Origin of the sequence: Streptomyces californicus, from assembly GCF_000717645.1 — a bacterium.
Lineage (GTDB): Bacteria > Actinomycetota > Actinomycetes > Streptomycetales > Streptomycetaceae > Streptomyces > Streptomyces californicus.
In genome coordinates, this window is the sequence record NZ_JNZZ01000024.1 from 1 (window position 1) to 54629 (window position 54629).

At 70.6% G+C, this 54629-nt stretch carries 60 protein-coding genes and 2 pseudogenes (1 of these 62 running past the window's edge); 33 read left to right on the forward strand and 29 right to left on the reverse strand.

The features are described 5' to 3' along the window. Positions 1–166 precede the first annotated feature (166 nt). Positions 167–361, forward strand: a complete 195-nt coding sequence (locus IF19_RS0127575; RefSeq protein ID WP_078580751.1) for a GntR family transcriptional regulator — start codon at positions 167–169, stop codon at positions 359–361. Here IF19_RS0127575 and IF19_RS0127580 read toward each other — a convergent pair. Further along, complete coding sequence (locus IF19_RS0127580) at positions 358–930, reverse strand: hypothetical protein (protein WP_030116310.1); 573 nt, start codon at positions 928–930, stop codon at positions 358–360. The genes IF19_RS0127575 and IF19_RS0127580 overlap by 4 nt on opposite strands. Before the next feature lie 922 nt (positions 931–1852). On the opposite strand from IF19_RS0127580, the gene IF19_RS0127585 reads away from it, so the two are divergent. From IF19_RS0127585 to IF19_RS0127650, 15 genes and pseudogenes are all read left to right on the forward strand, one after another. After that, a complete protein-coding gene (locus IF19_RS0127585) occupies positions 1853–2068 on the forward strand; it encodes a helix-turn-helix domain-containing protein (RefSeq protein ID WP_030116311.1) in 216 nt (71 codons plus the stop codon). A 161-nt stretch (positions 2069–2229) separates the two neighbouring features. Next, complete coding sequence (locus IF19_RS1000000135520) at positions 2230–4542, forward strand: phage/plasmid primase, P4 family (RefSeq protein WP_078580752.1); 2313 nt, start codon at positions 2230–2232, stop codon at positions 4540–4542. Positions 4543–5127: 585 nt separating this feature from the next. Then, positions 5128–5421 carry a hypothetical protein gene (locus IF19_RS0127595; RefSeq protein ID WP_050493949.1) on the forward strand — a complete coding sequence of 98 codons (294 nt, stop codon included), beginning with the start codon at positions 5128–5130 and terminating at the stop codon, positions 5419–5421. Positions 5422–5632: 211 nt separating this feature from the next. Continuing rightward, on the forward strand, positions 5633–5833 hold the full coding sequence (locus IF19_RS1000000136510) for a helix-turn-helix transcriptional regulator (RefSeq protein WP_032748318.1): 201 nt from the start codon (positions 5633–5635) through the stop codon (positions 5831–5833). Next, positions 5830–6144, forward strand: coding sequence for a hypothetical protein (locus IF19_RS0127605; RefSeq protein WP_030116314.1), 315 nt, complete (start codon positions 5830–5832; stop codon positions 6142–6144). Before IF19_RS1000000136510 ends, IF19_RS0127605 begins: the two co-directional genes overlap by 4 nt. Further along, complete coding sequence (locus tag IF19_RS1000000135525; protein ID WP_030116315.1) at positions 6137–6706, forward strand: hypothetical protein; 570 nt, start codon at positions 6137–6139, stop codon at positions 6704–6706. The genes IF19_RS0127605 and IF19_RS1000000135525 overlap by 8 nt, the downstream gene beginning before the upstream one ends. After that, complete coding sequence (locus IF19_RS0127615; protein ID WP_030116316.1) at positions 6693–7034, forward strand: hypothetical protein; 342 nt, start codon at positions 6693–6695, stop codon at positions 7032–7034. The genes IF19_RS1000000135525 and IF19_RS0127615 overlap by 14 nt, the downstream gene beginning before the upstream one ends. 407 nt (positions 7035–7441) lie before the next feature. Further along, positions 7442–7921 carry a hypothetical protein gene (locus tag IF19_RS0127620; protein WP_030116317.1) on the forward strand — a complete coding sequence of 160 codons (480 nt, stop codon included), beginning with the start codon at positions 7442–7444 and terminating at the stop codon, positions 7919–7921. 260 nt (positions 7922–8181) lie between these two features. After that, a complete protein-coding gene (locus IF19_RS0127625) occupies positions 8182–8634 on the forward strand; it encodes a hypothetical protein (protein ID WP_030116318.1) in 453 nt (150 codons plus the stop codon). Between the two features lie 312 nt (positions 8635–8946). Next, positions 8947–9504: a hypothetical protein gene (locus IF19_RS0127630; protein WP_030116319.1), complete on the forward strand. Its 558-nt coding sequence runs from the start codon at positions 8947–8949 to the stop codon at positions 9502–9504. Between the two features lie 57 nt (positions 9505–9561). Then, positions 9562–9762 (forward strand): hypothetical protein, encoded by a 201-nt coding sequence (locus tag IF19_RS0127635; protein ID WP_030116320.1) that lies wholly within the window; start codon positions 9562–9564, stop codon positions 9760–9762. 101 nt (positions 9763–9863) lie between these two features. Then, positions 9864–11687: pseudogene (locus tag IF19_RS0127640) on the forward strand (recombinase family protein); the annotation flags it as partial. Positions 11688–11840: 153 nt separating this feature from the next. After that, positions 11841–12218, forward strand: a pseudogene (locus tag IF19_RS1000000138475) (DNA-processing protein DprA); the annotation flags it as partial. 255 nt (positions 12219–12473) lie between these two features. Beyond that, positions 12474–13310, forward strand: coding sequence for an RNA polymerase sigma factor WhiG (whiG, locus tag IF19_RS0127645; RefSeq protein WP_030116322.1), 837 nt, complete (start codon positions 12474–12476; stop codon positions 13308–13310). Positions 13311–13758: 448 nt separating this feature from the next. Then, positions 13759–14316, forward strand: coding sequence for a TetR/AcrR family transcriptional regulator (locus IF19_RS0127650; RefSeq protein ID WP_030116323.1), 558 nt, complete (start codon positions 13759–13761; stop codon positions 14314–14316). Here IF19_RS0127650 and IF19_RS0127655 read toward each other — a convergent pair. Next, positions 14267–15121, reverse strand: a complete 855-nt coding sequence (locus IF19_RS0127655; protein WP_030277580.1) for a M23 family metallopeptidase — start codon at positions 15119–15121, stop codon at positions 14267–14269. The genes IF19_RS0127650 and IF19_RS0127655 overlap by 50 nt on opposite strands. 463 nt (positions 15122–15584) lie before the next feature. Here IF19_RS0127655 and rpsB point away from each other — a divergent pair, with 463 nt between their 5' ends. From rpsB to IF19_RS0127680, 5 genes are all read left to right on the forward strand, one after another. Continuing rightward, positions 15585–16499 carry a 30S ribosomal protein S2 gene (gene rpsB, locus IF19_RS0127660; protein WP_006127913.1) on the forward strand — a complete coding sequence of 305 codons (915 nt, stop codon included), beginning with the start codon at positions 15585–15587 and terminating at the stop codon, positions 16497–16499. 99 nt (positions 16500–16598) lie between these two features. After that, positions 16599–17435 carry a translation elongation factor Ts gene (gene tsf / locus IF19_RS0127665; protein ID WP_030116324.1) on the forward strand — a complete coding sequence of 279 codons (837 nt, stop codon included), beginning with the start codon at positions 16599–16601 and terminating at the stop codon, positions 17433–17435. A 161-nt stretch (positions 17436–17596) separates the two neighbouring features. Beyond that, positions 17597–18370 (forward strand): UMP kinase, encoded by a 774-nt coding sequence (pyrH, locus tag IF19_RS0127670; protein ID WP_030116325.1) that lies wholly within the window; start codon positions 17597–17599, stop codon positions 18368–18370. A gap of 126 nt (positions 18371–18496) precedes the next feature. After that, positions 18497–19054, forward strand: a complete 558-nt coding sequence (frr, locus tag IF19_RS0127675; protein WP_018488728.1) for a ribosome recycling factor — start codon at positions 18497–18499, stop codon at positions 19052–19054. After that, entirely contained in the window at positions 19054–20151 is a 1098-nt protein-coding gene (locus tag IF19_RS0127680) for a phosphatidate cytidylyltransferase (RefSeq protein ID WP_030116326.1), read from the forward strand. Before frr ends, IF19_RS0127680 begins: the two co-directional genes overlap by 1 nt. A 145-nt stretch (positions 20152–20296) precedes the next feature. Here the strand turns inward: IF19_RS0127680 and IF19_RS1000000137820 are convergent, their stop codons facing one another. The 16 genes from IF19_RS1000000137820 to IF19_RS0127760 all read right to left on the reverse strand — a co-directional run bounded on the left by IF19_RS1000000137820 (position 20297) and on the right by IF19_RS0127760 (position 32598). After that, entirely contained in the window at positions 20297–20452 is a 156-nt protein-coding gene (locus IF19_RS1000000137820) for a hypothetical protein (protein WP_156095456.1), read from the reverse strand. A gap of 329 nt (positions 20453–20781) precedes the next feature. Then, entirely contained in the window at positions 20782–22041 is a 1260-nt protein-coding gene (locus IF19_RS0127690) for a tyrosine-type recombinase/integrase (protein WP_030116327.1), read from the reverse strand. 69 nt (positions 22042–22110) lie between these two features. Next, positions 22111–22356 (reverse strand): helix-turn-helix domain-containing protein, encoded by a 246-nt coding sequence (locus tag IF19_RS0127695; protein ID WP_030116328.1) that lies wholly within the window; start codon positions 22354–22356, stop codon positions 22111–22113. Positions 22357–22679: 323 nt separating this feature from the next. Further along, positions 22680–24224, reverse strand: a complete 1545-nt coding sequence (locus IF19_RS0127700; protein WP_030116329.1) for a YfjI family protein — start codon at positions 24222–24224, stop codon at positions 22680–22682. Beyond that, complete coding sequence (locus IF19_RS0127705) at positions 24221–24451, reverse strand: hypothetical protein (protein ID WP_136975151.1); 231 nt, start codon at positions 24449–24451, stop codon at positions 24221–24223. The genes IF19_RS0127700 and IF19_RS0127705 overlap by 4 nt, the downstream gene beginning before the upstream one ends. Positions 24452–24564: 113 nt before the next feature. Further along, on the reverse strand, positions 24565–25476 hold the full coding sequence (locus tag IF19_RS0127710) for a bifunctional DNA primase/polymerase (protein WP_030311408.1): 912 nt from the start codon (positions 25474–25476) through the stop codon (positions 24565–24567). 106 nt (positions 25477–25582) lie between these two features. Next, the gene (locus tag IF19_RS0127715; RefSeq protein ID WP_030116332.1) at positions 25583–25849 is read right to left on the reverse strand and encodes a hypothetical protein; all 267 of its coding nucleotides are present in this window, start codon (positions 25847–25849) and stop codon (positions 25583–25585) included. Between the two features lie 15 nt (positions 25850–25864). Continuing rightward, positions 25865–27637 (reverse strand): MarR family transcriptional regulator, encoded by a 1773-nt coding sequence (locus IF19_RS0127720; protein WP_030278098.1) that lies wholly within the window; start codon positions 27635–27637, stop codon positions 25865–25867. 255 nt (positions 27638–27892) lie between these two features. Beyond that, entirely contained in the window at positions 27893–28354 is a 462-nt protein-coding gene (locus IF19_RS01000000135040; protein WP_050494088.1) for a hypothetical protein, read from the reverse strand. A gap of 14 nt (positions 28355–28368) precedes the next feature. Further along, complete coding sequence (locus IF19_RS0127730) at positions 28369–28593, reverse strand: hypothetical protein (protein ID WP_030116336.1); 225 nt, start codon at positions 28591–28593, stop codon at positions 28369–28371. Then, positions 28590–28934 carry an RRQRL motif-containing zinc-binding protein gene (locus IF19_RS0127735; protein WP_030116337.1) on the reverse strand — a complete coding sequence of 115 codons (345 nt, stop codon included), beginning with the start codon at positions 28932–28934 and terminating at the stop codon, positions 28590–28592. The genes IF19_RS0127730 and IF19_RS0127735 overlap by 4 nt, the downstream gene beginning before the upstream one ends. Further along, positions 28931–29440: a hypothetical protein gene (locus IF19_RS0127740; RefSeq protein ID WP_030116338.1), complete on the reverse strand. Its 510-nt coding sequence runs from the start codon at positions 29438–29440 to the stop codon at positions 28931–28933. The genes IF19_RS0127735 and IF19_RS0127740 overlap by 4 nt, the downstream gene beginning before the upstream one ends. Continuing rightward, the gene (locus tag IF19_RS0127745) at positions 29437–30444 is read right to left on the reverse strand and encodes a hypothetical protein (protein ID WP_030116339.1); all 1008 of its coding nucleotides are present in this window, start codon (positions 30442–30444) and stop codon (positions 29437–29439) included. The genes IF19_RS0127740 and IF19_RS0127745 overlap by 4 nt, the downstream gene beginning before the upstream one ends. After that, complete coding sequence (locus IF19_RS01000000135045; protein WP_032748873.1) at positions 30441–30737, reverse strand: DUF6303 family protein; 297 nt, start codon at positions 30735–30737, stop codon at positions 30441–30443. The genes IF19_RS0127745 and IF19_RS01000000135045 overlap by 4 nt, the downstream gene beginning before the upstream one ends. After that, positions 30737–30994 carry a DUF6284 family protein gene (locus tag IF19_RS0127755; RefSeq protein WP_030278099.1) on the reverse strand — a complete coding sequence of 86 codons (258 nt, stop codon included), beginning with the start codon at positions 30992–30994 and terminating at the stop codon, positions 30737–30739. The genes IF19_RS01000000135045 and IF19_RS0127755 overlap by 1 nt, the downstream gene beginning before the upstream one ends. Before the next feature lie 887 nt (positions 30995–31881). Next, positions 31882–32598 carry a GntR family transcriptional regulator gene (locus tag IF19_RS0127760; RefSeq protein ID WP_030116342.1) on the reverse strand — a complete coding sequence of 239 codons (717 nt, stop codon included), beginning with the start codon at positions 32596–32598 and terminating at the stop codon, positions 31882–31884. Between the two features lie 56 nt (positions 32599–32654). Between IF19_RS0127760 and IF19_RS0127765 the strand changes: the two genes are divergently transcribed. From IF19_RS0127765 to IF19_RS0127785, 5 genes are all read left to right on the forward strand, one after another. Next, positions 32655–33485 (forward strand): class I SAM-dependent methyltransferase, encoded by an 831-nt coding sequence (locus IF19_RS0127765; RefSeq protein WP_030116343.1) that lies wholly within the window; start codon positions 32655–32657, stop codon positions 33483–33485. A 162-nt stretch (positions 33486–33647) separates the two neighbouring features. Beyond that, positions 33648–34754 (forward strand): dual-specificity RNA methyltransferase RlmN, encoded by a 1107-nt coding sequence (gene rlmN, locus IF19_RS0127770; protein ID WP_030116344.1) that lies wholly within the window; start codon positions 33648–33650, stop codon positions 34752–34754. A gap of 336 nt (positions 34755–35090) precedes the next feature. Further along, positions 35091–36188, forward strand: coding sequence for a thiamine ABC transporter substrate-binding protein (locus IF19_RS0127775; protein ID WP_030116345.1), 1098 nt, complete (start codon positions 35091–35093; stop codon positions 36186–36188). 80 nt (positions 36189–36268) lie between these two features. Then, positions 36269–37885 carry an ABC transporter permease gene (locus tag IF19_RS0127780; RefSeq protein WP_030116346.1) on the forward strand — a complete coding sequence of 539 codons (1617 nt, stop codon included), beginning with the start codon at positions 36269–36271 and terminating at the stop codon, positions 37883–37885. Positions 37886–37890: 5 nt separating this feature from the next. Then, positions 37891–38919 (forward strand): ABC transporter ATP-binding protein, encoded by a 1029-nt coding sequence (locus IF19_RS0127785; protein ID WP_030116347.1) that lies wholly within the window; start codon positions 37891–37893, stop codon positions 38917–38919. A gap of 342 nt (positions 38920–39261) precedes the next feature. On the opposite strand, the gene IF19_RS0127790 is transcribed toward IF19_RS0127785, so the two are convergent. The 4 genes from IF19_RS0127790 to IF19_RS0127805 form a co-directional block, all read right to left on the reverse strand. Next, positions 39262–40422 (reverse strand): hypothetical protein, encoded by a 1161-nt coding sequence (locus IF19_RS0127790; protein WP_030116348.1) that lies wholly within the window; start codon positions 40420–40422, stop codon positions 39262–39264. After that, positions 40404–41141, reverse strand: a complete 738-nt coding sequence (locus tag IF19_RS0127795) for an ABC transporter ATP-binding protein (protein WP_030121353.1) — start codon at positions 41139–41141, stop codon at positions 40404–40406. The genes IF19_RS0127790 and IF19_RS0127795 overlap by 19 nt, the downstream gene beginning before the upstream one ends. 216 nt (positions 41142–41357) lie before the next feature. Further along, entirely contained in the window at positions 41358–42737 is a 1380-nt protein-coding gene (locus tag IF19_RS0127800) for an aspartate aminotransferase family protein (protein WP_030116350.1), read from the reverse strand. After that, positions 42722–43213 carry an Lrp/AsnC family transcriptional regulator gene (locus IF19_RS0127805; RefSeq protein WP_007452460.1) on the reverse strand — a complete coding sequence of 164 codons (492 nt, stop codon included), beginning with the start codon at positions 43211–43213 and terminating at the stop codon, positions 42722–42724. Before IF19_RS0127805 ends, IF19_RS0127800 begins: the two co-directional genes overlap by 16 nt. A gap of 176 nt (positions 43214–43389) precedes the next feature. Here IF19_RS0127805 and IF19_RS0127810 point away from each other — a divergent pair, with 176 nt between their 5' ends. From IF19_RS0127810 to IF19_RS0127820, 3 genes are all read left to right on the forward strand, one after another. Next, positions 43390–44829 (forward strand): gamma-aminobutyraldehyde dehydrogenase, encoded by a 1440-nt coding sequence (locus IF19_RS0127810; protein ID WP_030116351.1) that lies wholly within the window; start codon positions 43390–43392, stop codon positions 44827–44829. A gap of 166 nt (positions 44830–44995) precedes the next feature. After that, on the forward strand, positions 44996–46159 hold the full coding sequence (locus IF19_RS0127815) for a polyamine ABC transporter substrate-binding protein (protein WP_030116352.1): 1164 nt from the start codon (positions 44996–44998) through the stop codon (positions 46157–46159). A 53-nt stretch (positions 46160–46212) separates the two neighbouring features. Then, on the forward strand, positions 46213–46755 hold the full coding sequence (locus tag IF19_RS0127820) for a hypothetical protein (RefSeq protein ID WP_030276859.1): 543 nt from the start codon (positions 46213–46215) through the stop codon (positions 46753–46755). 120 nt (positions 46756–46875) lie between these two features. On the opposite strand, the gene IF19_RS0127825 is transcribed toward IF19_RS0127820, so the two are convergent. The 3 genes from IF19_RS0127825 to IF19_RS0127835 form a co-directional block, all read right to left on the reverse strand. Next, positions 46876–47673 carry an SAM-dependent methyltransferase gene (locus tag IF19_RS0127825; protein ID WP_030116354.1) on the reverse strand — a complete coding sequence of 266 codons (798 nt, stop codon included), beginning with the start codon at positions 47671–47673 and terminating at the stop codon, positions 46876–46878. 96 nt (positions 47674–47769) lie between these two features. Further along, a complete protein-coding gene (locus IF19_RS0127830; RefSeq protein WP_030116355.1) occupies positions 47770–48495 on the reverse strand; it encodes a glycerophosphodiester phosphodiesterase in 726 nt (241 codons plus the stop codon). 22 nt (positions 48496–48517) lie between these two features. Beyond that, positions 48518–49552 carry an adenosine deaminase gene (locus IF19_RS0127835; protein ID WP_030116356.1) on the reverse strand — a complete coding sequence of 345 codons (1035 nt, stop codon included), beginning with the start codon at positions 49550–49552 and terminating at the stop codon, positions 48518–48520. 121 nt (positions 49553–49673) lie between these two features. Here IF19_RS0127835 and IF19_RS0127840 point away from each other — a divergent pair, with 121 nt between their 5' ends. The 3 genes from IF19_RS0127840 to IF19_RS0127850 all read left to right on the forward strand — a co-directional run bounded on the left by IF19_RS0127840 (position 49674) and on the right by IF19_RS0127850 (position 51450). Next, positions 49674–50423 (forward strand): DUF4190 domain-containing protein, encoded by a 750-nt coding sequence (locus IF19_RS0127840; protein WP_078580753.1) that lies wholly within the window; start codon positions 49674–49676, stop codon positions 50421–50423. Positions 50424–50749: 326 nt separating this feature from the next. Beyond that, complete coding sequence (locus IF19_RS0127845) at positions 50750–51166, forward strand: DUF4267 domain-containing protein (RefSeq protein ID WP_030311402.1); 417 nt, start codon at positions 50750–50752, stop codon at positions 51164–51166. 77 nt (positions 51167–51243) lie between these two features. Then, positions 51244–51450, forward strand: coding sequence for a hypothetical protein (locus IF19_RS0127850; RefSeq protein ID WP_030116359.1), 207 nt, complete (start codon positions 51244–51246; stop codon positions 51448–51450). A 211-nt stretch (positions 51451–51661) separates the two neighbouring features. Here the strand turns inward: IF19_RS0127850 and IF19_RS0127855 are convergent, their stop codons facing one another. The 4 genes from IF19_RS0127855 to IF19_RS0127870 form a co-directional block, all read right to left on the reverse strand. Further along, positions 51662–52243: a hypothetical protein gene (locus IF19_RS0127855; protein ID WP_030116360.1), complete on the reverse strand. Its 582-nt coding sequence runs from the start codon at positions 52241–52243 to the stop codon at positions 51662–51664. Further along, entirely contained in the window at positions 52240–53196 is a 957-nt protein-coding gene (locus IF19_RS0127860; RefSeq protein WP_050494002.1) for a DUF6286 domain-containing protein, read from the reverse strand. The genes IF19_RS0127855 and IF19_RS0127860 overlap by 4 nt, the downstream gene beginning before the upstream one ends. Beyond that, positions 53193–53375, reverse strand: a complete 183-nt coding sequence (locus IF19_RS0127865; protein WP_030116362.1) for a hypothetical protein — start codon at positions 53373–53375, stop codon at positions 53193–53195. Before IF19_RS0127865 ends, IF19_RS0127860 begins: the two co-directional genes overlap by 4 nt. Before the next feature lie 120 nt (positions 53376–53495). Then, positions 53496–53972 carry an Asp23/Gls24 family envelope stress response protein gene (locus IF19_RS0127870; protein ID WP_372340767.1) on the reverse strand — a complete coding sequence of 159 codons (477 nt, stop codon included), beginning with the start codon at positions 53970–53972 and terminating at the stop codon, positions 53496–53498. A 341-nt stretch (positions 53973–54313) separates the two neighbouring features. Here IF19_RS0127870 and IF19_RS0127875 point away from each other — a divergent pair, with 341 nt between their 5' ends. Then, positions 54314–54629, forward strand: the 5' portion of a protein-coding gene (locus tag IF19_RS0127875) for an RNA polymerase sigma factor (RefSeq protein WP_030116364.1). Its footprint extends 272 nt past the window's final position; 316 of the gene's 588 nt are visible here — the first part of the coding sequence; it begins with the start codon at positions 54314–54316; its stop codon lies off the right edge, out of view.

Here is a 54629-nt window from a genome sequence, read left to right on the forward strand (position 1 = left end):
CCGACACGATCCACGGCCGGGAGTTCCTCTTCGCCACGAACGGACCAACGAGCAGCCAGGCCGACAGTCACATGATCAACAACTTCTGTTAGGACCTCTAACGGCGTGCTCTTACGGTCAAGGAGTGACACGGGATCTTGATCGAAGCCGTCCGATCTGGCGCCAAGTGGCCGCGATCGTGGAGGCGCGCGTGGCTGACGGGACCTATCCGCCGGGCAGCCGCGTGCCGGGCATCGTTGAGCTGAGCACCGAGTTCAACATCGCCGCGTCCACCGCGCAGAAGGCGTTGGCGCACCTGCGCACGACCGGCGTCGTCCGCACCGAGCTGGGCTTGGGCACCTTCGTCGCCGACCGCACTTAGCGGCGCTGACGCTCCGGAGTCAAACCAAGCAATGCGGATTCGCGCAACGCCGCTGCCAAGCGTTCGTCAGCAGCCTGCGAATCTGCGACGGCCTGAGCCGCGACAGGGGCCCTTAGGTTGATGTCCCGTCGCCTGGTTGCTTGCGGCCCGCCAGTTTCAGCCAGCGCCAGCTCCAACATCTGGATGGCGAGTATCGACTTGAGGAACGCCGTGTTCGACGCTTGGTATGCCTCGACCAGCTCATCCGTGGTGTAAAGCATCAACTTCGTGACGACCAACCGAAACTGTTCGTCCTGGTGCCCCGAGTCGAAGCCCTGAGGGCTGAGGTTGGTCGGCACCTCGCGTCGCTGCCACGCGAGGTCGCGAGCGTTGCCCAGGGCGAGCATCTTCCGGTGCGCCTCCTCGATCGCGTCGGCTCGACGCTCCCAGACCTTGAAGTCGCTCTCGCGGTCGCGGGTCGCCCGTTGCGTCATCCTGGTTGAGATCAGGGTGCTGATCATGGCGAGGACAGCGCCCAGCACAGTGGCCCCGATACCGATCAGGGCGAGCGCAACCGGTGAGATGGTCATTGCCGCAGCGTAGGCGGGGGACGGCCCTCCCGGGGCCTTGTCTGGACATCTGCGGCCGGACGCCCCGGGCGCGTACACGAGGCTGCCGGAGACCCCACGGGAGCCAGGGGCGGAGTATGCGGGCCCGCATAGGGCCGCAGGAACGCCGAAGGGGCACCCCGTCTGGGGTGCCCCTTCGATCAGAGATCGTTCACTCAGCTGCCGCCACATGGAACCATCCAACAATGACGCTTACGGCTGACATAATGAATTCGAAAATCTTCATGCCAACCTCCACCTTGTGATTTGAAATTGTGAAAATGGAGCGGATGCTCCAGGTCTTGCCCTTACGGAGTGTGCGAATGAACTTGGTGAACTCGTAGGAGTGCCAGAGTGCCAAACCAACCGTAAGTGTGATTGCCGGAATTGAACCGGCGGCAGCGATAGCTCAATGAACGCTCTCTATGCCTTAAGTGTACCTGAAAGGACGGGAGTTGGCTACGTACGGGGCTCGCGCTGACGGGTGGGGCCAGGCCGCCCCGGCAGGCCCGAGAGGCCGCCGGAGACACCACGGAAGCCCGCCGCTGGGTATGCCGTGGCCGCTGGCCGGAGCCCCGGACGGCCGGACGTCATGTTGAGGTATCCGGTCCCCGCCGGCGGTCACTTCCCGTGTTGAAATTCCTCACCTCCCGTGACAGCCGCGGGAAGGTCGGGAACCCCCGCAAGGCGCATCTTGTGCCCGGCTGAAATCCCGTGCTCCACTGGGTGCAGAACGGGCTCATAGCCGTCCGGCCCCCGCCTCTGTAGGCGGGTGATTGACACCGGGGAGCGGGGAGACAGCCTAGGAGCGACGCCGCAATGTGACGGGTCGCGAGGGCATGGACCGAGTAGGGGCCAAGCCTGCCGCCCACCGAGGCGCGAACAGTCCTGACGGGGACTCGCAATGCCTGCACGCACATTCAGCCCTGACGCGCTGCGCCGGATTCGGCGTGAGCGTGGCGTCACACAGGTCAAGCTCGCCGCCAAGCTCGGCCGCAGCTTCACCTCGATCTCAATGTACGAGAACGGCCGATCCACGCCGCCGGTCGATGTGCTGGCCGCCATGGCTGACGCCCTCGGCGCACCGATGGACGACTTCGTCCAGGCCGGTGCCGCGTGATCGCCGACGACGCCCGCCCCATGACCGACGCTGAGCGTCGGCGACTCGTCCGGCTCCTGTTCGGCCCTCGGCCGACCCAGCCGTCGAAGTAACCCCACCCCGAACACAGTTCGGCCCCGCTCGGTCTGCAAACCGGCGGGGCCTCGAAAGGAACTGTCTCCATGACGATTACAGCACCCTGTTTCCCCGTGCAGCAAGTGGTGTCAGACCTGGCCCTCAACCCCTTTGAGGCGTACGGGCTCTACCGCTCGACCGGATGGCTCGGCACGTTGCCGATCCCGTACAAGAAGAAGACCTTTCCGCCGCAGGGCTTCACGGGCGAGACGGGCAAGTTCCCGACTGACGCGCAGTGCGCGGCCTGGCTCGGCGAGTACAAGGCGGCGAACATCGCGCTGCGCGTTCCTGACGGCCTGATCGGTATCGACATCGACCAGTACGTCAAGGACGGCAAACAGAAGTGTGGAGCCGAGAACCTTCGGGCGATGGCGGAGCGCGAGGGGCTGAGTCCCCTTCCGGCCGCCTGGTCGAGCACCCGCCGTGCCCCGGATGGACCGGCCCGGATTTGCTGGTTCCGGGTGCCCAAGGGCATCAAGTTCGACGGCCAGCCGGTGCAGGACGTTGAAATCATTCAGCACGGCCACCGATACGCGATGGTGTGGCCCTCGGTCGCACCCGGCGACGAGCCCGGCGAGTGGACGCAGTACGCCTGGTACGACCCGGAGGGCGCGGAGGCCGCTTACGTCCCCGGACCCGACGAGATGCCTTGGCTTCCGGCCGACTGGGTCGAGGCGCTCCGGGAGGCCGAGCACTGGACGGGCCACAGGCCGACGCCGACCGGCGGCAAGTCCACGTCGAGCCTGGCTGAGCTGCTGGCGCTCCCTGCCGATGACTCCGGGCGCAACAACGCCTGGTTGACCAAAGTCGCTGGGCACCTCGCCCGGCTTCACGAGGGCGACCGGGACACGTATTGGGCTCGGCTCGAAGAGGCCGACCAGGTGTCGGACCGACCGCACCACCCGACCGCGTTTCGGAAGACCGCCAACAGCGTCTGGCGCAGGCACCACGACAGCCGGGAGGGCCGCAAGATGACCAACGAGACCACAGGAGGACTCGACCTCGTGCCTTCCCCGTTCAAGCCGGTGAAGGTTGCCCGGCTCTGCCTCGATCAGATCTGGACCGCCCAGGGTGCTTGCACCCTGCACCGCTGGCGCGGCTCCTGGATGTCCTGGACCGGTGCGCACTGGCGTGACGTCGAAAGCCAGTGGGTCAGCAGCAAGATTCAGGATCGCTTGGAGGATGCCAAGTTCCTCGACAAGAGCGAGAAGGACGACAAGCCCTTGATCAAGGACTGGGACCCCAACAGCGCCAGCGTCAACAACGTCGTCAACGCGATCAAGAACATCACGCTTCTTGACGAAGAGACCGACTCCGGAACCTGGCTCGACGCCCGGCCCTCCGGCCGGATGGTCGCCTTTCGGAACGGGCTGTTGGACATCCGCACCCGAGAGCTGGTGACCCCCACCCCGGCCTTCTTCAACACCACCTCGCTCCCGTACGACTACAGCGACGCTGACGCCGCACCGGGCGAGTGGCTCAAGTTCCTGCACTCGATCTGGCCGGACGACGCACAGTCGGTCGAGACGCTGCAAGAGTGGTTCGGCTACGTGCTCTCGGGCCAGACTGATCTTCATAAAGCGTTGATGATGGTCGGCCCCACTCGGTCCGGCAAGGGCACCATCGCGACCGTGCTCGAAGCGCTCGTCGGCAAGCAGAACGTCGCCGGTCCGACCCTTTCGAGCCTGGCCACGAACTTCGGTCTTCAGCCGATGCTCAACAAGACCTTGGCCATCATCGACGACGCTCGCTCTCCGAAGCGTGACCGCGAGGTCATCCTTGAGCGGCTGCTGTCCGTGATCGGTGAAGGCATCCTGACCGTGGACCGCAAGAACCGGGATCAGTGGATCGGGCGCATCCCGGCCCGGCTGGTACTCCAGTCCAACGAGCTTCCGGCGTTCGCCGACAGCTCCGGGGCTATCGCCGGGCGGTTCGTCATCCTCACCATGAACAAGTCGTTCCTCGGTCAGGAGGACACCGGCTTGAAGGGGCGTCTGCTCCAGGAGATCCCGGCCATCCTGCGCTGGTCTCTCGATGGGCTCGATCGGCTGACGCAGCGCGGCTACTTCCTTGAGCCCGAGGCGTCCGGCGACGCTCGTGCGCTGCTCCAGGAATCCACCTCGCCGATCAAGGCGTTCATGGACGACTGGTGCCGTCTCGGCAGTGACCTGGAGGTGCCCAAGAATCACCTCTTCGAGATCTGGAAGTCGTGGTGCGAGGCGCGCGGGTTCATGCCAGGCAGCATCTCCACCTTCGGCAAGCAACTGGTCGCCGCCGAGAACTCCATCAGCAACCGCCGGGAGCGCCCCCGGAACAAACCGACGGTTCACTACTACACCGGAATCTCGCTGATCGAGTAGCCGTCATCTGGCACACCACATATGGCACGCGGCCACCCCCGCGCCGACGTTGCAGCCGCGTGCCATATGTGTAACCCCGGCGTGCCGTATCTCGTGCCATATCTCGTGCCATATGGAGAGAGCCTGCGCGAGAGGACGGCATCCCCGGCCAGAGGGGGTGCAGGCCCCTGCGTGCCATACGTGCCATATCTCGTGCGGCGTACTTGGTTCTCATAGGAGGGCGCGCGCTCCGGGGCGACGGAGCCACGGTGCGCACGCCATATGGCACGTATGGCACACCTGGCACGGCGGGTTGCCGCTGCTGACCGGCACGCGACAGTGGCCCGGTCGGCGCGGGGTTTGGGTGGGTTGATCGGGGCCGAGGCCCGGGACGGCCCACGGGAGACCACGAGAGCCAGCGGGCGGCACCGAGTACCCGGGGCCCAGCCAGAGGCCCGGGGAGAGCCACGAAGACCCCACGACGACACCAGGCCAGAGCGGCGGGCTGGCCCGGGGGAGTGGGGGCTGGGCGCCATTCACGACGAGTTGCCAACACTCACCGGTCGTGCCGGCCGGACTTCAATATTTAAGAGCGACGGAGGAACGATGGAGTTCTGGACCGCACACCCGATAGCGACGCTCGGAGACCGGTGGACCGTGCTGCGGCGACACGAGCTGTTCAACCCGGAGTGGTGTCTCGCCAAGGTGACGGACGGGCGGGGTCGGCGACAGCTCGACCAGCTGTTGCGCGACGAGTTCGCGCGGCCCGGCTTCAACTCGGTGTTTGAGTACACGGTCGTCGCCAAGGAGGACGCGGGCAGGGTGGCCCAGCGCTTCGCCGAGATCGGCCACGCCGACCGGCTGATACTGCGGCTGCTGCCCGACGCGCCGCGCGCCTGACCCCGTACATGCAGGAGCCCCACCGGCTGAATGAACCGGTGGGGCTCCTGCGCCTGATGGCCACCCTCGCAGTACCCCCAGAAAACCACCCCGGGAGGCCCGCGTCTATCTTGCGTGAAACGCAATTCCCCGGATGGGTATTCCAGGGATCTCCCCGATCATGATCGAATTGTTCTAGAGATCACGGAGATTCTAGGAAGGGGGTTATTCGGTGCTCAACAAAGACGCGATGCGAGAACTCCGAAACGAGCGGCAGATGAGCCGGGCGGAGCTGGCCCAGAAACTCGACCGTCATCCGCTCACAATTCGGCGATGGGAAACCGGCCGGGTGCAGCCGAATTCGCACACGGTGGTAGTCATCGCCGAAGTCCTCGGGTGTGACGTCGAAGACCTCGTGGCGGTGACCGAATGAGCGAGTACGTGAAAGCGGACGCCGGGTGGGTGGCCATCGAGAGCGACCCGGAATTCGGGGCCAAAGTGCAGCGGGTGCGGTTTTTCGAGGTAGACGACGAGGGTGTCCGGCCGGTGGTCAAGAACAGGGACGGCTGGATGGTCGAGCCGGGCCACCGCACCACCGACGTGATCAGGGCGAGTGGCCTGGACGCGATACGGATCGCCGCGCTGCGGGAGCTGATCCGGCTGGCCGGACGGGCCCGGACCCAGAAGCAGATGGACGGCATCGCCGAGGCGCAGGCGCTGATCATGAGGGGCCCCGGTGGGTGACGAGGTCGGCAAGGAGCTGGCGGCACCGGACGTCAGCAAAGAGCTGGCGGAGGCCGACGCGTCAATACCGGTAGTCACGCGCGCGGAGATGGCAACCGTGATTCAAGTGTTGGCCGAGCAGGGATTTGGCCGCAACGAGATTTCACGCCGCACCGGCTTTTCAACGTTTCTCGTATCGACCATCGCCGAAGAAGTTGGCGTCACGTTCGACAGGTCCAAGGTCGAGCAGGCGTTGAAAGCTCGACTCACCGATTTGAAGCTCGCCCAGATGAGCGTGGCCGAGGGGCTGACCGAGGACCTGACGCACGCCCGGATCATGCTCCGCACGGCGTCCAACCGGCGTGATCTCGCTTTCGCCGCAAAGACCATCAGCGACCTGGCGAGGTCGGCCCAGGCGCTCACTCCCGAGATGAGTGACGCCAACTCGGTCGAAGACGCCAAGGACTTCTTGACCGACCTCCACCGGGGGCTCGGCGAATTCCGCGACCACATGGTCAAGACCGGCCAGTGGGACGAGCAAGGCAACGAAATCAAGCAGGAGGAACAGCATGACGAATCGTGAATTCGGCCAGATCGTGCAGGGCCCGATGACGCCGGACGGACCGAGCGTGGACGAGATCCGGGCGGATCTGCACGGGAGCCAGGCGGGGGCGTTCGCGGTCCGGGAGTCCCAGGGCCCAACCACCGCCAGCATCACGGACGGCCAGGAGACCCGCCAGGGCGACGGCACCGTGACCGAGGAGGAGATGGCGGAGATCCGGAGGTCCGCCGGGGTCCGGGCCGAGGACCGCCGGGATCTGCCGGACGTGAGTTCGTACGTTGAGCGCCGCGACCCCACGACCGGAGTGGCCACCCGCACCTACGGCGACGGCCGCACCGAAGAGGTGTAGCGGCGGGGCGGGACGGGGGTCCGGACGGCCTCTCGTCCCGCCCGGGGCCACGGGGGCCCGCCAGCCGCCGGGAGGCCGGGGGAGAGCCGCCCGGAGCCGCAGCCAGGACGACACCTGACAGAGGCGCGAGCCCGCCTCTTTCTGGTGGCAGCGGTCCGCCGGATCTGGCGGGGTCCGCCGGACCTCGCACACCGGGGCTGGCAGGGGTCCGGACCAGATCCGCACGTCACCGCCCGGACCCGCCCACAGGTCCGGACCCGATCCACCGGACCTCGGACCAGGTCCGGACCCAACAACCGGACCCAGCGGCCCCAGATCCAGACCCCGGACCCCAGGTCCGGACCCGCACTTGCCGACCTCGCATCGACCTGGTGCGAGATCCGACATTCCATTGAGGAGCAGTAGCCATGAACGAGACCGAACTGATGGAGCTTGCCCGGCAGGCCATCAAGGACGAGGACAGCGCCCGGCTCAACGCCAAGGCCGCCGAGCTGGCCACCGCCGACGAGGCCGCCCGGCTGGCCGCCGCCAAGGAGGCGCACACCGAGGAGTTGAAGGCCGCCGCCGAGGAGGCGATGAACGCCGAGGGCGTCACGCTCTCCGACCTCGCCCGAAAGTTCGACGCAGCGGTGGCCGCGCTGGCCGACCTCGCCACCGCCGCCTGCACTCGCAACGAGGTGATCGGACGTCATGCGTCGGGCATCCAGGCGGCCGGACTCCGTGAGGCGGAGCGGACCCCCGCGCCTGAGCTGCTGGCGCGAGCGCTGGCTCTGGCTGCGAACCAGGTCGCGACCCCGGGCAACGGGCTCAAGAACTTGGCCAGCGGCGTCCTGGCCTACTCCGGCCCGCTGCACCGGGCGACGGCAGTGGAGCGCGCCGCCCGGTAGGGCCGTCCCGGCCTCCCGTGGTATCTCCCGCCGCACGAGAGATCCGGCCGGGGCCCTGGGGCCGCCCGGGGGTCTCAGGCCCTCGGAGATACCGTCCCGGCCCTCGGCCGGCGAAGGGTTGACGACCCGCACGCAGGAGGGGCCCGGAAGCTACCCGCCAAGGATTCGCTTCCGGGCCCCTCAACCACGAACGACCCGACAAGGAAGGCCGCCCGGACCCAGGAAAGCACGGGATTCCGGGCGGTCGGAAGGGACCACCGATGGCCACCGCCAAGACCTTCAAGCCGGAATTCCGGACCCGCACCGGAAAGCGCGTCAGCTTCGGCGCGGACTACACCCACAGCACCGCCGCCAAGCGTCGCGCCGGGCGCACCAAGAACGGCCTTCCCCGCATTTCAGCGGTGGGAGCTGGCACGGTCGTCCGGCGTCCTCGCCGCTGGGTTCCCTGGGCCGTCTTCGGCGTGAACTCGGCAGCGCTCGGCGGCTATTTCGCCATTCACGAGCTGGGGCCCGTGCCGGGGGGCCTGGTCATCGCCGGAGGGCTGTACGTCGCGTACAAGGTCGCGCGCTGGACCGTGGGGGAGGTGGCCCACTGGAGCGTCAAGGCCCGGCAGATCAGGGGCCGCGACGAGGTGGCCGCGTTCGCCAGCGACGGCTTGCCCACCACCCGAGTCCCGGCCGACACGGTCAACCACTCCGGCTTCCAGCGGTAACGAGCCGTAATTGGAAACTGGAAACTGGAAAGCCCGCCCCACCCCCTCCCGCCGGGTACGTGCCCAGGCACGGGGGGTGTGGGAGGGGCGCAGTTTCCAGCTTCCAGTTCCAGTTTCCAATTACGGGAAGTGACGAGAAGCCCGGTCACGTGCCGTGAATGGTGGTGTGCGAGAAGGTGTGGTCGCGCCTATTCTCCGCACCTTTTTAGTTTTCGTTAAATTTAGGAAATTGTGCGGCGCGCAAATCCCGTGTTTTGATTTTCTCGCAATTCCGGCACCGGGCCGGAATTCGGGGATTCAGGGAGTCACGAAATGGCCGCCAAGAACACCGCCACCCAGACCGAGCCCACCGCCTGCACCTGCTCGCAGTTCGCCACCGAGGACGGCCGGACCACCGGATGCGCGGCGGAGACCAAGCGGCTGTTCGCCCCGGGCCACGACGCCAAGCTGAAGTCGTTCCTGATCCGCATGGGGGCTGAGGGCACCGAGGTCATCCGCACCGTGGACGGCATCGCCAGCCCCGCCGACGCCAGCACCCACGCCGCCAAGTTCGCGTTCGGCCACATGGTCGCCGCTGGGATCACCCGCGCCGAGGGCAAGGCCGCCGCCAAGGCCGAGCGCGAGGCCGCCAAGAACGACCCCGCGAAGAAGGCCGCCAAGAAGGCGCTCCGCCAGGCCAAGCAGGCGATGACCGCAGCCCTGGACGAGGCCAAGGCGGACGCCGGGGTCCGGGGCTACAAGCGGGAGCCGCAGGAGGTCACGGCCAAGGTCGGCCGCTGGGAGCGCACCGGGACCGTCGAGGGCGACACCTTCACCTACACCGACGCCAAGGGCGCGACCAAGACCACCACGAACTTCCAGCTCGTCTGACCACCCCGCCGCCGGGCGGTCGGTCGGGCCGCCCGGCTCCTACCCAAGGAGTCCCCGATGTACAAGATCCAGTTCCGCAACCCGCAGGGCCGCCTGGTCACGGCCCAGAACCGCGACGCCGAGACGATCCAGAAGCTCGCCGACCAGGCCCGGCAGGACATGCCCGAGGCGCACGAACTGAGGGTGCGCGAGGTGGTCCAGGACCAGGCGTCCGGCGACTTCATCTGGGCTGACTGCACGGCCGCCTTCACCCGCTGACGAAAGAGCCCGGCCGGGGGTGCCACCCCGGCCGGGCCTGAATGCTGAGACAAGGAATCGCCAGCATGGATCAGAAGAACACAGCCGCCCTCGACATCGCCATGGGCGTCGTTGACCGCGTCACCCACTCGGTGAGACTTCGTGCGGTCGCGTACGCCCGCGTCTCGACCGAGGAGCAGGCCAAGGGCTACGGCGTGCAGTCGGCGTTGAAGAAGATCACCCGCTACATGGGCCGCAAGGGCATGGACTACGTCGGCACGTACACCGACGAGGGCATCTCGGGGTCGCTGGAGGCCGCCGACCGCGAAGACCTCAAACGGCTGATGGCCGACGCCCACCGCACGCCCCGCCCGTTCGACATCGTGGTCGTCAGTGAGGGCCGGGCCATCGGGCGCGTCGGCCGGGCGTTCTGGCGGTGGGTCTGGGCCCTGGAGGACATCGGCGTGTTCGTCGGCGTAGTGGAGGACGACTACGACAACAGCACGGCCGAGGGGCGCAAGAAGATGCGCCGTGACGCCGACTACGCCGAAACCGAGTGGGAGACCATCCGCAAGCGCACTCAGGGCGGGTTGCAGGAGAAGGCCGAGGAAGGCGGGTGGCCGGGTGGCATGCCGCCCTACGGTTACGAGATCGCCTGCAAGGGCCAGAAGGGCAAGTCGCACCTTGTCCAGTGCGAGGCCGAAGTGCTGGTCCTCAAGGCGATGTGGGGGCTGGTGGTCGAGGACGGCATGAACACGAACCAGCTGGCCGAGCGGCTCAACGTCCTGGGCCTGCTCACGAGGTCGGGCGTGCCGTGGTCGGCCACGAACGCGAGGGCCAAGCTCCTCAGCGAGTCCACGCTCAACGCCCGCGTGATCTTCCGAAACCCCAACCGGACGCGCGCCGGGCACGGGGCCAAGTTCGGGCGTGATGGCAAGCCGCTGAACGGCGAGACGGTCATCATCAAGCTCGACCCCATCTTCACGCCGGAGGAGGTGGCCGCCCTCAAGTCGGCCATGGGGCGGCTGGCGAACGGTAAGCCGAAGTCGCAGCCCCAGGCGTACCCGCTGTCGAAGCGCCTCTTCAACGAGCACACCGAGTGCAACTCGCACCACGTCGGCATGGCGCGCACGAGCCGGGGTGGCCGCTGGTACCGGTGCACCGGGCTGGCCGCGAAGTACCCGGGCGACACGGTGTGCGGCTGCAAGATGGTCGACGCCGACGCGATGGAGTCGGCCGTGTGGGGCGAGGTCGTCAACCTGCTGGGCGACCCTGACCGCTTGCGGGCGATGGCGGCTGAGTGGGTCGGCATGACCGAGGGCGACAAGGTGCAGCACGCCGACCGCATCGCCGACTTCGACCGCCAGATCGCCGACCTGGACCGAGCCATCACGACCATGGTCAAGGACTACGCCAAGGCGGGGCTTCCGGCGTCGGCCGTCGCGGCTGCCAGCGCCGCCCTTATAGAGGAGCGACGCCAGCTCACCGACATCCGTGACGAGGCCGCCCAGTGGCTGGAGGAGACCAAGGCCACCGCCCAGCGGGCGCGCGACCTGGAAGCGCTGGCCACCATGGCGCGCACCCGACTCGCTGACATGACGCCGGCCGACCAGGACGACGTGTTGGGACTGCTTGATGTGCGGGTCACCATCACCGGGCCCGTGCCTAAGCCGAAGCTCGGGCTGGCGTGCTCGCTGGCCGAGTGGTTCAAGGAGGCTGGGCGCAAGGTGCCCGCCGAGCTGACCGACGAGGCATGGGCGCTGGCCGAACCGGTCGTCAAGGCGTGGGAGCCGCCGAACCACAAGCTGATCCCCGGCCGCCTGATGCTCGACGCGATGTTCTACAAGGCGCGCACCGGGTGCAAGTGGTCGGACCTGCCCGAGCGGTTCGGTCTCTGGAAGGGCATCCACTCCCGATACAAGACGTGGCGGAACTGCGGGGTCTGGGACGACGTGATGGCCGCCCTGCCCCAGGAGGGCCCCGGCTACCGCCCGGTGCCGAAACTCAACCTGGTGCCGCCCTTCCGGGTGGAAGGCCGGGTGGACCCCCGCGTCCTGACGGGTGCCGACATCCAGGAAGAAATGGTGGCCCCGGAAGCAGGTGTCCCCGGACCGGCCACCAGCGGACTTTCGTCAGGAGTGCACGAGTTGCTGAGAGGCGAGGGCGTTCTCGTGACCGACGCGGACGAAGTCGTGGAACTGGTGGGGGACATGGGCGAGCTGACGCCGGACCGCCGGGGCCCGGTGCTGCCCAGGGACCACCTGGACGCGAGCACCGCGCGCGTCCTCGACGCCCTCCCTTACCACGGGGCCGCCCGCACCCGTGACCTCGCCCGCGCGGCGGGGGCGTCCACGGACGAAACCCTCGGTCGGCTGTACGAACTTCACTCACTGGGGTTCGTCGAACGGGAAGGCGACGGCTGGCGGTTGACGCCGCCTCGCCCAAGCAACGACGACGCGCGGCGGGGCGGTACTTGACCTGGAGCATTCGGGTGAAAAGGTAAGGCCGGTGACCTCGCACGATCGATCGGTGACCTGTCGGGGGCTCGCGACCGCGGCTGCGGCGGCTCTCCCCGACGGGCATGGACGGCGGGACGGGCGACGCGCCGTCACGCCGTACGGATCTCCCGTCCTGCGCGGACCGCGACGTCACAGTCACGCTACGCTCACAAGGATTCCGGCTCAGACAGCAAGTCCCCCAGCACTTCACGGCAGAACGGCTCAAGGCACCACATGCCCCAGCACACCTCCGGGTCTGACCGCGCGGCAGCACCACCGCTTGCGCGTGGCACTGTGCGCCCTCCCGCCCCCTCCTCCCTCGACGAGTTGTGGCGCTCCTACAAGACCACGGGTGACGAGCGGCTGCGGGAGCAGCTGATCCTGCACTACTCGCCGCTCGTCAAATACGTCGCGGGCCGGGTCAGCGTCGGGCTGCCGTCCAACGTCGAGCAGGCCGACTTCGTCTCCTCCGGGGTCTTCGGACTGATCGACGCCATCGAGAAGTTCGACCTCGAACGAGCCATCAAGTTCGAGACGTACGCGATCACCAGGATCCGCGGCGCGATGATCGACGAACTCCGTGCCCTGGACTGGATCCCCCGCTCCGTCCGGCAGAAGGCGCGCAACGTGGAACGCGCCTACGCCACGCTGGAGGCGCAGTACCGGCGTACGCCCTCGGAGGCGGAGGTCGCCGCGGAGATGGGTATCGCGCTGGAGGAACTGCACGCTGTTTTCAGCCAGTTGTCGCTGGCGAACGTGGTCGCCCTGGAAGAACTGCTGCACGTCGGCGGCGAGGGGGGCGACCGGCTGAGCCTGATGGACACCCTGGAGGACACCGCCGCGGACAATCCGGTGGAGGTCGCCGAGGACCGCGAGCTGCGAAGACTCCTGGCACGGGCGATCAACACCCTCCCCGACCGCGAGAAGACCGTGGTGACCCTCTACTACTACGAGGGCCTGACCCTCGCGGAGATCGGCAACGTCCTCGGGGTGACCGAGAGCAGAGTCAGCCAGATCCACACCAAGTCCGTGCTCCAGCTCCGGGCGAAGCTGGCCGACGAAGGCCGCTGACGCCGCCGCCGGGGGCGTTGACACGACGGACGAGGGGTGCGACGCGGTCGGCGGACTCGCTGCCGCCGCCGTTCGACGCCTGCCGTGCCGCACGTCTCCACCCCGACGACCCCGACCGCCCTGACCGCGCCCGGGCGTCCCGGGTCCGCCGGGGCCGGGCGTGCCGGACCCGGGCGGACCGTGCGTGGTCGGGGCCGCCGGGTGCGTGCGTGGCCGGGGCCGGGCGTGCGCGTCGCGCGCTCCCGGCTCGGCGGTGCGCATCCACCGGTGATCCTGCCCCGCCTCGTTCCGAGCCCGGGGCGGCACTCACCTCCGTCTGCTGCCGGCTCTTCGCGTCGCTCTCCGGCTGTTCGGCGTCGCTCTCCGGCCAGGGGATGGACGGCCGGACCCTTCCGCCTTTCGCGTGCCGCCGTAGAGTGGACATGTGCCCAGGATTCGAGCGGCCTCCGTGGCCGAGCACCGGACCATGCAGCGCGGCGCCCTCCTGGACGCCGCGCGCTCCCTGTTGTCCGAGGGCGGTACGGAGGCGCTGACCTTCCCCGCACTCGCCGAGCGCACGGGCCTCGCCAGGTCCTCCGTGTACGAGTACTTCCGCTCCCGTGCCGCCGTCGTCGAGGAGCTGTGCGCCGTCGACTTCCCCGTCTGGGCGGCCGAGGTCGAGAACGCCATGCAGCGCGCCGAGACGCCCGAGGCGAAGATCGAGGCGTACGTCCGCCGACAGCTCGACCTCGTCGGGGACCGCCGCCACCGCGCGGTCGTCGCGATCTCCGCGAGCGAGCTGGACGCGGGGGCGCGGGAGAAGATCCGCGCCGCGCACGGCGGGCTGATCGCCATGATCGTCGAAGCGCTCGGCGACCTCGGTCACACGCAGCCGAGGCTGGCGGCCATGCTGCTCCAGGGGTCGGTCGACGCGGCCGTGCGCCGGATCGAGCTGGGCGTCGCGGAGGAGCCGGGTGTCATCGCGGACACCGCCGTCGCGATGGTCCTGCGCGGGGTGGCCGGCTGACCACGGCGGCCGGGCCCGTGCCCGGTTCCGGCACCCCGAACACCGGAAGCAGCCGCGAGGGGCCCCTCCGCAGCAGCGAGGGCGGCAGCAGCGAGAGCGGGTCCAGGTAGGCGTCCCCGCGTCGCAGCCCCCAGTGCAGACATCCCGCCGCGCAGTGGAAGGGCCCCGCCTCCAGCACCGCGACCGGCTCTCCCGCGCGTACGTCCGCGTCCTTCTCGACCAGGGCCCGCACCGGTTCGTACGTGATGCGCAGCGGGGGTGAGCCGCTGTGTGCCACCTCGACGGCGAGCACCCCGCGCCCCGCGACCCGGCCCGCGAACGACACCCGGCCGTCGGCGGCCGCCAGCACCCGACTGCCCGCGGCGGCCGCGAGGTCCACACCGCGGTGGCCCGGCCCGTACGGTCCGGCGGGCGGCTCCCACCCCCGTAACACCGCGGGCCGTCCCGCCAGCGGCCAGCTCCGGCCTCCACCGCCTCGGCCCGGTTCCGTTCCCGACTCCGGTCGCGACGTCGGCTCCGGGGCCGGGGCGGACGTCGGGTCGGAGCCCGGGTCCGTACCCGTATCCCTATCGGGGGAGCCCCTGACCGTGCCGGCAGCCGGTTCCGGCGGTGGCGACTGGACGCCGACGGGTGTGACCACCACGGCCCACCCCGAGGACCCGGTCACCGGGGGAGGCCCGGCCGCCGGGAAGAGTGCGTACAGCGTGAGGGCCAGGAGCAACGCGGGCGTCAGCAGCAGCGGCGCGAGCCACGACAGAGTGCGACGGACGGGCGAGCGGCGCATGCCGCCGGGGTGAAGGCGCATGAGGTCAGCCTGGCCCGGAGGCCTACATTCCGGGGATCACCGGCCGTTTCTGTGGACCACTCGCCGGCTGTGGACATCCCCGTCACCCGTCCGTGAACGTGCGGCACCGCCATCGGCAAGGGGAGCCACCGGCATCCGAGCTCACCGGAAGGAGCCCCCGGCGCGCGAGGCCACCGGTCCGTGAACCGGCCGCTACGGGAATCCCACCAGCGGATGAAGACGGCCTCCGCCCCTCCCCGCCCGGCCCCGCCCCCTCCCGGGCAGCGCCGTCGTCCGGCACCCGGACGGTCCCGTACACTTCTTACGGCGATCCGGGTCACCGGGTCGACTTCGCACGCCCCGCCACCTCCCTCTTCGCGGAGGTGGCCGCGCTCCTCGGTCCCTCGTGGCACGGCGCGTCGGGGCGTCAGGCGCGGACGCAAACCTGCGGCCGCGATAACCGAGTACCTCAAGGAGTACGGCCATGGCCGTCGTCACGATGCGGGAGCTGCTGGAAAGCGGCGTCCACTTCGGTCACCAGACCCGTCGCTGGAACCCGAAGATGAAGCGCTTCATCTTCACCGAGCGCAACGGCATCTACATCATCGACCTGCTCCAGTCGCTGTCGTACATCGACCGCGCCTACGAGTTCGTCAAGGAGACCGTCGCCCACGGCGGCTCCATCATGTTCGTGGGTACGAAGAAGCAGGCCCAGGAGGCCATCGCCGAGCAGGCGACGCGCGTCGGCATGCCGTACGTCAACCAGCGTTGGCTCGGCGGCATGCTCACCAACTTCTCCACCGTCTACAAGCGCCTCCAGCGCCTGAAGGAGCTGGAGCTCATCGACTTCGAGGACGTGGCCGCCTCCGGCCTCACCAAGAAGGAGCTCCTGGTCCTCTCGCGCGAGAAGGCCAAGCTGGAGAAGACCCTCGGTGGTATCCGCGAGATGCAGAAGGTGCCCAGCGCCGTCTGGATCGTCGACACCAAGAAGGAGCACATCGCCGTCGGTGAGGCGCGCAAGCTCCACATCCCGGTCGTCGCGATCCTCGACACCAACTGCGACCCCGACGAGGTCGACTACAAGATTCCGGGCAACGACGACGCGATCCGCTCCGTCACCCTGCTCACCCGCGTGATCGCCGACGCCGTCGCCGAGGGCCTCATCGCCCGTTCCGGTGCCGCCACCGGCGACTCGAAGCCGGGCGAGAAGGCCGCCGGCGAGCCGCTGGCCGAGTGGGAGCGTGACCTGCTCGAGGGCGACAAGAAGGACGAGACCGCGGCTGCCGCCGAGGTCCAGTCCTCCGCCGAGACCGAGAAGGTCGCCGACGCCGAGAAGCCGGCCGAGGCCGTCGCCGAGGCCGAGGCTCCGGCCGCCGACGCGGACGCCGAGCAGGCCTGACACCCGTCACGGCCGCTGACGGCGGGGGCCGACGCGTTGAGCGTCGCCCCCGCCGTTCACCCGTAGATCTTTCAGACTTCGAGAGAGACATACAGACTCATGGCGAACTACACCGCCGCTGACGTCAAGAAGCTCCGCGAGCTCACCGGCGCCGGCATGATGGACTGCAAGAAGGCGCTCGACGAGGCCGACGGCAACGTCGACAAGGCCGTCGAGGCGCTCCGTATCAAGGGCCAGAAGGGCGTCGCCAAGCGCGAGGGCCGTTCCGCCGAGAACGGCGCCGTCGTCTCCCTCGTCTCCGAGGACCAGACCTCCGGCGTCATCCTCGAGCTGAAGTGCGAGACGGACTTCGTCGCCAAGGGCGAGAAGTTCCAGAGCGTCGCCAACACGCTCGCCGCGCACGTCGCCGCCACCTCCCCGGCCGACCTGGACGCGCTGCTCGCCTCCGAGATCGAGGCCGGCAAGACCGTCCAGGCGTACGTCGACGAGGCGAACGCCAACCTCGGCGAGAAGATCGTCCTGGACCGCTTCGCCCAGTTCACCGGCGCCTTCGTCGCCGTGTACATGCACCGCACCATGCCCGACCTGCCCCCGCAGATCGGTGTCCTGGTCGAGCTGGACAAGGCCGACGCCGAGCTGGCCAAGGGCATCGCGCAGCACATCGCCGCCTTCGCCCCGAAGTACCTCTCCCGCGAGGACGTCCCCGCCGAGGTCGTCGAGGCCGAGCGCCGCGTCGCCGAGGAGACCACCCGCGCCGAGGGCAAGCCCGAGGCCGCCCTCCCGAAGATCGTCGAGGGTCGGGTCAACGGCTTCTTCAAGGAGGCCACCCTCCTGGGCCAGCCGTACGCGCTGGACGCCAAGAAGTCGGTCCAGAAGGTTCTGGACGAGGCCGGTGTCACCCTGAAGCGCTTCTCGCGCATCAAGGTCGGCATCTGAGTCCGTCCGGGCGAACAGCGCCCGACCCGATAGGGTCGGGTGCAGTCGACGGCCGTACACACGCCGGACGACCGCAGATCTGACGAGGAGGCCATTGCCGCTGTAGGGACATCGGACCCACCGGCAATGGCCTTCTTCGTATGTGCACGAGGAGAATTTCCATGGACAAGGGCGCGGACGCCATTCAGACCGACGGCAAGGGCGGCGACAAGGGCTCGGGGCGCTTCATGCTGAAGCTCTCCGGTGAGGCCTTCGCCGGGGGCGGCGGGCTCGGGGTCGACCCCGACGTCGTGCACACCATCGCCCGCGAGATCGCCGCCGTCGTCCGCGACGGCGCCCAGATCGCGGTCGTCATCGGCGGCGGCAACTTCTTCCGCGGCGCCGAACTGCAGCAGCGCGGCATGGACCGGGCCCGGTCCGACTACATGGGCATGCTCGGCACCGTCATGAACTGCCTGGCGCTCCAGGACTTCCTGGAGAAGGAGGGCATCGACTCGCGCGTCCAGACCGCCATCACCATGGGCCAGGTCGCCGAGCCGTACATCCCGCTCCGCGCCGTCCGGCACCTGGAGAAGGGCCGCGTGGTGATCTTCGGCGCCGGCATGGGCATGCCCTACTTCTCCACCGACACCACCGCTGCCCAGCGCGCCCTGGAGATCGACGCCGAGGCGCTGCTCATGGGGAAGAACGGGGTGGACGGGGTCTACGACTCCGACCCCAAGACCAACCCCGACGCGGTGAAGTTCGACGCGCTGGAGTACGGCGAGGTGATCACCCGCGACCTGAAGGTCGCGGACGCCACCGCCATCACGCTCTGCCGTGACAACAAGCTGCCCATCCTCGTCTTCGAGCTGACCGCCCTGGGCAATATCGCTCGCGCGGTCAAGGGTGAGAAGATCGGCACGCTCGTGAGTGACGAGAGCACCCGGGCCTGACTGGCCCCCCAGGATGGACAACGGCCTGCCGGTGGGACACCGTGCAGGTTCAAGGACGCGACGCAGGATCCTCAAGGGCCGGGCGATGACGACGCCGGGCCCACTCAAGACACGCAGGAGCACGTGGTGATCGAAGAAATCCTCCTCGAGGCCGAGGAGAAGATGGAGAAGGCCGTTGTCGTCGCGAAAGAGGACTTCGCCGCGATCCGTACCGGCCGAGCGCACCCGGCGATGTTCAACAAGATCGTCGCCGACTACTACGGCGCGCTGACCCCGATCAACCAGCTGGCCTCGTTCTCGGTGCCCGAGCCGCGGATGGCCGTCGTGACGCCGTTCGACAAGACCGCGCTGCGCAACATCGAGCAGGCGATCCGCGACTCCGACCTCGGCGTCAACCCGAGCAACGACGGCAACATCATCCGGGTGACCTTCCCCGAGCTGACGCAGGACCGCCGCAAGGAGTACATCAAGGTCGCCAAGGGCAAGGCCGAGGACTCCAAGATCTCGATCCGCTCCATCCGCCGCAAGGCCAAGGAAGCGCTCGACAAGCTCGTCAAGGACAAGGAGTCCGGCGAGGACGAGGTGCGCCGCGCCGAGAAGGAGCTCGACGACACCACCGCGAAGTACGTCGCGCAGGTGGACGAGCTGCTCAAGCACAAGGAAGCCGAGCTGCTCGAAGTCTGATGAACGACTCTTCCTGGGGCGCCCCGCAAGGAGCCGGATTCCGGGGCACGCCCGAGATGACGGCTGCCCCGGCGGGTCCTGTTCACGATGTGCATGGTGCCCAGCAGACTCGGCCCATGCCCATCGTGCCGGACGTTCCCGACGCAGGTAGAGACGTAGGTAGAGAAGCCGAGAACCGCGACGACCGGGACAGGGATGCCGCTCACGTCGGCGGCCCCCTGTTCCGTGACGAGATGCCGCAGGAGCCCATGTCCACTCCGTTGCCGCCCCCGCCGCAGAAGAAGCGCGCGGGGCGCGATCTGCGCGCCGCCATAGGGGTCGGCCTGGGGCTCGGTGCCGTCATCGTCGTCTCGCTGTTCATCGTGAAGGCCGTCTTCGTCGGTGTCATAGCGCTCGCCGTCGTCGTCGGCCTGTGGGAGCTCACCTCCCGCCTCAAGGAGCGCAAGGACATCGACGCGCCCCTGGCCCCGCTGGCCGTCGGCGGCGTCGCCATGGTCGTCGCCGGGTACGCCCGGGGCCCCGAGGGCGCCTGGATCGCGATGGCCCTCACCGCGCTGGCGGTGCTGGTCCAGCGGATGACCCGACCGCCGGAGGGCTACCTCAAGGACGTCACGGCCGGTGTCTTCGCGGCGTTCTACGTACCCTTCCTGGCCACGTTCGTCGCCCTGATGCTCACGGCGGACGACGGGGAGTGGCGGGTGCTGACCTTCCTCGTCCTCACGGTGGTCAGCGACACGGGTGCGTACGCGGTCGGCTGGCGCTTCGGCAAGCACAAGCTCGCCCCGCGCATCAGCCCCGGCAAGACCCGCGAGGGCCTGCTCGGCGCGGTCGCCTTCGCGATGGCCGGCGGCGCGCTGTGCATGGAGTTCCTGATCGACGGCGGCGCCTGGTGGCAGGGGCTCCTGCTCGGCCTCGGGGTCGCCGCCAGCGCCACCCTCGGCGACCTGGGCGAGTCCATGATCAAGCGGGACCTCGGCATCAAGGACATGGGCACGCTGCTGCCCGGCCACGGCGGCATCATGGACCGGCTCGACTCGCTCCTGCCGACGGCCCCGGTCGTCTGGCTGCTGCTGGTGCTGTTCGTGGGCTCCACCTGAGCCCGCTAGCACCCCGGGAATCCGCACGTGGGGGCCCGCCGTCCACGGGACGGCGGGCCCCCACGCGCGTGTGCGACGCCGGGCCGCCCGGGTCTCAGGTCTCGCACAGCCGGGCCGGTTCGCGGGTGTCACGCAGCCGGGCCGCTCAGCGCCGTCGGGGGAACTTCCACCCGTTGCGGCTCAGCTTGTAGAGCACGAACACGCCGCAGAGCGCCCAGACGCCCAGGAAGGCCCACTTGAACCAGGGAGGGCCGTCCCAGCGCTCCGCCAGATGAACCGATGCCGCGAAGTGAAGGGTCATTGCTCGCGGGTGCCCGGCCGTACGGGCGGGACACCCGGTGGGCCGCCCTCCGCTTGTGCTTCCGGCACCGGCACCCGGACCAGGCTCACCGGCCCCCTGGCTCGGGGTGATCCGCAGGACGCCTGGCGGGGCGCGATGCGACGAAGTCAGGGCGATGGTCCGGGAAGGCGCTACCACGGCGGGAGCCGGTGGCCCGTGACACACGCGGGCCACCCGAGTGGATCTGCGACACTGGAGGAACCATGCCTAAGCCCGGAGAACTGGTGGCGATTCGGCACCGAAAGGCCCCTGACCAGCACGTTTAGTGCTCGATAGGGGCCGTCCGCGTGCTACTGGGCCGTCTCTGGGCCGTCAGCCCCGTCAGGGGAGGGCAAGAACAGCCCGTCGATGGCGTTGCGGGTGCGTTCCTGACTCGACGGCATGAGGTGGGCATACACCCGCAACGTGAGTGCCGGGTCGGTGTGGCCAAGGTACTGGCTGACCGCCTTGATGCTCTCGCCAGCGTCCAGCAATACCGACGCATAGAAGTGCCTGAGAGCGTGCATGCCGTGCTCGCGGGCGGACTCATACTTGCCGTCCCGCGCGCAGGGGATGAGACCGGCGAGTGCAAGAGCGGGCTTCCACTCTTGGATGTTGAAGTTACTTCGCCACACGACTCCTTTTGCCGTGTTCGTGAACAGGAGTCGGGTCGTCACCTTGGGGCCGTCAGGCTTTCGCCACGGCAGAGTGATTTCAACCGGCTTGCAGTTGTCCATGTGTCCTCGCAGGGCCTCGGCCACCGAGGACGGGAGCGGGACGTCGCGCTCCTTGTTGCATTTCGGGGGAGCGAATACGGCCTTGCCCTGGATCAATTTCACTTGCCGAACGACCCGCAGAATGCCCGCTTCGAAATCGATCGCGTCCTCAGCGAGACCCACGATTTCGCCCTGTCGGAGCCCGCAGCCTGCACCCGTGTCCACCATGGTTCGGTAGCGCTCCGGAAGGGCTTGGCGAACAGCCTGCACCTGTGAGTGCAGCCATGGGGTGACCCGTCGCCGCTCGACGGATGGCGGGCGCACGGACCTCGCAGAGCAGGGATTGCGGGGGAGGAGACCATCGTCCACGGCCGCGCTCAGAACGGCGCGGACGTCACCGTAGATGTTGCGCGCGTACGCACCACTCACGCGCGGATTGGCCTCCAGAGCGCTCACCAGGTCGCGGAGGTGTTCCGGCCTGAAGGAGTCCAGCGGGCGCGATCCGAGGATAGGGAAGGCGTGCAGGCGCAGACGCTGTTCGGTGACGATCTGACTCGACAGGTCTGCACTGTGGGCCTTGAGCCACTTCTCGGAGTAGCCCTTGAACGTGACTCGGGCCGCGCGAGGGTCGATGTACTGGCCCCGAGACATGTCAGAGGCGACGTTAGCGAGCCACTGCTCAGCCAGGCGCTTCTGTCGATCGGGGAAACTCTTGGACTTCTCGGTGCCATCGGGGCCGACGTAGCGGGCCCGGTAGCGGAGTCCGGAGCCGTATCGGTCGCTTTTGACCCGGTGCTGCTTTCCGTCGGGTCCGGGTTCAGTTTTGTACCAGCGGTCTTGGATGTGGCCGGCCAACGTGGTGCTCCTGTCGGGGATGCGGCAGGGGCGCGACCGGTGGTGGTCGCGCCCCTGTGGGTAGTGTGGTCAGGCTGCTTCGCGGTCGATGTTCTTGAGGTGGGTGACGTGGGCGAGTACTTCGGCGGGGTCGTAGCGGATGTGCTTGCCGATGCGGAAGCCGGGCGGGCCGATCTGCTTCTTGCGCCAGGCGTAGACGGTCTCTTTGGGCACCTCGAAGATTTCAGCGATGTCGTCGGGGGTGAGGTAGCGGTCAGGGAGGCCGCCCCGCAGAGTGGCGCGGGGGTCGGTCTCGGGGGTGCGCTTGGGTGCCACGGAAGCTCCTCGGGGCTGCGGTGGGCCGGTTTCCGTGACAGAACTGACAGAACCTCGCCGCTAGCCCGCTGACCTGCGGATACTCCAGTTCCCAGCGTCGTGACAAAACCTCGAAAAACTCTGACAGAACCTCCGGGCGGGGGGTTCTGTCAGAGCACCCCGGGCACCGGCGAGGTCGGTGGGTGCCGTGCCGGAAACCGGGTGCGGGGAGGTTCTGTCAGAGTTTTCGGAGGTTTTGTCAGAGCCGTGATCATGGCTGTTTGTGCAGGTCAGCGGGCTGGTGCGGGGGTTGTGTCAGTTCTGTCAGCGGAACGGGGGTTCTGTCAGCCGGTGGTGAGTGGCGGGGTGACGGCGGGGTGGGTGTCGAAGCGGGGCGACGGCGGCCGGCCACCGCGCCCGGTACGCGGGGGTGCGGGCTGCTGGCGGACCCATCCGTGTTCCTCCAGCAGGGTCAGTGCGGGGTCGAGGTCGGTCATGGCGGGGAAGTCGCCGCGTGACAGGCCCCGGAACAGCTCGCGTTTGGTGAAGCCGGAGAGGCGCTGTTCCTTGAGGTGGGTGAGGAGCTGGTGGGCGGCTTCCTGGGCGGGGTCGGCGCCCATGGCGTCGAAGACTTCCAGGGCGTGGGCGGTGAAGTAGTCCCCGATCTCCACCGCGCTGGCCATGGTGGCGGCCTCGATGGGGACCATCCATCCGTTGTCGGGGTGGGTGGCGAGGTGGAGGAGTCCGGCGATGCGGGCGACGGCCCCGTCGCGCTTGGACGCCCACTTGATGACCGGGTGGAGGCTGCGGCCCTTCCCGATCCGAGATTCGGTCACCTTCTGGTAGGCCAGCAGGACCGCGTCCGCCTCGGGGGTGAGGGTGAGGACGGCCGGGTCGGTCCAGTCCGCCAGCGCCAACGCCAGCCCGCCCAACTGCTTGGCGTAGGCAGCCGCGGTTTCCTCCGGAAGCAGATCCGGGGTCAGGTTCCGCGACCCGACCAGGGAGACGGGCTTGGCATACAGGAACCGGGCCAGCAGCCCTCGCCCGTCAGCGCCCTTCACCCTGCCGAGGGAGTCCAGGACTTCGGGCTGGATGGCGAGGCCCATGGTGATCGCGGGTGCTTCAACATGCTGCGCGTCGCGGCCCTGCCGGTTCACCCGCACCATGTCTCCGGCGTGGCCCTTGAGGAAGATTCCCATGTTGGGGGTGCCGGAGTAGCGTCCGGCGATGATGTCGAAGATCTCGCCCTCGGCGGACATGACGCTCATCCGCCCCTCCTGGTCCGCGACCAGGGTGGCGAGGCTTTCGGGGGTGACGTCGTCCGCGACCAACTGCGGCTTGGCGGGGACGGTCATCTCGTCGGCCTGCTGGGCGAGGTGAACGGCTTCGGCGGTGAGCTGGTCCCGCAGCCCCGGTTCGGCGGCGGCGGCCTTCTGCGCGGCCTTGTCGGCGGCCGACCGGGCCAGGCGGGCGGTGGTCTCGGCTTCCGCCCGCCGGGGCCCGGACAGCTCCACCAACGCTTTCTCGGCAGCCAGCAGGGGGCCGGTCATGAGCGCGAACACCGCGCTCTTGCGGTTGCCGGGGGGCAGGGCGACGGCGGTGTAGAGGTTGACCGGCTCCCGCCAGTGGCCCCGGACGTGGACGGTGGCCCGTCCGCCGGCCGCCGTGGCGAGCACCGCGAGGGCCAGGCACCCCGCCAGGTCCACCGGGGTTTGAGTCTCCTCGGCGACCCCGGCGACCATGCCGCTCAGCCAGTCGGGCAGGGCGTGGACGGGGAAGGTGGGGAGTTCGCGGCGGGGGTTGAGGGGGACGGGTTCGTCCCAGACGGGGCCGGTGATGGTCTCGGGGTCCAGGGAGTCGTTGAAGCCCTCCCACAGGTCGGCGCTCATGCGGCCTTGCTCCCTTCGAAGTTGAGCAGCGGGCAGGACTCGGGGTGCGCGGTGTGAGCCTCGATCAGGGCCAGGACACCGGACCGGCCCCGTGCGGTGCGCTCAAAGCCGCACCGGCACCAGGACCGGGCCGAGACCAGCGCCGAGAACGAGGGCGGGGCGACGATGTCCAGCCACCGCACCGGCTGCGGCCGCAGGTCAGAGCGAACAGCAACAGGGACGGCCATGCGGCCGACGCCTTTCGGCTCGCCACCGGTCACCCGTGCTGCCGTGGGGTTGGCGGCGTGCGGGGTGTTCGGGGTGGCAGGCAGGCTCTTAAGGCGGAGAGTCCTGGGGGTGGTCATGCCGGGCGCCCGGGGTTGTTGGCGATGGACCAGTTCAGAGCGCTCGCCACAGCGGACCGGCACTCGTTCTCGCGGAGGCCGGCCGCCAATCCCGCCGAATTAAGAGCCTGCTCGACTTCGTGGCGGGCGAGGTCGCCGGACGGGATGAACCGCCCCAGAGCCCGTGCGGCCCGAACCAACGTCCAGTTCCGTGACCCCTCCCCGGCCCCCGCGACGGCCGCCGTTTCGGCCCGGAGAGCCGCTGCGGCGTACCTGGAGGCCCGACCCGGCGCGGGCGCGGCCAATAGGCCCCGGTCAGGCTGACGGGGCGTCAGGAGGGCGCAGAGCCATTCCGGGAGCGGTACGGGCGCGGTGGGGTCGACCACTTCGTACGTACCGTTCGGGAGGGTGCTTCCGGCGGCGACGACGTATCCGCCGTGGGCGCGGGTGTCGATGTGCTTGCCGAGCCTGCCCGCACTGTTGCCGAGCCTCACCCTGCCGGGGGCGGTGAAGTACAGGTGGTGCCCGCCGCTCGCGGTCCGGGTCCGGTAGGTGGCGGGGACGGTCTGCCCGGCGCGCTCGCAGAGCGCTTGCAAGGAAGTCGCGCCGTCAGGCGTCCCTTTCGGGTCCTTGGCCTTGACCGGGTCCAGGTCCACCACGACCAGCCCACTGGGCCCCGTGGCGAGCCCGACGTTGAACGCCCCCGCCGACCACGCCCGGCGGATGCGGTCGGGGTCGGTGGTGGCCCGCTGCTCCCACTTGCGGTGACCGGCCGTGCAGTCGCCGGTACCGGGGCAGGCGGTCTCGCCGTGGAGGGCGGGCCGCTTGTCGCGGGGGCGGAGCGGGAAGACGTGCCAGCCGCGCTCGGCGGCGTCCAGCGCGGCGGCGAGGTGGGGCCCCTCTCGCCGGATGGGGGTGGGTTGGGTCATGCTGGGTGTCTCCAGTTCTCTGAGTGCTGGCAGACGAGAGCGGCCCCGGATCTTTGGTCGGACGGGGGCCGCTCTCGGCTTGTCAGGGGCGGGGTGGTCGTCTCGGTCAGAAGGGCGGTTCGTCGCTCCACGGGTCGCGCACGCCCCGGCGGCGGTGACGGATGCGCGGGAAGCGGAGCAGGCTCCAGTGGCGGTTTTCGTCCCAGCAGGTGCAGGGGTCCCACTCGGTGCCGGCGTACTCGCCTTCGTGGTCGCCGTAGTCGTAGGCGAACCCGCCGTCACCGTCACAGCGGGGGCAGTCGGGGTCGGGGGTGTCGGTCAGGACCAAGGTCCGGCGGTCCCACCCGATGAGCTGGATACGCAGTCGCGGCATGGTCGGTCCCTCCGGTCAGGCGGCCTTGTCGGCGGTGAGTCCGCCGTCCGGCTGGCGGGTGATGTGGCCGGTGTCGGTGAGACGCTTGACGGCCTTGGACACCGTCCCCTTGGACAGCCCGGTCGTCTCGGCCAAGTCCTTCTGCCGTACCGGTGCTGCGGCGGTCTCGATCGCGTCGAGAATCCGGGCGTCCGTCCCGTCCACGGCCGCCACGACCGGAGCGGCGGCGCTGGGCTTCACGAGCGTGAGCGTCGGGGCCCCGGTGGCGGTGGCGGGTGTGGTGGTGCGCGACCAGATGGGCTGGTCGGGGAGGGCGATGACGACGGCCTTGTCCATGTAGCGGACCTTGACCGGGTCGGGGCCGCGCTTGCCGTCGCGGATGAGGGCGACGCCGGGGGCGGGGAGTTCGTCCGCGTTCCAGCCCTTGGCCTGTGCGTCCTCACCGAGAACGACGCGAGCTTCGGCGGGGGTGCGGACGGCGAGGCAGATCGAGGTGCTGATCTGCGGGGCGATCTGCTTGGGGACGCCGTCGCCGATGGTGGGCTTCTGCGTCATCCACCACAGGTCGATGCACGCCGCCCGCCCCATCCGGGCGATCGACTCCAACCCGGGCAGGGCGCTGCGGGTGCGGACCTTCGTCTTCCCGTCGCCGTCCTCCTCGGGGAAGGGGACCTTGTCAGCGGCGGTGACGACTTCCGCGCCCTCGTCCACGACGACGGTGATGCGGGGCCGGTCGGCGGTGGGGCCCCAGGTGTCCTGACCCTTGGGCAGGACGTTGAGCCGGTCGTGCATCTCGGCTTCCACCTCGTCCACCACGGCGATGACCTCTTCCGGGGTGGAGGCGACGCGGGCCCGGTGGTCCCACAACCGGCCTTCCACGCGCTTGAGGTCGATGATGACCAGCGCGTTCGTGTCGCCCTCGGAGGCGTCGAACAGGAGCGGGCGGGACGCGACGCTCTTGCCCGCCCCGGACCGGCCCGCGATCAGCAGCCGTTCCCCGAGGGCCACGGCGACGTGTTCGCCGGTGACGGTGTCGATGCCGAGCGAGCGCCGCTCGGGCGCCCACAGGAGGTCGTCGCCGTCGGCGGCGCTGCGGGTGCGCAGGGTCAGTTCGGCCCAGCCGCCCTGCTTCCCGGCCTTGATCTGCAACCGCAGCCCGGTGCGCGCACCAAGCAGCGCGCGGATGTGATCCTCGGACCCGCGCAGCTTGGTGGCGGTCCACTGGCCGTCGAGGCGGACCGCGACGACGATCCCGGACTCGGTCAGGCGCGGCCGGCCGGTCAGCGTCCCGGCCAGGCCGCGCTGTTCGGCGTGCTCGCGCCAATGCTCGGGCTGGAGCCGCTTGAGCAGATCGCGCTCCTCGGCGGTCGGCTCGATCGGGGAAGCCGCGGGGCGGTGAAGCAGCGCCCACAAGACTGCTCCGGCGACGGCGACGCCCACGGCGACGGCCGCCCACATCCACACCCGGCCCGGAACCAGCGGCAGCCCGACATACCCGGCGGCGGCGGTGGCGAGTGCGGCTTTGGAGGCGAACAGCCACATCGGGTCGGGCACGCGCCGCTTTGCGGTGGCGAGTTCACGCTCCGCGCGGTGGACCAGGCTGGTGACCTTCTGGGGGTCGGTGGCCTGCGCCTGGGCGAGGGCGGCGCGGGCGTCGCGGACGAGCGGTTTGCGGGTGGCGCGCAGGGTGCGGCGGCGGTCGGATTCCTTGGCCCAGCGGTCGGCGGTCCAGCGGGCGGCGGTGGCTGCGTACTGGCGGTGGGTCTGCCAGGCTGATGGGTGACTCACGGGTTCCTCTCCAAGGGCTATGAGTCGGTGGGGGCGGGCCCGGCATGGCCCGCCCCCACACGCGGGCGTGTGTACGCGCGGTGATGGAGTTTCCGGTTTCCTGGTTTCCGGCAGGGGCCCCTACGCGTGTGCGCGCGAGGCGGGAAACTTCCGTCACCCTGCGTCGCTACGGGGGCCCTGGCGGCCGAACAGGGGCCGGGGGGTCTCAACCCACCCGGAAGGGGTCCCGGCGCGCCTGTGGGGCGCTGGGCGGTTTCAGTGGGTGGAGCGGCCGAACCACCGGTTGTGAACGGTGGTGTTGTGCACCGTCGCGGGGTGCCCGCCACCGAGCACGGCGGGCGCGATGCGAGAGGCGACGACGGCGATGGCTGCCCACATCACGAGCGACCCGAGACCGGCGGCGGCACTGACGAGCTGACCGGCACCGAGGAAGAGCTGACCGGTCCCCCAGCCCGCACCACCGGCCAGCAACCCGCCGGCGGCGATGCGCTGGGCGCGCGGGTCGAACAAGGGCTGCGGCGTCAGGTCGCGCGGCTGGTAGGGGGCGGGGACGGTGGGCAGGTGCTCGCGGAGCACAGCCACCATGCCCCCGTCCGGGCCGGGGACGTAGACGACCGCCCCGGCCCGCTCGGCATGCAGCCGAACCGTGCCGGTGGCGGGGGTGCCGTCCGGGAGGAGCACGACGGACGGGGTGCGGAGCGCGGCCGGGTGGTCCATGGGGTGCCTCCGGGTCAGTGGGCCGACTCGGCGGCCTGGCGGGCGATGTCCCTGATGCCGTCCAGCAGCTCGTCGATGCGGTCGAGGGGGACGTACAGGGTGGGGCTCGGGCCCTTCCGGCCGGGACTCGTGTGGATGGCGACCGCAGGCTGGGCGCGGTCGGTGCCGGGGCGAAGGGTGACGGCCTCGGCGGTCAGCGACGGCCCGTCAAGGGGGTCGATGGTGAAGCGGAAGGTCATGAGGTGTCCTTTCCGGACGACGGAGTGTCGTGGCAGGTGACGCACATGCCGAGCGAACGCGGGATGCAGTACCCGGCATCGGTCCGGCAGGTGGGGCAGGTGCGGCGGGCGAGCATCGCCGCAGCGAGTGCGGCGGTGCGGGCCGGGGTCATGGGGCGGACGGGCTTGGCCCGGTCAACCCGGTAGAGGTAGGCGACCAGCGGTTCACGGCGACGCCGCGGCCGGTGGACTTCCGCGACGACGTCCTGACCACCCGGCCGCAGCCCCAGCGCTCGGAGCTGACGGCGGGTGGCCAACCCGTCGGGGGCGAGGTGCCACCGGTAGGTGGGCAGGCTGTTCACGGGGTCGTGGTGCCGAAGGGGAGGGGCTGGACCCGCCAGATGACCTCACGGGCCGGGGGCAGGGCGGCTCCGGGGGTGTGGGTGGTCCAGCCGGAGCGGGGGGCTCCTTCGGCTTCAGCGGCGATCTCCGCCGCTTCCGCCGTGGGGTGGATGCTGTGCAGGCTCCCGTGGTGGAACAGGACGTAGACCCGGTCCGCCCGGCTGTTCTGCTTGCGGGTGGTGCGCAGCAGCGTGCGCAGGGCCTGACGGTCCTCGGTGTCCAGCAGGGACTGCGCCCGCAGGGTCTCCAGCTCACCTTCGAGGCGGGCCGCATCCTGCGTTGCGCGGGTGAGCGCGGCCCGCAGTTCCTCCACCGTGGTCCCGGCGCGGTTCGCCGCGGTGGTGGCGAGGTCCCGTTCCAGTTCGTGCTGCTCAGCCTTGGACCGGGCGGCGCGGGCGTCCGCTTCGCGGTTGGTGAGGTCGGAACGGAGGTCGTCGAGGGTGCGGGTGCGGATCAGGGTGATCATGCGGTGGCTCCCTCAAGGGCCGGGACGGCGGTGGGGGTGTCGCGGTGTTCCTGGTAGCGGGTGGAGACCCAGCCGACCGACCAGCCGCACAGCTCGGCAGCCGTACGGACGGGAAGCCCGGCGTCGAAGGCGGCCCGGACCGTGGCCCGAGCGCGGGTCTCGTCCTGCTTCTCCACGGCGGGGCCGGCGGACAGCAGCGCCTGGCGTTCACGCTCGGCCCGCTGCTGTTCACGCATCTGCTCACGGCGCTCACGGGCTTCCCGCTCCCGGGCCTCCAGCTCGCGGCGCTGGGCGGCCTCGCGTTCAAGGCGTTCACGCTCGGCCTGCTGCTGTTCACGCATCTGTTCACGGCGTTCACGGGCCTCACGCTCGGCCCGCTCCCGCGCCTCCGCCCGCTCGCGTTCCTCCCGCCGTGCGGCTTCCTCGCGGGCGGTCTGTTCACGGGCGATCAGCGCTTCATGCTCACGCTGTTCACGCGCCAGCAGGGCTGCGTGCTCCCGCTCCTCACGCTGCCGCCGCTCCTGTGCCTCACGGCGCTCGTTGGCAGCCTGTTCGCGCTCTGCCCGTTCGGCCTTGAGCTGTGCTTCACGGGCCGCCTGGGCGGCGGTGATGGCGCGCCGGTAGGCGAGTCCGGTCTCTGCGGTGACGATCAGAAGGAGCGGTGCGACCGCGTGGACAGCGGCCCCGACCAGGTCCTTCTTCAACGCGGAGTCGGCCACGTTCAGGGCCAGGGTCATGGCTCCGGTCATCCACCGCAGTGCGATGGGCCACCGGCCCCCGTGCCCGCCCAGAGCGGCCAGGACCGAGTCCAGGCGGACCACGATGACGACCGCCGCGTCCACGACGAGCGGCAGGATCGGGGCCGTCCACTCCCACCCCTTCGGACTGTGGCGCTCCATCAGCGGGGTGACCGTGAGGATGGAGAACAGCATCGCCCCGCCCACGATCAGCCACGTCCCGACCGACAGCGCCTTCTCCGCTGAACGGATCTGAACAGCGTTCACGACGCCACCCCCACGTGCGCCCCATCGGGGCGAGGGGCCACAGGGCGGACGGGGATCTTGGCGAACAGTCGCCGCCGGGGTGCGGGGGTGGCGTCCCACTTCCACTCGGCCCCGTCCCGGGCCGCGTAGCCGAGAGCGGCCAAGGCGGCCACGCGCTCGGGGACGGTCGGGACGGGCTCGGCGCGGTTGAAGCCGTGGACCGGCCACTCTCGCGGCTCGTAGCCGGTCAGGACGAACAGCTTCCAGGTCCCGGACGCGTCCAGGACCATGCGGGCCTCGGGCAGCAGCGCCATCACGCCACCTCCCCGGCGGTGGTGGTGTTCGCCAGGTCGCGGCGGGCGGCCAGCACCCGCCGACGGGCCCGGCGGATACGCCGCTCGTCCAGCTCGGTCGGGGTGCGGTCGATGGTCATGATCTGCGCGTCCAGCAGGTCGACGTCCGCCAGGATGGCGGGCATCTCCGTCTCGATCGCGTCCAGCTCGGCGTCCGACGGCTCACCGTCGAACGAGGCGGCCGTAACGGCCGCGTGAAGTGCTGCGATGCTCTTCATTGGGTCAGTTCCTCTCGGACAGGAACGGCTCACAGAGACCCCCGGGGGTGCCACCCCGGGGGTCTCGCCGTTGGAACCATCCGGCTCCCCTCAGCCCCACCCGTACGACAACGCCCACCAGGACAGACCGGACGGGTGGAGGAGGCAACCGGCGCGGCGAGAGACGCCGCGAATCGGTGGAAGATGACCGGCCGCCCGCAGAGCCCGAAAGCCCTGACGGACGAGTGTTGGAACGGCGCTGCCCTACCGGCCTGTCACGGGAGCGCCCGGATATGTAACTGCCTCACTGGTGCTCCTTCGCTGAGCTGACCAGGGAATGTGTGCAGGGATTCGCCGGGGCCGTTGCCACGGCCGCCCGGTCCCGAGCCTGCGATTCGGTGCGTCATCGTCACTGCTCTGACGCCAGCAGAGCGGCACGTACCGGGTGGCAGCCAGGACGTTGACCTCCAGGAATGGAGGGATGATCGCCAGGGCTGTTCTCCAGAGCCAGCACGCCTCAAAAGGGGCCGCCGACGACATCACCCGGTCGCCCGCGGGGACAGGGACTTCCACCCCGTCGAATCACTCACACACTGTTCGGTTCAAAAAGACCAGCAGTTCCCTGATGAGCGCGGTAACCCTGACAGGGCTCCCGCCGAAGCGGGACTCACCAAGCACTGATGCGTTCGCGCAGGTCAAACCACGGCCGACTCGCCCCCTCCGAAAGTTCCGGGGCGGGCGTTGGCCACATCAGAAGACTGGACCGGTGGACCGGTCCAGTCAAGCGATCGGTTTGCGGGTTGCGGTGCGTGCGCGAGGGAAGTTGCAGGTGGCGGGCGGTTTTGTAGGAAGAAAAAAGCTGAACCGGTGGACCGGTCCAGCGTGTTGCGAGCGAACGTTGTGTGCGCCTACATGACGTAGGTGTCCACCTGCTCGAAGAGCGAGGAGGGTGTAACCCCCTCCTCGCAGACCAGCGGCTTCCCCTGGTCGTCGTACGCCGTGTGCAGCAGCACGGCTACCGGCGTCCCTTCCGGTACGCCCAAGCGCTCCGCTTCCGTCTCCGTCGCCCCCCGCACGGTGGTCACGTCCACGCCTTCTGTCGGGCCCCGCCCGGTCTGACGTCGGACGTATCGCGTCGTCCCCTCTGCGATCGGGGCGGTGTCTGCCAGGCGCGGCGAAACCTCCGCGACCTCCGGCGGGAACCACGCTTCAACGCAGCTATTCGGCGTTCCGTCCGGGAGCTGGAGCACGCGAACGCGCCGGAGTGCCTTCACCCCGGGTGAGAGTCCGAGGGTGGCGGCGACGCGGGCGGGTGGTTCGGCCCAGTCGGGCTCACCGACGCGCAGGAACGGCATCCCGCCCAGGATGCGCGCCGACCCGGCGCGGCGAGCGCCGGCGGGGCGTGCGACGGGCGTCTCCGTAACGACGAACCCGGTCCCCTGCTTGGCCACGACTACGCCGTCGTTTCGCAACACATCGACCGCCTTGATTGCAGTGGCCCGTGACACGTCCCACTGCTCGGCCAGCTCTCGGCCCGACGGAATCGTGTCCCCGGGTGCGATTTCACCGGCGGCGATGCGGGCGCGCAGGAACTCTGCGATCTCTTCGTACTTCAGGACTGCCATGGCTTCCCCTTTTCCCTGCGCTGGACTGGTCCACCGGTACACACGATACTGCGACCATGTCGAATCTCGAATTGGCTCCCTCCGTGATGCGGTTCTATGGCGAGACGGTCAACGAGGACAGCCGTCTGCGTAGCTCGGCAGACGGTCGGATGGAACTGGTCAGAACTCAGGAACTCCTCCGACGCTTTCTGCCCCCCGCGCCAGCGCGCGTGCTCGACGTGGGTGGGGGGACCGGGATTCATGCTGAATGGCTAGTGAAGGATGGTTACGAGGTTTGTCTGGTAGACCCCGTGCCCCGTCACGTTGAGGCGGCGTCGGCGGTGTGCCCGGCGGTGGTCGGTGACGCGCGCGACTTGCCTGAGCCGGACGACACCTTTGACGTCGTGCAGCTCCTCGGGCCGCTGTACCACCTGCCCGACCCCGCTGATCGGCAGCGGGCGCTCGCGGAGGCCTCCCGCGTGGCAAAGCCCGGTGGGCTGGTCGCCGCCGCCGCGATCAATCGCTATGCGTCGCTCTTCGAGCACGTGACGTACGCCCACCTGCACACCGAGCGGATTCACAACTCCGTCTCCAAGATTCTGGAGACGGCGGTCTACGACGGATCGCGGGGGTTCACCCTGTCGTACTTCCACCGGGCGGAAGAGCTGGTGACGGAGCTGGGTGCCTCGGGGCTGGAGAACGTGCGGGTTTTCGGCATCGAGGGCCCGGCCTGGTCGCTAGTGAAGGCGGCAGAGCAGCAGCCGGGCGAAGGTCCCACGGATGAGCTGATCGCCTCAGCCATGGACGCGGCCCGCATGGCAGAGCCGTACCCGGAACTGCTCGCCGCCAGCTCGCACCTCTTGGCCGTCGGTACCGTTCCGGTCGGCAGCGCTGGCCGACGGCCCTGACCTGCGGACGGGGTCAAGGGGCCGGGCCGTCTGTGGGCCGTCGAGGGGCGGCCAACGACGACCCGCAACCATCATCAACGACCGGCACCGGCCTGCCCGGGTCGCCGCTGAGCTGGGCGATGACCCGGGGCACCTCGGCGTGTCTGCCACACTGGATGAACCATGCCTAAGCCCGGAGAACTCACTTTCGTCGCGCCCCGCGGAGCCAAGAAGCCCCCGCGCCACCTCGCCGACCTCACGCCCGCCGAGCGCAAGGAAGCGGTGGCCGCGGCCGGTGAGAAGCCGTTCCGCGCGCAGCAGCTCTCGCAGCACTACTTCTCGCGGTACACCCACGACCCCGCCCAGTGGACCAACGTCCCGGCCGGGTCGCGCGAGAAGCTGGCCGAGGCGCTGTTCCCCGAGCTGATGTCGGTGGTCCGGCACATCAGCTGCGACGACGACACCACCCGTAAGACCCTGTGGAAGCTGCACGACGGGACGCTCGTCGAGTCCGTCCTGATGCGCTACCCGGACCGCGTCACCATGTGCATCTCCTCGCAGGCCGGCTGCGGCATGAACTGCCCGTTCTGCGCCACCGGCCAGGCCGGCCTCGACCGCAACCTGTCGACCGCCGAGATCGTGCACCAGATCGTCGACGGCATGCGCGCCCTGCGTGACGGTGAGGTCCCCGGCGGGCCCGCGCGGCTGTCCAACATCGTTTTCATGGGCATGGGCGAGCCGCTCGCCAACTACAACCGGGTGGTCGGCGCGATCCGCCGGCTCACCGACCCGGAGCCGGACGGCCTCGGCCTCTCGCAGCGCGGGATCACCGTCTCCACCGTGGGCCTGGTCCCGGCCATGCTGCGCTTCGCCGACGAGGGCTTCAAGTGCCGCCTCGCCGTCTCGCTGCACGCCCCGGACGACGAGCTGCGCGACACCCTGGTCCCCGTCAACACCCGGTGGAAGGTCCGCGAGGTCCTCGACGCCGCCTGGGAGTACGCGGAGAAGTCCGGCCGCCGGATCTCCATCGAGTACGCCCTGATCCGGGACATCAACGACCAGGCGTGGCGCGGCGACCTCCTCGGCCGGCTGCTCAAGGGCAAGCGGGTCCACGTCAACCTGATCCCGCTGAACCCCACGCCCGGCTCCAAGTGGACCGCCTCGCGGCCCGAGGACGAGAAGGCGTTCGTCGAGGCCATCGCGGCCCACGGCGTGCCCGTCACGGTCCGGGACACCCGAGGCCAGGAGATCGACGGGGCCTGCGGGCAGCTCGCCGCCTCCGAGCGGTAGGGGGCGGCGTCGCGCGCGCCGGCGCGATCTCCCGTCCGCGTGCCGCTGGCCCCCGGCCCGTACGGGCTCCGGCCGAGGGGCTGGAGCCCTTCTGATCGGCCGGAAATCGCCCGTGTAGCCTGGGCGGCAGTCAACTTCATATTCCGACAGGGGAGCGCCACAGCGCTGAGAGTGCGGCACCAAGGACAGGTTGGCCGCAGACCCTCTGAACCTCGCCCGGGTCATTCCGGGTAGGAAGTTCGGACCTTACTCAAGCTGTTGCGCCCTGCCCGCTTCCGGTTCGCCGGTCAGCGGGCGGGGCCGCGTCTCTTCCTGGTCACCTCCAGGAGGAATCACATGAACACCACCACGAAGTACGCGGCGACCGCGCTCGCCGCGGCGCTCGGCGTCACCGTGCTCGCCGGCTGCGGCAGCGACGACGGCTCCGCGGGCTCCGGGGCGTCCAAGGGCAGCGGCTCCAAGACCGTGACCCTGGTCAGCCACGACTCCTTCAACGTCTCCAAGGACGTGCTGGAGGCGTTCACGAAGGAGACCGGCTACACGGTCAAGACCCTCAAGAGCGGCGACGCCGGGGCCGCACTCAACCAGGAGATCCTGACCAAGGGCTCCCCGCGCGGCGACGTCTTCTTCGGCGTCGACAACACGCTGCTCTCCCGCGCCCTCGACAACGGTCTGTTCACCCCGTACGAGGCGAAGGGCCTGGACCGGGTCGCGAAGGACACGCAGCAGGACGAGAAGCACCGTGTCACCCCCGTCGACACCGGCGACATCTGCGTCAACTACGACAAGAAGTACTTCGCCGACAAGAAGCTCGCGCCGCCGAAGACCTTCGCGGACCTGCTGAAGCCCGCGTACAAGAACCTCCTCGTCACCGAGAACGCGGCCAGTTCCTCGCCCGGTCTCGGCTTCCTCCTCGGCACCGTCGCCGCCGAGGGCGAGGACGGCTACGAGGCGTACTGGAAGAAGCTCAAGGCCAACGGCGTCAAGGTCGTCGACGGCTGGGAGCAGGCGTACAACGAGGAGTTCTCCGGTTCCGCAGGCGGCAAGAAGGCCAAGGCCGACCGTCCGCTCGTCGTCTCCTACGCCTCCAGCCCGCCCGTCGAGGTGCTCTACGCCGACCCGCAGCCGAAGGAGGCCCCCACCGGGGTCGCCACCGGCACCTGCTTCCGGCAGACCGAGTACGCCGGCCTGCTGACCGGGGCGAAGAACGAGGCGGGCGGTAAGGCGCTGCTGGACTTCCTGATCAGCAAGACCTTCCAGGAGGACATGCCGCTGACCATGTTCGTCAACCCGGTCGTCGAGGACGCCGAGCTGCCGGAGCTGTTCACGAAGCACGGAGAGAAGGTCGACACGCCTCCCACCGTCGCGCCCGAGAAGATCTCCGCCAACCGTGAGCAGTGGATCCAGTCGTGGCAGTCGCTGGTCCTGAAGTAGAGCCCGGGAAGCGGCCCGCCCGCCCCGCGCCGCCCGCGCGCGGGGCCGGGCGGCGCGGGGCGGCCCTGCGGCTCGGTCTGATGGCCGTGCCCGTCGCCTTCTTCGCGCTGTTCTTCGCCTACCCCGTGACGGCGATCGTCGGCCGCGGGTTCAGAACGGACGACGGCTGGCGGTTCGGGCGGATCGGCGAGGTGCTGGGCCGCCCGGACATCCTCGACGTCCTCTGGTTCACCACCTGGCAGGCGCTCGCCTCGACCGCGCTCACCCTGCTGATCGCGCTGCCCGGCGCGTACGTCTTCGCCCGCTTCGCCTTCCCCGGCAAACAGGTGCTGCGGGCCGTCGTGACCGTGCCGTTCGTGCTGCCGACCGTCGTCGTCGGCACCGCGTTCCTGGCCGTACTGGGGCGCGGCGGGCTCCTCGACGAGCTGTGGGGCGTCCGCCTCGACACCACCGTCTGGGCGATCCTGCTGGCCCACGTCTTCTTCAACTACGCCGTGGTGGTCCGTACGGTCGGCGGCCTCTGGTCCCAGCTCGACCCGCGCCAGGAGGAGGCCGCACGGGTGCTGGGGGCCGGAAGGTTCGCCGCCTTCCGCCGGGTGACGCTGCCCGCGCTCGTCCCGGCCGTCGCCGCCGCCGCGCTGATGGTCTTCCTCTTCACCTTCACCTCCTTCGGCGTCGTGCAGATCCTCGGCGGACCGGCGTACTCCACCCTGGAGGTGGAGGTCTACCGGCAGACCGCCCAACTGCTGGACCTGCCGACCGCCGCCGTGCTGACCCTGGTGCAGTTCACCGCCGTCGGCGCGATCCTCGCCGTGCACGCCGTGACCGTACGCCGCCGGGAACGGGCGCTGAAGCTGGTCGACCCGGCGCAGACCTCCCGCCCGCCGCGCGGAGCCGGACAGTGGGCGCTGCTCGGCGGGGTCCTGCTCACCGCACTGCTGCTGATCCTGCTGCCCCTCGGCGTGCTGGTGGAGCGGTCTCTCGACGGGCCCGGGGGGTACGGCTTCGGCTACTACCGGGCCCTCCAGTCGGCCGGGTCCGGCGCCACCTCCACCTTCCTGGTGCCGCCGCTGGAGGCCGTGGGCAACTCCCTGCGGTACGCGCTCGTCGCGACGCTCATCGCCCTCGTCGTCGGCGGACTCGCGGCGGCGGCCCTGACCCGGCGGGCCGGGCGGCTGGTCCGGGGCTTCGACGCGCTGCTGATGCTGCCGCTCGGGGTCTCCGCCGTGACCGTGGGCTTCGGCTTCCTGATCACCCTGGACAAGCCGCCGTTCGACCTGCGGACCTCCTGGATCCTGGTCCCGCTGGCGCAGGCGCTGGTCGGCGTCCCCTTCGTCGTACGGACCATGCTGCCGGTGCTCCGCGCGGTCGACGAACGGCTGCGGGAGGCCGCGGCCGTGCTCGGGGCCTCCCCGCTGCGGGCCTGGCGGGAGGTCGATCTGCCGCTGGTACGGCGGGCGGTGCTCGTCGCGGCGGGCTTCGCCTTCGCCGTGTCGCTCGGGGAGTTCGGCGCGACGGTCTTCATCGCCCGGCCCGACACCCCGACCCTGCCGGTCGCCGTGGCCCGGCTGCTCGGCCGGTCCGGGGAGCTCAACTACGGGCAGGCGATGGCCCTGAGCACGATCCTCATGCTGGTGTGCGCGGTGTCGCTGCTGCTCCTGGAGCGCATCCGCACCGACCGATCAGGGGAGTTCTGAACGAGATGCTGAGTCTGCGGGAAGCCACCGTGCGGTTCGGGAAGCGGACGGCGCTGGACGCGGTGGACCTGGAGGTCGCCGACCACCGGATCGTCTGCCTGCTCGGCCCCAGCGGCAGCGGGAAGTCCACCCTGCTGAGGGCCGTCGCCGGGCTCCAGCCGATGGACGGCGGCCGGGTGCTGCTGGACGGCCGGGACCAGGCGGGCGTCCCGGTGCACCGGCGCGGCCTCGGCCTGATGTTCCAGGACCACCAGCTCTTCCCGCACCGGGACGTCGGCGCCAACATCGCCTTCGGGCTGCGGATGCACGGCGCCGGACGGGCCGAGACGGACGCCCGGGTCCGCGAACTGCTGGAGCTGGTCGGGCTGCCCGGGGCCGAACGCCGCGCGGTCGCCGCGCTCTCCGGCGGTGAGCAGCAGCGCGTCGCCCTGGCCCGCGCCCTCGCCCCGCGCCCGAAGCTGCTGATGCTGGACGAACCGCTCGGGCAGCTCGACCGGAGCCTGCGCGAACGGATCGTCGTCGAACTGCGCACGCTCTTCCGGGAGCTGGGCACCACCGTGCTGGCCGTCACCCACGACCAGGGCGAGGCCTTCGCGCTCGCCGACCGGGTGGTCGTGATGCGGGACGGCGGGATCGCGCAGGAGGGCAGCCCGCTGGAGGTCTGGCAGCGGCCGGCCTCGGCGTTCGTCGCCCGGTTCCTCGGCTTCGACAACGTCACCGCGGCGACCGTGACCGGGCCGGCTGCCGCCACCGCCTGGGGGAAGGTCCCGGTGCCCGAGGGGTCCCCGCAGGGCGAGGCCGACCTGCTGGTCCGGCCCGCCGGCGTCCTGATCGGCGCGCCGGAGGAGGGGCTGCGCTGCACGGTCGGCGCCCGCACCTTCCGGGGCAACCACGTGACCGTACGGCTGCTGCCCGAGAACGCGCCGGTCCTGGAGGCCGACTGCGCCCTGCGGGACACCCCGGACGAGGGCGCGGTCGTCGGCGTCCGCTTCGACGCGGCGGAGACGGTGGTGCTGCCGGGCGAGAGCCGCTGAGGAGGTGCGCCCGGGGGAGGGCATCCCGCCGGACGCGCAGCAGCCTCGACGGGACGGCCGGACGCCTACCGCCCTGTCGGCCCCCGGGCTTTCCCCTGCCCGGCGGGACCCCGGCCGCGCAGCCGCCACTACCGGGGACGGCCGGGCCGACAAGGTAGGTCCGGACGCGCATTGCCCGGTGGGGACGGCCGAGCCGACAAGGCGGGTCCGGACGCAGCCGCCCGGTGGGAACGGCCCGACCGACCGGGCGTGCCCGGACGGACGAGCCCGTGGCCTGCGGCGGGCCCGGACAGCCGGAAGGGGCTCCCGGCGGGCGTCGTGCCCCGGGAGCCCCTTCCGCGTTCACTTCGTCAGCGGTACCGCCGCCACCTGCGCGATCACCCAGGTCAGCGGTGCGAACAGGGCCAGCAGCGCGGCCGCCCGCAGCATCGTCGCCCGGCGCAGGGTGGCCGCCGGGGCGCCCATCCGGAGCAGCACCTCGACGGTGTGGGCGCGGGCGTGCTTGGCCTCCAGCGCCGAGGTCAGGAGGGTCGCCGTCGTACAGCCGATGACCAGCACCGCCCCGAGCGCGGTGAGCGGACCGTACGGGCGGTCGTCACCGCCGTACAGCGCGGACGCGGCGATCGCCGCCGACACCACCGCGCAGACGACCCCGAGCGGGCGGCCGATCCGGCGTGCCTCGTCCATCAGGACCCGGCCCGCCAGCAGCCGTACGGCCCCGGGGCGCACCGCCTGGAGCACCCGCCCGCACAGGTACGTCAGGCTCGGGCCCGCCATCGCCAGGCCGACCGCGGTCAGCGTCCACCCGATCAGGACCGCCACCGGGGTGGAGTCGTACCGCCCGGGCAGCGGGAAGGCGTTGCCGCCCGTCCCGCGCGAGGCGATCGCCTCCACCGCCAGTCCGGCGGCGACCAGGGCCACGCCCCAGGGGAGGCCGGCCGGTGCGGGGGCGGGCTCCGGCAGCTCCTCGGAGCCGAAGGCGGCCCGCGCCGGGTCCGGCCGCGACCGCAGCGCCAGCGCCCCGGCCACCGACGCGGTCACCGGCACGACCGCCAGCAGCAGCAGCGCGGCGGCCAACGGCAGCGGGGTGCCCGCGCCCAGGAACTCCGCCGCGCCGCCGTCGAACGGCATCCCGGTCAGATCGCCGCGCAGATGCAGGAAGAAGAGCAGCGCCACCACCGAGCCGAGCGTGGTGGAGACGGCCGTGGAGACCGCGGCCAGCGCCGAGAGCCGTACCGGCCCCATGCCCAGCGCGGAGAGGCCCGGCCGCGGCCGGGTGCTCGGGTCGGCGCGGGCCACCGCCACGGCGAACTGCACGGTGGCGGCCAGCGGGACGAAGCACCACAGCAGCCGGAGCACCGAACCGGCGGAGGCGGGGTGCGCCACGGCGTACCCGAGGGCGCACAGGAGGAGGAACCCGACGCCGGCCGAGGCGGCGGCCACCAGCAGCCGCCGGACCAGGACGAGGGGATGCGAACCGCGGGCTAGACGGAGAGCGAGCACGCCGCGCGGCCCTCCGCTTCCGGTTTCGTGGGCACGGTGACGGTGGCGACGCAGCGCCCGTCCAGCATGGGGATCCTGCGGTCGGCGAGTGCGGCGACCTCCGGATCGAGCGTGGCCAGTACGACGGTGATGCCGTGCGAGCGGGCCGCCGCGGTCAGGGTGCGCAGCAGTTGGGCGCGGTCCGTGCGGTGCAGGGTCGCGGTGGGTTCGTCCGCGAAGACCACCGTCGGCGATCCGCACAGGGCGCGGGCCACGGAGATCCGCTGGCGCTGCGCCTGGAGCAGGGCGTACGGCCGTTTCTTGGCGTACGCGGCGATGTCCAGGCGTTCCATCCACTCGGCGGACGCCTTCCGGGCCGCCCGGTGCGAGACGCCGCGCAGCAGCAGGGGCAGTGCCACGTTCTCCCGGACGGTCAGCTCGGGGACCAGCTCCGGGTCCGACCCGATCCAGCCGAAGCGCTCGCGGCGCAGCCGCTCGCGGACCCGGGGGGCCATGGTGTGGACGGGCACGCTGTTGAACCAGACCTCGCCCTCCTGGGGCACCAGGCGGCCCGAGAGGCAGTGCAGCAGCGTCGTCTTCCCGCTGCCGCGCGGTCCGGTCACGGCGAGGATCTCGGCGTCCCGGACGCCGATCGAGACACCGCCGAGACCGGGCGATCCGTTGTGGGAGTGGTGCAGGGAGCGCGCCCAGATCACATCGTTGTCCGGCGGGGCCACCATGGCGTACACCTCGGTTCAGGTCAGATTTCCCGTTCCCCCGTACGGGGGAACGAAGACGCGGCCGATCGGTCACTGGGCACCGTAGATAGTCGGACCGGTGCGGGTGAACGGCGCGCGGCCCGGACACCCCCCTTCTCACTCGAAGGGGCGTATCCGGGCCGTGTGGACCGATGAAATGACCGCTGGGCGGCTATCGGCCTGGGGACCTGGTGGCGGTCAGAGCTTGGACCACGCCTCCGTCAGGACGTTCCGCAGGATGCCCTCGATCTCGTCGAACGTGGACTGGTCGGAGATCAGCGGCGGCGCGAGCTGGACGACCGGGTCGCCGCGGTCGTCGGCCCGGCAGTACAGGCCGTTGTCGTACAGCGCCTTGGAGAGGAAGCCGTACAGAACGCGCTCGGTCTCCTCCTCGGTGAACGTCTCCTTGGTGGCCTTGTCCTTCACGAGCTCGATGCCGTAGAAGTACCCGTTGCCGCGGACGTCGCCGACGATCGGCAGGTCGTGGAGCTTCTGCAGCGTGGTGTAGAAGGCGTTCTCGTTGTCGAGGACGTGCTGGTTGAGGTTCTCGCGCTCGAAGATGTCGAGGTTGGCGAGACCCACCGCCGCGGAGACCGGGTGGCCGCCGAAGGTGTAGCCGTGCAGGAAGGTGTTGTCGCCCTTGTAGAACGGCTCGGCGATCCGGTCCGAGACGATGCAGGCGCCGATCGGGGAGTAGCCCGAGGTCATGCCCTTCGCGCAGGTGATCATGTCCGGCACGTAGCCGAACTTGTCGCAGGCGAAGATCGTGCCGAGGCGGCCGAAGGCGCAGATGACCTCGTCGGAGACGAGCAGCACGTCGTACTGGTCGCAGATCTCGCGGACCCGCTGGAAGTAGCCGGGCGGCGGCGGGAAGCAGCCGCCCGCGTTCTGCACGGGCTCCAGGAAGACGGCCGCGACGGTCTCGGGGCCCTCGAAGAGGATCTGCTGCTCGATCTGGTCGGCGGCCCAGCGGCCGAACGCCTCCGGGTCGTCGCCGAAGAGCGGGGCGCGGTAGATGTTGGTGTTCGGCACCTTGTGCGCGCCGGGGACCAGCGGCTCGAAGGGGGCCTTCAGCGCCGGGAGACCGGTGATGGACAGGGCGCCCTGCGGGGTGCCGTGGTAGGCGACCGCACGCGAGATGACCTTGTACTTGGTCGGCTGGCCCTTGAGCTTGAAGTACTGCTTGGCCAGCTTCCACGCGGTCTCGACGGCCTCGCCGCCACCGGTGGTGAAGAAGACCTTGTTCAGGTCGCCCGGGGCGTAGTCGGCGAGCCGCTCGGCCAGCTCGACGGCCTTCGGGTGGGCGTAGGACCACACCGGGAAGAAGCCCAGCTCCTGGCCCTGCTTGTACGCCGTCTCGGCGAGCTCGTGACGACCGTGACCGGCGTTGACCACGAACAGGCCGGAGAGGCCGTCCAGGTAGCGCTTGCCCTTGTCGTCGAAGATGTACGTTCCCTCGCCACGCACGATGGTGGGAACGGGCGCGTTCTCGTAGTCCGACATGCGGGTGAAGTGCATCCACAGGTGGTCGTACGCGGTTCGGCTGAGGTCCTTGCTCACGGCTATCGGGTTCCCCACATATAGGTCTGCTTCTTGAGCTTGAGGTAAACAAAGCTCTCGGTGGAGCGCACGCCGGGAAGGGTCCGGATGCGTTTGTTGATCATCTCCAGCAGGTGGTCGTCGTCCTCGCAGACGATCTCCACCATGAGGTCGAAGGAGCCCGCGGTCATCACCACGTACTCGCATTCGGCCATGGCCGACAGGGCTTCGGCCACCGGATCGAGGTCGCCCTCGACATTGATGCCGACCATCGCCTGGCGCCGGAATCCCACGGTGAGCGGGTCCGTGACGGCGACGATCTGCATCACGCCCTGGTCGAGCAGCTTCTGGACGCGCTGGCGCACCGCCGCTTCGGAGAGGCCGACGGCCTTGCCGATCGCGGCGTACGGGCGCCGTCCGTCCTCCTGGAGCTGCTCGATGATCGCGAGGGAGACGGCATCGACCGCCGGCGGCGATCCGTTCCCGGTCCTGGAGTCTGCGCTGCGACTGGCCACACCTCCACCATGCACCGCCCTCGTCTGTCTCGCAACCCCAGATCGATGAAATTCGTTGTCTGAGTGCTCTCATCTGACTGAATCCGAAGTTGGCGGCGGTTGGGTATGTCGAAAGCGTCACCGCAGCGATTAGGGTGGATGTCTCACCCATCGGACAGCCGACAGGAGGGGTGGTTGTGACCACCGAGGTGCGCCGTCTGCGCAACTACATCAACGGAGAGTTCCGGGACGCCGCGGACGGGCGGACCATCGATGTGGTCAACCCGGTGACGGAAGAGGTCTACGCGACCTCCCCGCTCTCCGGCCAGGCCGACGTCGATGCCGCCATGGAGGCCGCCGCCGCGGCCTTCCCCGCCTGGCGCGACACCACGCCCGCCGAGCGCCAGAAGGCCCTGCTGAAGATCGCGGACGCCTTCGAGGAGCGGGCCGAGGACCTGATCGCCGCCGAGTCGGAGAACACCGGCAAGCCGATCGGGCTGACCCGCAGCGAGGAGATCCCGCCCGCGGTCGACCAGATCCGCTTCTTCGCGGGGGCCGCGCGCCTCCTGGAGGGCCGCTCGGCCGGCGAGTACATGGAGGGCCTGACCTCCATCGTCCGCCGCGAGCCGGTCGGCGTGTGCGCCCAGGTCGCGCCGTGGAACTACCCGCTCATGATGGCCGTGTGGAAGTTCGCCCCGGCCCTCGCCGCGGGCAACACCGTCGTCATCAAGCCCTCCGACACCACCCCGGCGTCGACCGTGCTGATGGCCGAGATCATGGGCCAGATCCTCCCCAAGGGCGTCTTCAACGTCCTGTGCGGCGACCGGGACACCGGCCGCGCCATGGTGGAGCACCCGACCCCGGCGATGGCCTCCATCACCGGTTCGGTACGGGCCGGCATGCAGGTCGCCGAGTCCGCCTCCAAGGACGTCAAGCGCGTCCACCTGGAGCTCGGCGGCAAGGCGCCCGTCGTGGTCTTCGAGGACGCCGACATCGCCAAGACGGTGGCGGGCGTCTCCGAGGCCGGCTTCTTCAACGCGGGCCAGGACTGTACGGCCGCCACCCGCGTGCTGGTCCACGAGTCGATCCACGACGAGTTCGTCACCGCGCTCGCCAAGGCCGCCGCCGACACGAAGACCGGGCAGCCGGACGACGAGGACGTGGCGTACGGCCCGCTCAACAACGTCAACCAGCTGAAGCAGGTCAGCGGCTTCATCGACCGCCTCCCCGCCCACGCCAAGGTCGAGGCAGGCGGCCACCGGGTCGGCGACAAGGGCTACTTCTACGCCCCGACCGTCGTCTCCGGCCTGAAGCAGGACGACGAGATCATCCAGAACGAGGTCTTCGGCCCCGTCATCACCGTCCAGTCCTTCAGCGACGAGAAGCAGGCCGTCGAGTACGCCAACGGCGTCGACTACGCGCTCGCCTCCTCGGTCTGGACGCAGAACCACTCCCGCGCCATGCGCATGTCCAAGAGCCTCGACTTCGGCTGCGTGTGGATCAACACCCACATCCCGCTGGTCGCCGAGATGCCGCACGGCGGGTTCAAGAAGTCCGGCTACGGCAAGGACCTCTCCGCGTACGGCTTCGAGGACTACACGCGCATCAAGCACGTCATGACGTCCATCGAGGACTGATCCGCGGATCGTCGCGACCGTACGGCCCCGGGCTCCGGCCCGGGGCCGTACGCGTGCCGCTGGACAAGGTGTGCGGGGCCGCCCCCGCCCGCTGGACGCTTGGTCCATTGTCCGCGCGCCCGCCGACCGGCATTCTGCGCGGGTGCGAGCGATCAGGAAGAACCCCATGTCCCGCCGTTCCCTGCTGCGCGCCCTCGGGGCGGGAGCGGCCGGCGCCGCGCTGGCCGGCTGCGGGGTGCCCGCGGCCTTCGTCGAGCCGGGGGAGCGGGCCGGACGCGACAGCTCCGCCACCGACCACACGCTCCATTTCGCCAACTGGCCGCTCTACATCGACACCGATGACGACGACGAGTCGAAGCGGCCCACGCTGGACGCCTTCTCGCGGCGGACCGGGATCTCCGTCACGTACACCGAGGAGATCAACGACAACGACGAGTTCTTCGGCAAGATCAGCCCCGCGCTGATGAACCGCCAGCAGACCGGCCGGGACCTGATCGTCATCAGCGACTGGATGGCCGCCCGCTTCGTCCGGCTCGGCTGGGTCCAGGAGATGGACCGGGCGAAACAGCCCAACGTCGCCAAGTACCTCGACCCCCAACTGCGCACCCCCGCTTTCGACGAGGGGCGGCTGCACAGCGTCCCCTGGCAGTCGGGCATCACCGGCATCGCGTACAACCGCAAGAAGCTCGGCCGCGAGATCCGGTCCACGGGCGAGCTGTGGGCGGACGACCTGCGCGGCCGGGTCACCCTGCTCTCCGGGCTCGACGAGTCGTTCGCGCTGCTGATGCAGGGCGACGGCGTGGACATCACGCGCTGGACGGCCGACGACTTCCACACGATGTGCGAACAGGTCGAGAAGCGCGTCCGCTCCAAGCACATCCGCCGCTTCACCGGCAACGACTACATCAAGGACCTCGCCACCGGCGACGTGCTCGCCTGCCAGGCGTACTCCGGCGACGTCATCCAGCTCCAGGCCGACAACCCCGACATCGAGTTCGTCGTCCCCGAGGAGGGCGCCGAACTGTGGGCCGAGTCGCTGATGATCCCCAACCTCGCCCGCCACAAGCGCAACGCGGAACGGCTGATCGACCACTACTACGACCCCGAGGTCGCCGCCGAGCTCGCCGCCTGGGTCAACTACGTCTGCCCGGTCCCCGCCGCCCGTGACGTCCTGGCCTCCTCGAAGGACGAGGAGACGGCCGCGCTCGCCGAGGATCCCCTGATCTTCCCCGACGACGCGATGCGCGAACGGCTCGCCATCGCCCGGGACATCACCTCCGAGGAGCGGATGGACTTCGCCAAGAAGTGGAACGGGATCGTCGGCTTGTGAAGCGCCCGCAGGCGGCCGTGAAGGGGCCGTGAACCCGGGCGTACGCTGCGGACATGAGCGAGAGACACGCCCTCACCCGGCGTATACGCAGGTGGCTCGTCCTCTTCATCGTCTGTCTGGTGCTGAGCGGGCTCACGGCCTTCCCGCTCGTCACCGAACTCCGCTGGACCGAGGACCTGCTGGCCTCCTCCGCCTCCCCGGTCCCCGAGCACTTCCCGGGCCTGATGGAGTGGATCACCCGGGTCCGCGAAGGGCTCGACACCATCGACCGCGAGCAGCCCTTCATGCTGTACGGCACCGACTGGCTGGCCTTCGCCCACCTCGTCATCGCGGTCGCCTTCTACGGCCCCTACCGCGACCCGGTCCGCAACATCTGGGTCATCGAGTTCGGCATGATCGCCTGCGCCGGGATCATCCCGCTCGCCCTGATCTGCGGCCCGATCCGCTCCATCCCGTTCTGGTGGAGCGTCATCGACATGTCGTTCGGGGTCTTCGGCGTCATCCCGCTGCTGATCGTCCGCCGCATGATCAAGCGGCTGGAAGGGCTGGAGCGGACGGCCGCCGCGAATCCGGCGGGCGTACCGGCGAGCGCCTGAACCCGCCTCCAGGCGAACGTCCGACGGTCGTTCCGGCGGGGGTTCGGCCACCGCGCCGCACGTCATGAGACCGGCGTACGGCGACGGCCGGCGCGCACGGCACGCCGGCCGCGAGGCGTATCAGGGCTTCCGGGCCACCACGCCGAACTGGGCTACCGCCGGCTCCCGCTCGTTCGTGCGCCAGCGGGAGCAGGAGACGATCCCCGGCTCCAGGATCTCCAGGCCGTCCAGGAACGAGGCGAACTCCTCGCGGCTGCGCGCGGTGATCGGCGGGGTGGCGTTCTCGTTCCAGAAGCGCATCGCCGCCGCGTTGCCCTCGCCGCCCAGCTCCAGCGTCGGGTGGGTCAGCACCAGATGGCTGCCCGACGGCACGGCCGCCATCAGCGTCCGTACGACGGAGCGGGCCTCGTCGGTGTCCAGGACGAAGTTCAGGATGCCGAGCATCATCACCGCGACCGGCCGGCCCAGGTCCAGGGTGGGTTCGGCGGCGCGCAGGATCTGGTCCGGGCGGCGCGCGTCCGCGTCGACGTACTCGGTCGCGCCCTCCAGCGAACTGGTCAGCAGCGCGCGGGCGTGCGCCAGCACGATCGGGTCGTTGTCCACGTACACGATGCGCGCGTGCGGCGCGGTGTGCTGGGCGATCTCATGGGTGTTGTTCACGGTCGGCAGCCCCGTGCCGATGTCGAGGAACTGGTCGACGCCCACGTCACCGGCCAGGTGGCGCACCACCCGGCCGAGGAACGCCCGGTCCGCGCGGGCCACTTCGCCGATGCTCGGGTACATCCCGGTCACCTGGTCGCCCACCGCCCGGTCCACCGGGTAGTTGTCCTTGCCGCCCAGCCAGTAGTTCCACACACGGGCGTTGTGCGCGACGTCGGAGCGTATCCGGTCGGAGGCTGTCTGCGGGCGGGGGTCCATGACGTCCGGCTCCTCGATGACGAAAGGGGCCCGCGAGCCGTGCCGGGCGGTACGGCGGTGGCGGCGGGCGGTGCGGGCCCCATCATGCCGGACCGATCAAGAGGCCCCGCGACCGGGCGAGTTGGGGAGGATCCGGCGGAGTACGTCGATCCGGTTGGTGGTGATCGAGTCGACGCCGCGCTCGATCAGCTTGCGCATGGTGCGCTTCGTGTCGGCCGTCCACACGGAGACGAGCAGCCCGTCGCGGTGTGCCCGGTCCGTCAGCTCCCGGCTCACCAGGCCGAAGCGGTAGTTCAGCCAGCGCGGCTTCACCGCGGCCAGCAGCTCCGGGCGCGGCGGGGCCAGGGTGGTCCAGGTCAGGGCGATCTCGGCGGACGGGTCGGCGGCGCGCACCCGCAGCATCGCGTCCGCGCTCGCGCAGTAGTACGCCCGCTCGCCCGCCCCGCACTCCCGGACCGTCCCGACGATCTTCTTCACCGAGGCGTCCGTGGAGCCGGGCAGATCCACCATCACCCGGTGCGCCCCGGCCGCGAGGAGCGCCTCGCGCAGGGTGGGCACCCCGCCGCCCGTCAGCTCGGTCAGCTCCGCGTGGTCGATCCGGTCCAGCCGCCGGTCGTGGCCCCACAGCCGCTCCAGCGTCGCGTCGTGCAGCAGCACGGGCACCCCGTCGCGGGTCACCCGTACGTCGATCTCGACCGCGTCCGCCCCCCGTTCGAGGGCGGAGCGGATCGAGGGCAGCGTGTTCTCGCGGACGCGGTACGGGTCGCCGCGGTGGGCCACGGCGGTGACGCGGGGGACGCGGATCAGGGTGTGGTCGGCCATGGGGCCATTGTCGACGACCGGGTCAGCGGCCGGGCGCCCGGAGCCAGTTCGTCGTGTACGTGTCGATCTCCTCGGCCAGCTTCCGCTTGCCCGCCGGGTCGAGGAACGACGCCTCCACGGCGTTCTTCGCGAGGTCCGCGATACCGCGCTCGTCCAGCTCCAGCAGCCGGGCGGCCACCGCGTACTCGTTGTTGAGGTCGGTGCCGAACATCGGCGGGTCGTCGCTGTTGACCGTGACCAGCACCCCGGCCTCGACCATCTCGCGGATCGGGTGCTGCTCGATGTCGGCGACCGCGCGGGTGGCGATGTTCGAGGTCGGGCAGACCTCCAGGGCGATCCGGTGCTCGGCCAGGTGCTCCAGCAGCTTCGGGTCCCGCACGGAGCTGGTGCCGTGGCCGATCCGCTCGGCGCGCAGCGCGGTCAGCGCGTCCCAGACCGTCTGCGGTCCGGTGGTCTCGCCGGCGTGCGGCACCGAGTGCAGGCCCGCGGCGATGGCCCGGTCGAAGTAGGGCTTGAACTGCGGGCGGTCGACCCCGATCTCGGGGCCGCCGAGCCCGAAGGAGACCAGCCCCTCGGGCCGGTGCTCCACCGCGAGCCGCACGGTCTCCTCCGCCGACCGCAGCCCGGCCTCGCCCGGGATGTCGAAGCACCAGCGCAGCACGACGCCCAGCTCCGCCTCGGCGGCCTTCCGCGCGTCCTCGATCGCCTCCATGAACCCGGCCTCGGGGATGCCCCGGCGGGTCGAGCTGTACGGGGTCACGGTCAGCTCCGCGTACCGGATGTTCTGCCGGGCCATGTCCCGCGCCACCTCGAAGGTGAGCAGCCGGACGTCCTCGGGGGTGCGGACCAGGTCCACCACCGAGAGGTAGACCTCGATGAAGTGCGCGAAGTCGGTGAAGGTGAAGTAGTCGGCCAGGGCCTCCGGATCCGTGGGGACCTCGGAGTCCGGGTGGCGCGCGGCCAGCTCCGCGACGATCCGGGGCGAGGCGGACCCGACGTGGTGGACGTGCAGCTCGGCCTTGGGCAGCCCGGCGATGAAGGGGTGCGGGTCGGTCATCGGAAATCTCCCGGTTCGGCGTGACAGCGGCCGGGCGCACCGGCCGTACCGATCATCGCAGGCGGGGTCCGGCGCCGTCAGCCCTGGCCGTAGCATGACGGGACCACGATGGGGGAGGCCCATGTCAGACAGCACACAGCAGCCCGGGGGCGGGCCCGCGCCGCGCGACCCGTGGGCGCCGCCCGACAGCGGGGTGGACCTGGGCAAGCAGGGGGCGCAGACCCCGCCGCCCGCCGGGCACACACCGCCCGCGGTCCACGACCAGCCGACCGTGACGTCGATGCCGAGCGCGGGGCCGGCCGGCGGCACCGGACCGATACCCCAGGCCGGACCCGGAGCCTTCGGGCCGGCGCCCTCGGACGTACCGCCGCCGCCGGTCGGCCCGAACGGCCCCGGCTACGCGGGCCAGCCGCCGATAGGCGCCGGCCACGCGGGACCGCCGCCGGCCGCGCACTACGGCTACCCGGCCCCGCCCGCGCAGCCGTACGGCGGCTACCCGGGCTACGGCGCCTACGGCGTCGGTCCGGCCGGTTGGGCCCCCGCGCCCAACAACGGCCTCGGCACCGCCGCGATGGTGATCGGCATCGTCTCGGTGGTCGGATTCTGCCTCTACGGCCTCAACATCGTCCTCGGCATCCTGGCGCTGATCTTCGGCATCATCGGCCTCGGCCGGGCCAAGCGCGGCGAGGCCACCAACCGGGGAATGGCGCTGGCCGGGGTCATCCTCGGTGCGATCGGCATCGTCGTCGGGGCGACGATCCTCGGCCTGATCATCTGGGCCGCCACCAGCGCGGACCGTGACTCGGACTACGACAGCGACCCCTACGACGACCCGTTCGCGACGTCGCTGGTCGTCGAGGACCGCGGTTAGAGGACGGCACGCCCGCAGACCGGGCACCATTCCCGCACCTGCCTCCGGGCGGTGGAGACGCCGAGTCTCCACCGCCCGGAGGCGTGTGGGGGCCGCTCGTCTCCGCGCGTCGCGGTCGTCCCCGCATGCGTCGCCGTCGTCCCCGCGGGCGTCTCGCTCGCGTCCCCGCGCGTCGCGGGCGGACCGGAACGCTCCGCTCCACCGCCCTGCCGGGCGTCCGCGCGGATGCTCTCGGAGGGCGAAGGGGTGTCGGACGGCGGCCGAGGGGGAACCCGTGTTCCGCCGAGTTCGGGCGAGTCGAGTTCGGGTGATCCGAGGAGGATGCTGTGGAAGCCGGTCTGGTGCGATGGGTGGGCGCGGCCACCGCTGCCTACGGTGTGGGTGTCCTGGTGCGGCCGGCCCTGATGGCCCGCCCGTGCGGCCTGGACGGTGAGGACGGGTCCGTCCCGGCCCCCGCCGACCTGCTGATCCGGGTCCTGGGCGTCCGGGACGCCGCGATCGGCGTCACCATGCTGGTCGCGAAGGACCGTTCCGTCCGACGAGCGGCGACGGCGTGCCGCGTCGTGGCCGACCTCGGCGACGCGGTGCTCTTCGGTACGCGGCTGCCCGATCCGGCCGCCCGCCGCAAGGCCGCGGCGGTCGCGGGAGGCTGGGGCGCGCTGTGCGCGGTGGCTGGGCTGGTCTCGGACGGAGTCGGGGGCAGCGGCGGGGCCGGACGCCGGCGGTGCCGCCGGTCCGGTTGAGACCACGGTCCGCGCTTCCGCCGGGCGGCGCCCTCTCCGACGTCATTGGTCTGTACCTGTCGGGGCAGAAGAGGGACATGAGCGACGACACGATCACCATCAAGGTCGAGCTGCACGGCGGGCCGCTCGACGGCCGTACCGTCCCCGTCTCCCTCACCGACGAAGACCCCTGGATCGCCCTCCCCAACGACGGCTGCGCCTATCCCGGCGGCAGGAGCCTCTACGCCCCCGACACGGCCGGTCGTTGGGTGTGGCAGGACGACCAGCCGGCCGACGCCTCCTGACCGCTCGGGCGTGTGTCGAAAGTAGCGCCGTCCGCCCGAAGGGCGGGCCCCGCGGCGTCTGGTGCGTGCGATCGCAAGGCGGAGGGTCGTCCTCGTACTGGGCGTACGTGGGCGATCCCGACAACGCGGCGAGCGTGCGTGCCAGGCGTCGCGGGGCAGGCGGGACTTTCGACACACGCCCTAGGGCGTCCGGACGATGCCGCCGAGGCGCTCACCTGGCGCGCGGGGTCGCGCGGGGCCGGCTGCTGACGCGCGTACGGGTGACCAGCCGGACCGGTCGCAGGGCGCTCTCGGCCGCGGCCGTCACCGAGCCGAGCCGCGCCAGGACCGCCCTCGGCGCGGTCCCGGGCTCGGTCCACACCCGAAGGGCCAGGTGCGCCCGTCCCCGGCGAGCGGTGATCCGGCAGTGCGCCCGTACGATCCCGTCGATGTGGAGGGAGTCCTCCCGTACCGCCTCCTCCAGGGCGGTCAGCCGCACATCTGTCCGGGGCGCTCCCAGCGGAGTCGTCGGGAAAGGGCGACGCAGCGGTGTGCGGGTCACGAACCAGCGCAGGCACAGCACGGTCACGAGAGTCCCCGTGCCGATCACCGCCGGAAGCCACCACGCGGCCTCCCTCAGCGAACCCAGGGTGGCCCAGTCCACCAAGACGCCGTCGGCGTCGGGCCTCGGCCACCAGGCCGGCGCCCGGCCGTCGACCGCGCGCGCCGCGCCGAGCAGCCAGAGCCCGCCGAGCAGCAGCGCCCCGCCGAGCAGGGCGATCAGTGTCCGGTCCACGACGGTCCGCCGCTTCATCGGGTCTCCTTCCGGCCGTGTTCCGCTCCGGCCGGCGCGTCGGCGGCTGGGGCGTTCACCAGGTTCTCGTCGGGCACGGGGTCCCACGTACGGGCCGTCCGCACCCGGAGAGCGCAGCGCAGCGGCCGGTCCAACCGGCAGTCGTCGACCGCCCCGAGCACCGCGGCACGGGCCTCCTCGCGGGCGGCGGCACGGTCGCCGAAGGCGAGCACGGCACGGACGCGGACCCGCCGACGGCCCACCCGGACCCGGACGGTGTCCACGCCGGAGACGTCGAGGACGCGATCACGCACCAGGGAGGCGACGGCGCTCCGGTCCACGGCGACCGTCCGCCGGGAGGGGAACCCCGCGACGACGTAGCGGCTCCGCATCCCCGGGGTGCCGGCGAGGAGGAGCAGCCACAGCCCGGCCACCACCGCGGCGATCGCGCCGACCGTCACCGGCAGGGCATCGGCGCGCGTGGCCGAGAGCCGGTCCACGACGTCGCTCCGCCATCCCGCCGGAGCGTGCCCGAAGGCGTGGACGGCGACGACATCGGCGGTCAGGAGGGCGGCCGGCACGGCTCCGAGCAGGGCGATCACCGCCGCGGGGGAGCTCCGCGGCGACCACCAGCGACGAGGGGCGCCGCCCTCCTCGTCCGGCGGCGGGGCGACCGCCGAGTCCTCGCTCCGGCGCAGCCGTACGACACCGAGGCGGGTCACCCGCACGGTGAGCCCCGTCAACTCGCCGGTGCGGGACGCCACGTGCCGTTGCACGGCCCTGGCCCGGTGGCCGAGTTCGCCGGGCCAGGGGAGGGCGAGCCGCACCGAGACGTCCGCGCGCCTTCCCCGCACCGTGGCCGCGCCGCGCACCGCGCCGACCGCGCCGCCCTTCTCGGTGGCGGCCTGTTGCGCGATCCTCGCCACCGCCCGCGCGGAGATCGTCGTGGTGCCCCGGCGGCCGGCCGGGATCACCGGCGCCCCCGTTCGACCAGGTCGCGCAGTCGGTCGATCCCGTCGCGCTCGGCCCAGCCGCCCAGGAACAGGCCCACCGCCCCGAGCGCGCCCACGAGCAGGAACGCCGCGAACCCGCCGAAGTAGGCGGCGAACCCGAGCGCCATCCCTGCCGACAAGCCCACGAACCGGCCGTCCATCGGCAGCCTCCCTTCTGTACGAGGGAAGCGCGGCGCGCATCCCTCCGTGGTCGTCCCATGGCATTCGATGCCGCGCCCGGCCCGGACGGGGGTCACGGGCCGGGCGCGGCGGTCAAGGGGTCACGCGACGCGGCTGTGGTCGGTGTCCGAGCCGTCGGCCTCGTCGTCGGGAAGGCGGACGTCGTCGATCGCGATGTTCACCTCCACGACCTCCAGCCCGGTGATCCGCTCCACGGCGGAGATCACGTTCTCGCGCACGTCGGAGGCCAGTTCCGTGATCGACACCCCGTACTCCACGACGAGTTCCAGGTCGATGGCGGTCTGGCGCTCGCCGACCTCGACCTTCACCCCCCGGCCCATGTTGGGCCGGCCGCCGGGGACCCGGTCGCGGACCGCTCCGAGGGTCCGGGACAGGCCACCGCCCATGTCGTGCACGCCCGGGATCTCACGGGCCGCCATACCGGCGATCTTGACGACGACCACATCCGCGATGGAGGTCCGTCCCCGGTCCGCGGCGGGAGCCTGCGCGCCGGTCACCCCGGCCGACAGGCTCGTCCCGTTCGGCTTGTCGAAGCGCGCCGGGCCGCCGGTCGTCACGTTGTCGATGGTGGTCTTCGTGTCCGTAGCCACAGAGTGCTCCTTCGAGGTCGTCAGCGCTGCCGTGCATCGCTGGGCCGGTGGTCGTTCATCAGGTTCGACAACGCGCCCAGGAGTCTGTGACGCACGAATTCCCCCGAATCCGCGGATGACCGCGCCGACGGCCCCGGAACAGGTGTGCGGAACGGGAGATTTCGCGGGTACGCGTCACAGCGCGCCGCCCCCGGTGTCATAACCGGCGGGGCGGTCGCGGAGCCGTACCCCTCCACCGCCCCGCCCGGGCGGAACGGTGGAGCCCACCACGAACTGCGGGCATGAGCACCGCGAGGAGGAGCGACCACGTGACGGGGAGTCCCGCGCGATCCGAGCCGCCCGACGACGAGGCCCTGCGGGTCGACGACGTCCTGATGACCGAGCGGGCGGCGGAGGGCGACGAGGACGCCTTCGCGGTTCTGGTCCGCCGTCACGCCCCGGCGCTGCTGCGGCTGGCCGCCCGTCTCCTGGGCAACCGCACCGAGGCCGAGGACGCCGTTCAGGACGCGTTCGTCAGCGCCTGGCGGCGGTTGCCCGAGTTCCGGGGCGGGTCCTCCTTCGCCACCTGGATGTACCGCATCGTCACCAACCGCTGCCTGAACGTCCTGCGGGCCCGGCGCCCCC

Coding starts and splice junctions, on each gene's coding strand:
- IF19_RS0127580 (WP_030116310.1), bottom strand. CDS start 930: ATGACCATCTCACCGGTTGCGCTCGCCCTGATCGGTATCGGGGCCACT.
- IF19_RS0127585 (WP_030116311.1), top strand. CDS start 1,853: ATGCCTGCACGCACATTCAGCCCTGACGCGCTGCGCCGGATTCGGCGT.
- IF19_RS1000000135520 (WP_078580752.1), top strand. CDS start 2,230: ATGACGATTACAGCACCCTGTTTCCCCGTGCAGCAAGTGGTGTCAGAC.
- IF19_RS0127595 (WP_050493949.1), top strand. CDS start 5,128: ATGGAGTTCTGGACCGCACACCCGATAGCGACGCTCGGAGACCGGTGG.
- IF19_RS0127605 (WP_030116314.1), top strand. CDS start 5,830: ATGAGCGAGTACGTGAAAGCGGACGCCGGGTGGGTGGCCATCGAGAGC.
- IF19_RS0127615 (WP_030116316.1), top strand. CDS start 6,693: ATGACGAATCGTGAATTCGGCCAGATCGTGCAGGGCCCGATGACGCCG.
- IF19_RS0127620 (WP_030116317.1), top strand. CDS start 7,442: ATGAACGAGACCGAACTGATGGAGCTTGCCCGGCAGGCCATCAAGGAC.
- IF19_RS0127625 (WP_030116318.1), top strand. CDS start 8,182: ATGGCCACCGCCAAGACCTTCAAGCCGGAATTCCGGACCCGCACCGGA.
- IF19_RS0127630 (WP_030116319.1), top strand. CDS start 8,947: ATGGCCGCCAAGAACACCGCCACCCAGACCGAGCCCACCGCCTGCACC.
- IF19_RS0127635 (WP_030116320.1), top strand. CDS start 9,562: ATGTACAAGATCCAGTTCCGCAACCCGCAGGGCCGCCTGGTCACGGCC.
- whiG (WP_030116322.1), top strand. CDS start 12,474: ATGCCCCAGCACACCTCCGGGTCTGACCGCGCGGCAGCACCACCGCTT.
- IF19_RS0127655 (WP_030277580.1), bottom strand. CDS start 15,121: ATGCGCCTTCACCCCGGCGGCATGCGCCGCTCGCCCGTCCGTCGCACT.
- rpsB (WP_006127913.1), top strand. CDS start 15,585: ATGGCCGTCGTCACGATGCGGGAGCTGCTGGAAAGCGGCGTCCACTTC.
- tsf (WP_030116324.1), top strand. CDS start 16,599: ATGGCGAACTACACCGCCGCTGACGTCAAGAAGCTCCGCGAGCTCACC.
- pyrH (WP_030116325.1), top strand. CDS start 17,597: ATGGACAAGGGCGCGGACGCCATTCAGACCGACGGCAAGGGCGGCGAC.
- IF19_RS0127680 (WP_030116326.1), top strand. CDS start 19,054: ATGAACGACTCTTCCTGGGGCGCCCCGCAAGGAGCCGGATTCCGGGGC.
- IF19_RS1000000137820 (WP_156095456.1), bottom strand. CDS start 20,452: ATGACCCTTCACTTCGCGGCATCGGTTCATCTGGCGGAGCGCTGGGAC.
- IF19_RS0127700 (WP_030116329.1), bottom strand. CDS start 24,224: ATGAGCGCCGACCTGTGGGAGGGCTTCAACGACTCCCTGGACCCCGAG.
- IF19_RS0127705 (WP_136975151.1), bottom strand. CDS start 24,451: ATGGCCGTCCCTGTTGCTGTTCGCTCTGACCTGCGGCCGCAGCCGGTG.
- IF19_RS0127710 (WP_030311408.1), bottom strand. CDS start 25,476: ATGACCCAACCCACCCCCATCCGGCGAGAGGGGCCCCACCTCGCCGCC.
- IF19_RS0127715 (WP_030116332.1), bottom strand. CDS start 25,849: ATGCCGCGACTGCGTATCCAGCTCATCGGGTGGGACCGCCGGACCTTG.
- IF19_RS01000000135040 (WP_050494088.1), bottom strand. CDS start 28,354: ATGGACCACCCGGCCGCGCTCCGCACCCCGTCCGTCGTGCTCCTCCCG.
- IF19_RS0127730 (WP_030116336.1), bottom strand. CDS start 28,593: ATGACCTTCCGCTTCACCATCGACCCCCTTGACGGGCCGTCGCTGACC.
- IF19_RS0127740 (WP_030116338.1), bottom strand. CDS start 29,440: ATGATCACCCTGATCCGCACCCGCACCCTCGACGACCTCCGTTCCGAC.
- IF19_RS01000000135045 (WP_032748873.1), bottom strand. CDS start 30,737: ATGGCGCTGCTGCCCGAGGCCCGCATGGTCCTGGACGCGTCCGGGACC.
- IF19_RS0127755 (WP_030278099.1), bottom strand. CDS start 30,994: ATGAAGAGCATCGCAGCACTTCACGCGGCCGTTACGGCCGCCTCGTTC.
- IF19_RS0127760 (WP_030116342.1), bottom strand. CDS start 32,598: ATGGCAGTCCTGAAGTACGAAGAGATCGCAGAGTTCCTGCGCGCCCGC.
- IF19_RS0127765 (WP_030116343.1), top strand. CDS start 32,655: ATGTCGAATCTCGAATTGGCTCCCTCCGTGATGCGGTTCTATGGCGAG.
- rlmN (WP_030116344.1), top strand. CDS start 33,648: ATGCCTAAGCCCGGAGAACTCACTTTCGTCGCGCCCCGCGGAGCCAAG.
- IF19_RS0127775 (WP_030116345.1), top strand. CDS start 35,091: ATGAACACCACCACGAAGTACGCGGCGACCGCGCTCGCCGCGGCGCTC.
- IF19_RS0127780 (WP_030116346.1), top strand. CDS start 36,269: ATGGCCGTGCCCGTCGCCTTCTTCGCGCTGTTCTTCGCCTACCCCGTG.
- IF19_RS0127785 (WP_030116347.1), top strand. CDS start 37,891: ATGCTGAGTCTGCGGGAAGCCACCGTGCGGTTCGGGAAGCGGACGGCG.
- IF19_RS0127795 (WP_030121353.1), bottom strand. CDS start 41,141: ATGGTGGCCCCGCCGGACAACGATGTGATCTGGGCGCGCTCCCTGCAC.
- IF19_RS0127815 (WP_030116352.1), top strand. CDS start 44,996: ATGTCCCGCCGTTCCCTGCTGCGCGCCCTCGGGGCGGGAGCGGCCGGC.
- IF19_RS0127820 (WP_030276859.1), top strand. CDS start 46,213: ATGAGCGAGAGACACGCCCTCACCCGGCGTATACGCAGGTGGCTCGTC.
- IF19_RS0127825 (WP_030116354.1), bottom strand. CDS start 47,673: ATGGACCCCCGCCCGCAGACAGCCTCCGACCGGATACGCTCCGACGTC.
- IF19_RS0127830 (WP_030116355.1), bottom strand. CDS start 48,495: ATGGCCGACCACACCCTGATCCGCGTCCCCCGCGTCACCGCCGTGGCC.
- IF19_RS0127835 (WP_030116356.1), bottom strand. CDS start 49,552: ATGACCGACCCGCACCCCTTCATCGCCGGGCTGCCCAAGGCCGAGCTG.
- IF19_RS0127840 (WP_078580753.1), top strand. CDS start 49,674: ATGTCAGACAGCACACAGCAGCCCGGGGGCGGGCCCGCGCCGCGCGAC.
- IF19_RS0127850 (WP_030116359.1), top strand. CDS start 51,244: ATGAGCGACGACACGATCACCATCAAGGTCGAGCTGCACGGCGGGCCG.
- IF19_RS0127855 (WP_030116360.1), bottom strand. CDS start 52,243: ATGAAGCGGCGGACCGTCGTGGACCGGACACTGATCGCCCTGCTCGGC.
- IF19_RS0127865 (WP_030116362.1), bottom strand. CDS start 53,375: ATGGACGGCCGGTTCGTGGGCTTGTCGGCAGGGATGGCGCTCGGGTTC.